The organism is Pseudophaeobacter sp. EL27, from assembly GCF_900313025.1.
GTDB lineage: Bacteria > Pseudomonadota > Alphaproteobacteria > Rhodobacterales > Rhodobacteraceae > Pseudophaeobacter.
In genome coordinates this window covers 278480-336150 of sequence record NZ_OMPQ01000002.1, presented here as the reverse complement: position 1 = coordinate 336150, position 57671 = coordinate 278480, and the positions used below count along the sequence as shown (strand labels likewise).

Genomic DNA, 57671 nt, shown 5'->3' with positions numbered 1-57671 from the left:
TTCTCGGCGTCTCGGCCACGGCCTTGACGCGTTCATCGTTCCACGCAGACGATGATTTTGCCGCACTCAAACAGAGCCGGGATCGCATCCTTGCCGCGAGTGTTTGAACCGTAACGCATTGGGAGGGAAACCATGGAAGCGTTAAGTAGTTTTGTAGGATGGGTGAACGGAGTCGTCTGGGGGCCGCCAATGCTGGTTCTCATTCTGGGCGTTGGCCTGTTCTTGCAGGTCGGCCTGAAAGTCATGCCGATCCGTAAACTGGGCATGGGTTTTGGCCTGATGTTCAAAGGCCGCGAAGGCGCTGGCGAAGGCCAGATCACCCCATTCAACGCCCTGATGACGGCGCTGTCCGCCACCATCGGGACGGGTAACATCGCCGGTGTTGCCACCGCCGTCTTCCTGGGCGGCCCTGGTGCGCTGTTCTGGATGTGGATGACCGCATTGGTGGGCATGGCGACCAAATTCTGCGAAGCCGTTCTGGCGGTGAAATACCGTGAGCAGGACGAAGAAGGTAACTACGTCGGTGGCCCGATGTATTACATCAAAAACGGTCTGGGCTCAAAATGGGCCTGGCTGGGCGTGCTTTTTGCGATCTTTGGCGGCGTTGCAGCCTTTGGCATCGGCAATGGTGTACAAGCCAACGGTGTTGCACAGGTTCTGGAAGTGAACTTTTCCATCCCAACATGGATCTCTGGCGTTGCCCTGATGGCCTTGACCGCTGCGGTAATCCTGGGTGGCATTACCCGCATCGGCAACGTTGCAGGTAAGTTGGTGCCAGTCATGGCGATTGGCTACATCACCGCAGGTATTGTGGTTCTGTTGCTGAACATCGGTGCCGTTGGGGATGCGCTGGGCCAGGTCTTTACCTATGCCTTTACACCCTGGGCGGCCAAAGGTGGCGCAGCTGGTGCAGCCGTTTGGTTGGCAATCCGCTTTGGTGTGGCCCGTGGCGTCTTCTCGAACGAAGCCGGTCTGGGTTCCGCGCCGATCGCGCACGCTGCTGCTGAGACCAAAGGTCCGGTAAACCAGGGTCTGATCGCGATGCTTGGGACGTTTATCGATACCATTATCGTTTGCTCGATCACTGGTCTGGCCATCATTGCCTCTGGCGCTTTGGATGTGGCCGTGGCTGACTTCCTGGCCAATGGCGACAAAGAAGGCTTCTCCGCAATCTCTGGCGCTGCTTTGACCTCGCTGGCCTTCGAGACCTCGCTGCCTGGCTTTGGCGGTTACTTCATCGCTGTTGCCCTGTCGATCTTTGCCTTCACCACCATCCTGGGCTGGTCCTACTATGGCGAGAAATGCATGGAATACCTGTTTGGTGTTAAGGTGATGTTGCCTTATCGTCTGCTGTGGATCGTAGCTATTTACTTTGGTGCCACCGCTGACCTCGGCTTCATCTGGCTGCTGGCGGATACGCTGAATGCCATGATGGCCCTGCCAAACCTGATCGCCCTGGCCCTGCTGAGCCCTGTTGTCTTCAAAGTGACAAAAGAGTTCTTTGCAACCAACGGCCAATCAGAAGAGCCCGGCTACAAGGCTGCTGAATAAACAAACCCGGAGGGCGCGACCCCGCGCCCTCCACCGTTTTTATCTCCAATAAAGGGCTGCACAGGATGACCGACGCACCTAAACGCACACCGCTTTATGACCTGCACGTCGAACTCGGCGGCAAGATGGTTGATTTTGCTGGCTGGGAAATGCCGGTGCAGTACCCCATGGGCATTATGGGTGAGCACAAACAATGCCGCGAAAAAGCAGGTCTGTTTGACGTTTCCCACATGGGTCAGGTGATCCTGAAAGGCGATGATGTCGCCACTCAGCTGGAAAGAATCGCGCCCTCTGCTTTTACCACTCTGAAGGAAGGCAAAGCGCGCTACACATTCTTCACCAATGAAAACGGCGGCATCATGGATGACCTGATCGTTTCCAACGCCGGTGATCATTTCTTTGTCGTGGTCAACGCCTCCATGCGTCACCAGGACATCCCCCATATGGCCAAGCACCTTGAAGGCGTCGAGGTCACCGAGATCTTTGACCGCGCTCTGGTGGCGGTTCAGGGCCCTTCGGCGGAAAACGTTGTTGGTGATCTATGCCCCGCTGCCCGTGACATGAAATTCATGGAAACTCTGGTGGCAGACATCATGGGTGTTGAATGCCGCCTGTCGCGCCTTGGCTACACCGGCGAAGATGGCTACGAGATCTCCATTCCCGAAGACAAAGCGGTTGAGATCACCCGTGCCTTCCTGGCGCATGACGATTGTGAGCCCGCCGGCCTGGGCGCCCGCGACTCCCTGCGTCTGGAGGCCGGTCTCTGCCTCTATGGCAACGATATCGACAACGATACCTCCCCTGTAGAGGCCTCGCTGACCTGGGCCATGCAGAAACGCCGCAAGGAAGAAGGCGGTTTTCCGGGGGCTGCGCGCATCCAGAAAGAACTGGCTGAGGGCGCTGCCCGCAAACTGGTCGGCATCAAGCCGGAAGGCCGCGCCCCTGCGCGTCAGGGTGTCGAAGTGCAATGCGCCGAGGGCAACACCATTGGTGCCATCACCTCAGGCGGCTTTGGACCAACTGTCGGGGCACCTGTCGCCATGGGCTATGTCTCCGCAGGCCACGGCGAGCCGGGCGAGAAGATCAACCTGATCATTCGGGGCAAATCCCAGCCGGCGGAAATCGTCGCGCTGCCCTTTGTGACCCAGAACTACAAACGCTAAGATAACACGCTAAGACACGAGGAGAGTCTCAGATGACCACCTATTATTCCGAAGAGCACGAATGGATCACCGTTGAAGGCGATACCGCCACTGTTGGCATCACGCAGCACGCCGCTGATCAGCTGGGCGAAATCGTCTTTTGCGAGCAGAAAGAAGCAGGCGACGAGTTCGAAAAAGGCGACGAGATCGGCGTCATCGAGTCCGTCAAGGCAGCCTCGGAAATCTACGCACCGCTGGATGGCGAAATTGTTGCCGTCAATGAGATCCTTGAGGAAACCCCCGGCGCGCTGAACGACAGCCCCGAAGGCGATGCCTGGATCTACAAGATCAAACTGGCGGATGCCGCGCAGCTCGAAGATCTGATGGATCTGGACGGCTACAAAGCCCTGATCGGCTGATCTTTATCGGGGCCGGTTGCTCTGGCCCCGCTCATCATCTTTCTTCAAATATTCCCGCCGGAGGCTCCGACAGCTCCGGTTGGATGCCCCTTCTCCAGAGGAGCGCCGCAGATGGCCTTTAAACTGACCGATTACGAAGCCTATGACTTTGCCAACCGTCGCCACATCGGCCCTTCGCCGGCTGAAATGGCTGAGATGCTCAAGGTGATTGGCTTCAAGACCCTTGATGATCTGATCGACGCCACCGTGCCTGCCGCCATCCGCCAGCAAGATCCGCTGGACTGGGGCCCGGCCATGACCGAGCGCGACGCCCTGTTCCACATGAAAGAAGTGGCCGGCCAGAACAAGGTTCTGACCTCGCTGATTGGTCAGGGGTACTACGGCACATCGACGCCTGCGCCCATCCTGCGCAACATCCTGGAAAACCCGGCCTGGTACACCGCCTATACCCCCTACCAGCCCGAGATCTCCCAGGGACGTCTCGAAGCCCTGTTGAACTACCAGACCATGGTCAGCGATCTGACCGGTATGGATATTGCCAATGCCTCGCTTTTGGACGAGGCCACCGCCGCCGCCGAAGCTATGGCCATGGCCCATCGCGGTGCGCGTTCCAAAGCCAATAACGCCGCCTTCTTTGTGGACCAGAACTGCCACGCCCAGACCATCGCGGTAATCAAGACCCGCGCCGAACCACTGGGCATCGACGTTGTGGTTGCCGACCCCGATGAGCTGGAGGCCGGTGCCGTCTTTGGGGCGATCTTCCAGTACCCCGGCACCTACGGACATGTGCGTGATTTCACCGATGAGATCAAAGCTCTGCATGACCACAAAGGCATCGCCGTTGTTGCTGCCGACATCCTGTCGCTGGCGCTGCTGAAGTCGCCCGGCGAAATGGGTGCCGATATTGCCATTGGTTCGACCCAGCGCTTTGGTGTGCCCATGGGCTATGGTGGCCCCCACGCTGCCTATATGGCGACCACGGATAAGCTCAAGCGCGCCATGCCGGGCCGCATCATCGGTGTCTCCATCGACAGCCGTGGCAACAAAGCCTACCGTCTGGCCCTGCAAACCCGCGAGCAGCATATCCGCCGAGAAAAAGCCAACTCCAACGTCTGTACTGCACAGGCGCTGCTGGCGGTCATGGCCTCGATGTATGCGGTTTATCACGGCCCCGATGGCATCAAGGCGATTGCCCAGTCGGTGCACCGCAAGACCTCGCGTCTGGCAGCCGGTCTGGAAGAAAACGGTTTCACGGTTGAGCCCGATGTCTTCTTTGACACCATAACCGTTGCCGTTGGCCCATTGCAGAAAACCGTGATGGAGGCTGCCGTTGCCCGCGGCATCAACCTGCGCAAAGTGGGTGAGACCAAGGTTGGCATCAGCCTGGACGAGCAGACCCGCGCGGAAACAATCGAGGCCGTCTGGGCCGCCTTTGGCATCGACCGCAAGGATGACAGCTCCAACAAACAATACCGTCTGCCCGAGCATGCCCTGCGCGAAAGCGAGTATCTGACGCACCCGATCTTCCACAAGAACCGGGCCGAGGCAGAGATCACCCGCTACATGCGCCGTCTGGCCGACCGCGATCTGGCGCTGGACCGTGCCATGATCCCGCTGGGCTCCTGCACCATGAAGCTGAACGCCACCGTCGAGATGATTCCGGTCACCTGGCCCGAGTTTGGCAATCTGCACCCCTTCTGCCCTGAAGATCAGGCGCAGGGCTATCACGCCATGATCGCTGATCTGAACGACAAGCTTTGCCAGATCACCGGTTATGATGCGATCTCCCAGCAGCCCAACTCGGGCGCGCAGGGGGAATATGCAGGTCTTCTGACCATCCGCAGCTACCACGCCGCGCGCGGTGAGGCACATCGCAACGTCTGCCTGATCCCAACCTCGGCGCATGGTACCAACCCGGCTTCGGCGCAGATGGTTGGCTACAAGGTTGTTCCGGTTATTGCCGATGCTGAAGGCAACATCGATGTGGCGGATTTCCGCGCCAAGGCGGAAAAGCACTCGGCAAACCTTGCCGCCTGCATGATCACCTATCCCTCCACCCACGGTGTGTTTGAAGAAACCGTGCAGGAGGTTTGCCAGATCACCCATGATCACGGCGGTCAGGTCTATATCGATGGGGCCAATATGAACGCCATGGTTGGTCTGGCCCAGCCGGGCAAGATTGGCGGCGATGTTTCGCACCTGAACCTGCACAAGACCTTCTGCATTCCGCATGGCGGTGGTGGCCCCGGCATGGGCCCGATCGGTGTCAAAGCGCATCTGGAAGAGCACCTGCCGGGTCACCCTGAGTATGGCACTGCCGTAGGTCCGGTCTCGGCGGCGCCCTTTGGCTCGCCTTCGATCCTGCCAGTCAGCTGGGCCTATATCCTGCTGATGGGGGGGAGTGGCCTGACACAGGCGACCAAGGTTGCGATCCTCAATGCCAACTACATCGCGGCGCGTCTGAAAGAGGCCTATCCGATCCTCTATACCTCTTCGACCGGTCGTGTGGCGCATGAGTGCATCCTGGATACCCGTCCTTTGAATGACGAGGGTGGCATCAGCGTTGACGATGTGGCCAAGCGTCTGGTGGACTCCGGTTTCCACGCGCCAACCATGTCCTGGCCCGTGGCCGGCACTTTGATGGTGGAACCCACCGAGTCCGAACCCAAGGATGAGCTGGATCGCTTCTGCGACGCCATGCTGTCGATCCGGGGTGAGGCGCAGGATGTGATTGACGGCAAGATCGACGCGGAAAACAACCCGCTGAAAAACGCCCCTCACACGGTGCGTGATCTGGTTGGCGATTGGGACCGTCCCTATAGCCGCGAAGCAGCCTGCTTCCCTCCCGGCTCGCTGGGTGTCGACAAATACTGGTCGCCGGTCAACCGGGTGGATAACGCCTATGGGGATCGCAACCTGATCTGCACCTGCCCGCCGATGTCGGACTATGAGGACGACGCCGAGAGCTGATCAAACCAACCAACCGGTGTCGCCCCTTTCTCCTCTCTCCCCGGGGCGGCACCAACTTCCCTTTGAAACTGCGTCCCCTCACCCTGAGGGCACCTGCAAACAATCGGAGGATGCGGACATGACGTTCCAAAGCCGAGTTCCCAACACCGAGGCCATGAGCTGCTCTGCTGCGGCCGAAACTTCGATCACCGAGGTCAATCAGGTGGCGATACTGCTGCCCGACGAGGCCGCCCCTGGCGCAGGCCAGATCCTTGCGGATCTGCTGCTCTCTGCCAATGAGGTGATCCCAGAGGCGCGTTATGACGTGTCGATCATGCGCCTGTCTGACTTCAATCATCTGAGCCTTGGTCGTCAGCAGCGCAGCATGTGCATCTTTCTGGGCGACATCCGGGCACGCTGGCGGGTCAAGGCCGGTGACCGGGCCGCGTTGCAGACACTGCTGCATCGTTGCCGTCAGCCGATCCTGGTTGGGGGGGCGGTGTTCCTGCCGCGCGAAGCCGGCATGTTTGACGGTCATGTTCTGGCGGTGCATTCCAATTTTGCCGCCGCCGCGGAGGAAGAAACGCTGCAAAGCGCGGCCTCCGGCACCCAGTACCACCTCGCTGACCCTGTGCATTCCGCCATCAGCCCACTGGCAACGCCGCGGCTGCTGCTGGATCTGATTGGCCGCCAATACGGTGAGTTCATGGCCGATGCCCTGGGCGAATATGTTGGGCTGGATGCGGGTGACACACGTTTTCAAAGCAAAGCAACGCTGGATATCCTGCAAAAGGCAGGCGGCGACAATCTGATCGAAAAGAGCCTGCACCTGATGCAGCAACATATCGAAGAGCCGATTTCGATATGTGAACTGGCGCGGCAGCAGGGGGTGTCGACCCGCAAGCTGCAACGCAGATTTCGAGACTGTACCGGTAATGGACCGCAATCGGCCTACCGCTCGTTGCGGATTGAGCGTGCGCATCAGCTGCTGACTCATACCAGCATGAATGTCTATGAGATCGTTGCGGCCACGGGCTTTGGCACCCGGTCAAATCTGTCGCGCTGGTTTCACAAACAGCTGGGCGTCAGCCCGCAGGCAGTACGCCGCAGCGCCTATTGCGAGGCAGGGCAGGCATCCGCCCGTGCCATGGCCGGGTGACCACCACTAATCCTAAAACTTTGCTGTCCCGGGTTCTGGGGCAGGGTGGGGCAAATGTCCGGTAGAACAACGGGCAGCAAGCAGGGGTAAAAGAAATTCCTGAAACCTCTTGAACCTCTAGTTGCTGGAGGTTCTATCTAGGGTAGGTCTTTGAAAACCAAGAGGCCCCAATGCCCCAAGATAGCTGTTGTAGCACCCCCAAACTGAACGCCGCCGATACCAAAGCCCATGTCCACTCCGGTGAGACTACGAACTGTTGCAACAACGGGGCCGTGGGTCCCGCCGTGGAGGCGGTTCAGCTCAGCTCCGGGCGCAGTTTTCGCGTCAATGGATTGTGCTGTGCCGAGGAGGTCGCAACCCTCAACCGTGTCCTAGGGCCAGCGGTAGGGGGGGCGGATCATCTCGGTTTTGATGTGCTCAACGGACGCATGACGCTGCTGGCTTCGGCCAGACAGATCTCAGATGAAGAACTGCAGGATCTGGTGGCAAAGACCGGCATGCAGGCCAAGCCCTGGGAGGCCGCCAGTGCCGCGGCCGATCAGGCAGTGCATCTCACCCGGCAAAAGCGCTTTACCACCGCCAGTGCCCTGTTCTGGGGCGGTGGTCTGGCCTGGCATGTCACCCATTCCGGCGCCGCAGGCCTGGGGCAATTGTTTGCCGGTCACGGTGACCTGCCTGTGCCCATGGGTGAGCTGGTGTTGTTCCTTATCGCGGTGATCTTTGGGGTTTGGTTGGTTCTGCCAAAGGCCTGGTATGCGGTGCGCAATCTCTCACCTGATATGAACCTTTTGATGGTTGTCGCGGTTGCGGGAGCGCTGGGGCTGGGTGAGTTTTTCGAAGCCGCAACCGTGGCGTTTTTCTTTGCCCTCTCGCTGACCCTGGAATCCTGGAGCGTGGGGCGGGCGCGCACTGCGGTGTCGAGCCTGCTCAATCTGGCGCCGCCAACAGCGCGGGTGATCCGCGCGGATGGCAGCGAGGTTGATGTGCCCGCCGATGAGGTGCAAATCGGCCAGCGCTTTGTCCTGCGTGGCGGGGATCGCATTCCGATGGATGGGCAGGTGATTTCCGGCACGGGGGCCGTGGATCAGGCTCCGATCACCGGAGAAAGCGCTCTGGTCACCAAGGAAGCCGGTGATGAGGTCTATGCCGGGACGCTGAATGGCGAAGGCAGCCTGACGGTGGAGGCAACAAAACTGGCCAGCGACACGGTACTGGCCAAGATTACCCGCATGGTGGGCGAGGCCCATGCCCGCCGCGCCCCGGTGGAACAATGGGTCAGCAAATTCGCCCGCATCTATACGCCGTCAGTTCTGGGCCTGGCCATTGCCCTGGCCTGCCTGCTGCCACTGCTGGCGGGCGGGGACTGGGGGTTTTGGTTTTACAATGCGCTGGTGCTGCTGGTGATTGCCTGCCCCTGTGCCCTGGTGATCTCGACCCCGGTCTCGATTGTGGCTGCACTTGCGGCGGCGGCCCGCGCAGGGGTGCTGATCAAGGGCGGCGCCTATATTGAGGCACCGGGCAAACTGGAGGCCATCGCGCTGGACAAGACCGGCACATTGACGGAGGGCCGCCCCGAAGTTGCCGGGCTCTACCCCTTGGGCAGCACCAGTATAGCCGAGCTGTTGCAGGCGGCAGCCGCGCTAGAGGCACGGGCCTCGCATCCTCTGGCTTTGGCCATCCTGGCAGAGGCAACCCACGAAGGCCTGTCTGTTGCGGCAGCCAGTGAGAGCCGCACGGTGCCGGGGCGCGGGGTCGAGGGTAGGCTGGGGGAGCGGGAAATCTGGCTTGGTTCATCCCGGTTTGCGGCGGAAAAGGGCTTTGCCGCGGATCTGCCCGAGGCGCAGATGATTGAGATCGAGGCCAGCGGGGCCACGCTTGTTGTGGTGGGGGATGCCACTGGTCCCATGGGGTTAATCGCTCTGCGCGACAGGCTGCGAGAGGGCGCGTGTGACACCATCACCGCCCTGCATCAGCTGGGGGTCAAACAGGTGGTGATGCTCACCGGGGACAATGCGGCAGCGGCGGGCGCCGTTGCGCGGGACACGGGGATCGATGCGGTGCATGCGGGACTGTTGCCTGCGGATAAGCTGGCGGCGATCGAGGGGCTCACGGAGCGGTACAATATGGTGGCGATGATGGGTGATGGGGTGAATGATGCTCCGGCCATGGCGCGGGCGCATTTTGCTGTTGTGATGGGGGCAGTGGGGTCGGACGCGGCCATTGAAACTGCAGATATTGCCCTGATGAGCGATGACATCAGCCGCCTGCCCTGGCTGATCGCACATTCGCGCCGGACCATGGCGGTGATCCATCAAAATATCGGGCTATCGCTGGTGACCAAACTTGCATTTGCCCTGGCAACTGCCTTTGGTTTGGCCTCTATGTGGGGGGCAATTGCCGCCGATGTGGGGGTTTCGCTCCTGGTGGTGGGCAATGCGCTGCGGCTTTTGAAAGGGAAGGAGATCTGAGATGCTGACCATTGGAACCCTGGCAAAGCGCACCGGAACCAAGGTGCAGACCATCCGCTACTATGAGAGCATCGGCCTGATGCCAGAGCCTGAGCGCACTGAGGGAGGGCAACGGCGCTATGGGCAGGGGGATTTGGATCGGCTGGGATTTGTCCGTCATGGGCGGCAATTGGGGTTTTCGCTGGAGGCCATTCGGGAATTGTTGGATCTGGCGGATAACCCGTCGCAATCCTGTGCCGATGCGGATTCCATTGCCCAGCGACAGTTGAAACAGGTGGAGGAGCGCATCGCCAGGCTGCAGGCGCTTCAGGTCGAGTTGCAGCGGATGATCCACGACTGCGGCCATCACTCGGTAGCGGAATGCCGGGTGCTGGAAGTGCTGCGCGACCACAGTGAATGCCTGACAGATCACAACCAGATCGGCGCCTGATGGATCGTCAGGCCCGCTGTCTCTAATCCTGTGTCGTGGTTTTTGCTGGCAGCTGATTGGTTTCTTTCTCAAAGTTCAATTGCTGCCCGACCCAGGCGGCAAAGAGCTTGATCATCTCCAGATCGCCGGTCTCAAACGGATGGCGCGCTTCGGGCGAGGTGAAGTTCAAAGTGCCAAACAGCACACCGTTAACAATCAAGGGCACACCAATGTAGGTTTCCAACAGGAAGAGATCGTAGCAGGGGTGGGTTGCAAATTGCGACTGCTTGGCGTTGTGGCAAGCCAGGGGACCATCCCCATTCAACATTTCAGAGCAATATGTGTCGCCAAGAGGAAAACTGGTTCCACGCGGAATATCCACCAGATCTGAGTGGCTGTAGAGTATGGTGTAGCTGTCATCGCGGACCCAGCTTACCAGAGCGGAATCGGTCTGAAAATGTTCGCAACCAAGTTTAAGGATCGACTGAACTTTTGCAGCGGGATCCATGTCCTGGTCGGTCGTGATGTGGAACAGTTTATGCAGTAATTCTTCGATCGCCCGGGTTTTGGATATGTCCTTGATGATGGCGAAATACCCCAGAACCTCACCGGAGGTGTCACGGATCGGACCGCCTGTGGTCTGGGTTAGAATGACTTTCCCGGATTTGCGCCGATACCGCATCTCGTAATTGTGATCGCTCAAGGTGCTGGTGGGCGTGAAGCGGCTTTGACCCTGCTCCTTGTAGTTTTCCGGATCAGCATAGAGATCCTTGGTAATCTCCCCGGTGATCTCTTCTCGGCTATAGCCGAACAGTGTTTCAAAGGCTGGGTTGACCCAAGTGATGCGATGGTCGGCTCCTGCTACAATCACCGCTTCGGGCAGATCGCGGAACAGATCCGGGATGCGAATTCCACCTACCGCTATTCCATTTGATGCCTCTACAAGAGTTTCTGCATCCCGCAGTGTTTCCTGGCTCATGTTGACGACTGTCTCATTCATGCGCTCATGTCTTTCCGTCTCCACCTCGTTACTCACACCCAGGCAAACTCTTTGATCCTGAGGCGCCTGGACCCCAGAAAAAGGCAATGAAATTTTGTCAGTGAAATGAGAGCTCAATCACGCGCAAAGGTGACAAAAGAAAATGAAAATCAGTTCGTTACGCAGGGCGTGTTAAAATATTCTGACTTAAGAATGTACCAATTATGAATTAAGGCGCAATGAAAAAATGGCGATTGATGCACAATGAGAAATCTATGGTTGTATGGGGCTGTGGTGAAAAGACTTGAGGCTGTGCGGGGTTAGACGCTGCGTCCGCCGTGATGGGCTTCGCCCCGTTCGCGGGCCAGTCGCATTTGCTTTTGCCGCTCGCGAAACCGGGCCTTATCCGTCTCCGAGGTTTCGTCAATGCACTGATAGCAAGAGACCCCCATTTCAAACGATGGGAGCTCTTTGTCCTTGGGCAGGATGGGACGACGGCAACCGTGGCACAGCTCATGTGGTCCTTCGACCAGGCCATGGCCAACCGAGACGCGGTTATCAAAAACAAAGCACTCGCCCTGCCAGCTGCTCTCCTCGGGGGGCATTTCTTCCAGATAGCGCAGAATGCCACCGTTGAGATGATAGACATCTTCGACGCCCTGGCCCAGCAGGTAGTTTGTCGATTTCTCGCAGCGGATGCCACCGGTACAGAACATGGCAACACGCTTGTTGTGGAACCGATCCTTGTTGTCCTGCCACCAGGCCGGGAATTCGCGGAAGCTGGCGGTTTCGGGATCGATTGCGCCCTCAAAGGTGCCGATCTGCACCTCGTAATCGTTGCGGGTGTCGATGACGACCACATCGTCAGAGCGGATCAGGTCGTTCCAATCTTCGGGCTCTACATAGTTGCCGACGCTGGCCTTGGGATCGACATCGGGCTGCCCCATGGTGACGATCTCTTTTTTCTGGCGGACCTTGATTTTGCCAAAGGGAGGGTGATCACTAAAGGCCTCTTTCCAGGCCAGATCCGTGCAGCCCGGCAGCGTCTTAATGTGGTTCAAAACGGCTGTGATCCCAGCCTCTGGCCCTGCAATGGTGCCATTGATACCTTCATGGGCCAGCAACAGTGAGCCGGTCACTGAATGCTGTAGACAAAGCTCCAGCAGCGCCGGTTTGAGGGCGGCGGGATCGGCGAAGCGGGTGAAGTGATAGAGGGCAGCAATTTTGTACATGATGCGCCCTTAGAACTCTGTGCCGCATTTTTCAAGGGAAACCCAAATGCGCAGGCTGTTTGGGATGAAAGACGCACTTGGTTGCTTGCAGCCATACCACATCTGTTTAGGGAAGCACGTCGACGCCAAGGCTTCGGTTTCCAACTGGGATCTGCGCGGGTACAGATACATCGGTGCAGCGAAGGAGCAGAAAATGTCCCAGGCCCTGATCGTAATCGACGTGCAGAATGACTTTTGCCCAGGTGGCGCGCTTGCGGTTCCCGATGGCGACGCGGTGGTGGCCCCGATCAACGCCTTGTTGGGGGAATTTGAGACCGTGATTCTGACGCAGGACTGGCACCCGGCGGCACATTCCTCCTTTGCCAGCGCGCATCCCGGCCTGTCCCCGTATGAAACCACCGAGATGAGCTACGGTACCCAGGTTCTGTGGCCGGATCACTGCGTACAGGGCAGCAAAGGCGCGGAGTTTCATCCCGATCTCGATGTGAGTGGCGATTTGATTATTCGCAAAGGTTTCCGGCCCTCCATTGATAGCTATTCAGGCTTTTTTGAGAACGACCACAAGACTCCTACCGGTCTGGAGGGATACCTGCGCTCTCGTGGGGTGTCGGAGTTGACTTTTGTCGGGCTGGCCACCGATTTCTGCGTTGCCTATTCGGCGCTGGATGCCGCCAAACTCGGCTTTGCAACCAGAGTAAAGCTCGCCGCTTGCCGGGGAATCGATCTGCAAGGATCGCTGGAGAAAGCACTGACTGAGATGCAGGCGGCTGGCGTGCAGTTGCAACAGGACTAACCCCCCAGCGACCCTTTTTGCTGTAGGATCTGCACTTTAGGGATTTTGAAAGACTGGATTGGCTATGCTTGGCTGATTGTGTGGAGGCAACAGCGACCAATGACGACCCAAGGAGGAACTGGCCGAGAAAGTCCTGATGTAGGGCCACTGGCCCACCATCACGACCGGTATAGCCAGGATGGGCTGTTCCGGCGCTATTTGCGTGGCCAAATCAGGATCTTTTGGCCGCGAACATGTTTTCTTCTCATGGTCAGTCTCGTGCTTGGGGTATTTGTTTCGCCACTGACGGGTATTGTGACTCTGATGGTGACCTGCTCTGCCGAATTGGTTGACGGGCTCTATATGCGCTTTGCCCGCAAGCAGGCCAGTGCTGGAAAACCTATCAAACCGTTGCGCCAGATCAGTACGGTCACTGCCCTGTTGCACGGGGCTGCCCTCGCCCTAGGGGCCGCAGCCCCCTATTGGGTTGAACCCCTGTTTGGGGGCGGCGGTCAGATTGAGGTGACGCCGATCTTTACCGTTGGCCTCTTGGTAAGCGGGGTTATCAATGCTGGTTTGACCTACCCCTTCCACCGGCCCGCAGCCATCGCGCGATTGAGCGCTTATGCGATTACGCCGTTCATCATTCTGCTTTCAGGGCAGAGAGACTACGGCGATATGACTTTCCAGTTACAGCTGGCAGGTGTTTTGATCCTCTGCGGGACGCTGACCTGGCATTTTTTGTTTGTGAACCGCAGTTTTGCGCGCACCCGCAACAGCATGCTGACCCAGGCTCTGCAACAGCAAGAGTTGGAAGGGGCCTATCAGCGGCTATTGAATCAGCAGGTCGAGGCTAAGCGACTGGCGCTGGTCGCACGCCATGCCAATGATAGCGTTCTTCTCATTGATGAAAACAACAAGGTTCAATGGGTGAACGAGGCCTTCACGCGATTGACGGGGTATCGCTTTGACGAGATTCTGGGCCGAGAGCCAGGGGATTTACTGAATCATCCAGACACCAGTCCGGCGGCCCTGAAACAGATAGTCGAGGGGCGACGCAATTTGCAGCCCTTTAGAATGGAGATCCTGAACCGCCATAAGGATGGGCATGATATCTGGATAGAGACCAATCAGGTGCCTATTCTGGGCCATCAGGGTGGAGAGATGTCCTATATCGCTATCGAACGGGATATCACGGTGGCCAAGCACAATGCTCAGCAGTTGGAGCACGCGCGCCGGAAAGCCGAAGAAGGTGCGCGCGCCAAAACAGATTTCCTGGCCACTATGAGCCATGAAATTCGCACCCCGATGAATGGGGTTATTGGTATGACGCAGTTGCTGGAAGAGACCGATCTGAATACAGATCAGAAACTCTACACGAATACGATCCTCAGCTCTGCCAGAACCTTGCTGGCGCTGATCAACGATATTCTGGATCTGTCCAAACTTGATGCTGGGCAAATTTCATTGAACCCCTGCGATTTTGATTTGCACAGATGTATTGACGAAACCATTCAATTGCTCCGGACACAGGGTGAGGCCAAGGGGCTGATCCTGGAGGTCGAACGCGATGTTGATCTCCCCCGTAACCTGCACGGCGATGATCACCGGTTGCGTCAAATCCTGAACAACTTGGTGGGCAATGCGATCAAGTTCACTGAAGAAGGTCGGGTCAAAGTCACAGTGGAAGCAGAGCCCATAGCGGGGGGTGGTGTAATGCTTAACTGTGCGATCAGCGACACCGGTATCGGCATTCCAAAGGATATGCTCACCGGCATTTTTGAGCGGTTCTCCCAGGCGGATGCCGCTATCAGCCGTCGCTTTGGTGGCACCGGACTCGGGCTGGCCATCTCTCGACGCCTGGCCGAGACCATGGGCGGGCGGATCACTGTACAGTCGGAAATAGGCTTGGGATCTTGTTTTACCCTTAGCCTGCCTTTTACCTTGACCAAAGCCTCCGAAGTCAGCGCCGCTCCGCAGCCCGAGGAAGACGCGGCGCGAGACGGGTTGTCGGGGCTGCGGGTTCTGGTGGCTGAGGACAACCGGGTCAACCGGCTGTTGATCCAGAAATTCCTGAAAGATACCTCGCTGGAGTTGGAATTTGCCCATGATGGCGCAGAGGCGGTGGACAAGGCCAAGCTGTTCAGCCCGGATATCATCCTGATGGATGTTAGCATGCCGGTGATGGATGGCTTGGAGGCAACGCGGATCATTCGCTCCTGGGGGCAGCCGCAGCCGGCGATCATCGCCTTGACCGCAAATGCCTTTGACAGCGACCGCGAGGCCTGCCTCTCCGCTGGCATGAATGAATTTGTGACGAAACCAATCACCAGAAGCCAGCTTTTGGACGTTCTGACCAGCTTTGCTGATCCACAACGGGTACAACTCACAGGGTAAACACGCCCAAAGATGGGGGGGCGCCGGGCTGGCTATTGGCTTTCAGATCAACCTACCCCGGCTGACTGTAAAGCCGCTGTCTTGCTCTGGCCTGCCGCCTGTCCTATCAAGTTGTGACCCAACTAGCATGAGGCCGCCGGTGGATATCGCAACCCGCGTTTACAATCACAAATGGAAGATTGACCCAATCATCCGGTCGTTGATTGATACGGACTTTTACAAGCTGCTGATGTGTCAGTCAGTGTTCCGCAACAAACCAGAGACCGAGGTCACCTTCTCGCTGATCAACCGGTCTACCACAGTGCCGCTGGCAAATCTGATCGACGAAGGGGAGCTGCGCGAACAGCTGGATCATATCCGCTCTTTGTCGCTGTCGCGTGGTGAAAGCACCTGGCTGCGGGGTAATACTTTTTATGGCAAGCGCCAGATGTTCCGCCCGGATTTTATGGAGTGGTTCGAGAACCTGCGCTTGCCTGCCTATCATCTGGAACGTATCGGTGATCAGTATGAGCTGACCTTTGAAGGCAAGTGGCACGAGGTAATGCTCTGGGAGATTTCCGCCCTGGCGGTGCTGATGGAGCTGCGCTCGCGCGCGGTCTTGAACGACATGGGGCGGTTTGAATTACAGGTACTCTATGCCCGTGCCATGACACGGGTCTGGGAAAAAATTGAACAGCTGCGTGATATTGATGGTCTCAGCATCGCCGATTTTGGCACCCGCCGACGCCATGGTTTCCTCTGGCAGGATTGGTGCGTACAGGCGATGCGCGAAGGGCTGGGAAGCAAATTCACCGGGACCTCCAACTGCCTGATTGCCATGCGCCGCGAGGTGGAAGCGATCGGCACCAATGCCCATGAGCTGCCGATGGTCTATTCGGCCCTGGCGGCGGATGACACGGCGCTGGCGCAGGCGCCCTATGAGGTGCTGTCGGATTGGCATGATGAACACGAGGGCAACCTGCGAATCATTCTGCCCGACACCTATGGTACTCAGGGTTTTCTCGATCACGCGCCGGATTGGCTGGCGGGCTGGACCGGGATTCGTATCGACAGTGGCGACCCAGCCGCGGGGGCCGAGGTTGCGATCAAATGGTGGCAGGAGCGCGGCGAAGATCCGCAGAACAAGCGGGTGATTTTCTCGGACGGGTTGGACGTTGCTAAAATCGCCGAACTGCAGGGGCAATTTGCGGCGCGTACCAAAGTCTCCTTTGGTTGGGGAACCCTGCTGACGAATGATTTTCGTGGGCTGGTGCCAGACGATAGGTTGGCCCCCTTCTCGCTGGTCTGCAAGGCGATCTCGGCCAATGGAAAACCAACGGTGAAGCTGTCGGATAACCCTGAAAAAGCGATGGGGCCGAGGTCAGAAATAACCCGTTACAAACGCGTCTTTGGGGTTGGTGATCAGGAACCCATCGAGGTCGTCGTCTAGACGTTCAGTCTGGGCGGGGTGTTCACCGCGTTTGCACGCGGTGATGCCTCCGGCGGGAATATTTGAAGAAGGTGAATGGGGGGTCTTGTCCTGCCCTTCAGGACACATTTGAGAACGGCCCTGTTTGGGGGCAGCTTTTCATTTGGCTGTAAATATCCCGGGGGAGGCCTCTGCGAGGCCGGGGGCAGCGCCCCCTCTCTATGATCTCAGCCGTGATGCGCGGCCACAGTCTTGAGTTGCGAAAACCCATAAAGAGCCTCAAACCCCTTTTCGCGACCATGGCCGGATTTCCCAACTCCTCCAAAGGGCAGTTCCACACCGCCACCGGCACCGTAGTTGTTCAGAAATACTTGCCCTGCGCGGAGGCTCTTGGCCAGCCGCATCTGCCGGGCTCCATCGCGGGTCCAGACGCTGGCGACCAGACCAAAGGCGGTGGCATTGGCAATTTTTAAGGCCTCTTCTTCGGTGTCAAAGGGGATCAAGACCTGAACCGGGCCAAAAATTTCCTCCTGCGCCAGTGCATGATTTGCGGGCACATCTGAAAATAGCCTGGGCTGTACATAGGCGCCTGTTGCTGGGGCGCCTTCGACAATATGACCCTGGGCCACGATTTGCAGATCTGCCCCTTTTTCCAGGAAACCTTCGACAATTTCTTTCTGTCGGTTTGAAATCAGGGGTCCCAGTCGGTGGTCCTGGATTGCGGGGCCAACGGTCAGGGCTTCATAGGCTTCTGCCATGCGTGATTTCACGGTTTCATAGACCCCGCGTTGCACCAGAATACGAGAAGAGGCAGAGCAGGTCTGACCGGCGTTCTGAATGCCGGCATTGACCAGAAAGGGCAGAGCTGCGTCCAGATCGGCATCGTCAAAGACCAGCTGAGGTGACTTACCTCCCAGCTCCAATGTTACTGGCACCACGTTCTTTCCAGCGGCCTGCTGCACCAGCGCACCCGTGGCCACCGATCCAGTGAAGGAGATGTGATGCACGCCGCTGTGTGCGGTCAGCGCCGCGCCGGCCTCGGCACCTATCCCCGGCACCACATTGAGCGCCCCGGCAGGCAGCCCGGCTTCCTGGGCGATATGGGCAAAAGCCAGCGCTGTCAGGCAGGCTTCCTCGGCGGGTTTGAGCACGCAGGCATTGCCCATGGTCAGCGCAGCCCCAACCGAGCGGCCAATGATCTGCATCGGATAGTTCCAGGGCACGATATGGCCGGTGACGCCATGGGGTTCACGCAGGGTATAGACCGTGTAGCCATCCAGATAGGGTATGGTCTCACCATGTACCTTATCAGCGGCGCCGCCGTAGAATTCGCAGTACCGCGCCAGCGCAATAGCATCGGCACGCGCCTGGGTCAGGGGCTTGCCAACATCGCGAACCTCCAGTGCGGCCAGCTCCTCTATCCGTTCCAGTACCAGCTGACCAATGCGGGTCAGAATGCGGCCACGCTCCAGTGCGGTCATCCGGCCCCAATCTCCAGCCAGTGCAGTCTCGGCGGCCTTTACAGCGGCGTCGATATCGGCGGCCCCGCCCCGAGCGATCTGGCACAGCTCTGCACCATCTGAGGGATCTACCAACGTCAAGGTTTCGGCAGAGGAGGCGGGCTGCCAGGCACCGCCGATCAGGCAGAGAGTGGGGTCGAACCAAATTGGATTTGCGTCAGAAATTTGTGAGTTAGGCATTATCGGGTCCTGCAATATCGAATGTGTAGCTTTTGGTCTGATGTTCGGTAAACGGCGCGCCGGTTTGCAAGGCGCTGAGGCCGGGCACCAGGCTGAGACAGGTGCCCCAGAAGGCAGCGGCCTGCGGCGATTGTTTGGAAATGCCCATGCGCCAGCGCCCGGGGAATTCCTGCAGGATCAGGCTGGCGGCCTCTTGTCCCAATCCCTGACGGCGATACTGCGGTAGGATCAGAAACTCCGAGAGCTCGCGCCGGTCATCCGGCAGGTTCAGCACCAGGGCAAAGCCGATGCGGGCCGCGTCTTGATGAATCCAAAAGGCGGTCACATCCCTGCGGTTCAGCATCTGCTTAGCGCGTTTGACCGGATCAATCTGTGCCGCTGGCGCAACCTCGTGGAAATAGGGCGCCAGCACCGAGGCAAAGATGGTCTGCTGGCGTGGCAGGATTAGAGAGAGCGCGACCATCAGGCCGCCCCTTGATTGAGGTCGGGCAGCTGCGGTGCCGCTGCGATCAAGGCGCGGGTATAGGGATGTTTGGGGCTGGCAAAGATCTCTTCGGTTGGGGCGGCCTCGACGATCTCGCCTTTCTGCATCACCAGGCATCGGTCGGTGATGGTGCGCACCACGCTTAGATCGTGACTGATGAACAGATAGCTGAGCCCATAGGCCGTGCAGAGTTCTGCCAGCAGGTCCAGGATCTGCGCCCGCACCGAGACATCCAGCGCCGAGACCGCTTCATCAAACAGGATCAGTTCTGGCCGGGTGATTAGGGCGCGGGCGATAGCGATCCGTTGGCGCTGCCCTCCCGAGAACTGATGCACGTATTTCTGGGCGTCTTCGGGCTGCAACCCAACGGCGCGCAGGGTTTCCGCAATAAGATCGCTGCGCGCAGAACCCTTGGGCGGATCGGAGAGGGTGTAAAAGGGTTCGGTGATCAATCGCTCGACCCGGTGGCGCGGGTTGAAGCTGCCAAAGGGGTCCTGAAACACCACCTGCATGCGGCGGCGGATTTTAGGGTTTTGTGCAGTGGTGATCTGCATCCCGTCCAGGTGGATTTCACCGTTTTGAAGCGGTTCTAGACCCAAAATAGCTCGTGTTAGGGTCGATTTCCCACATCCGGACTCGCCCACCAAGCCCAGTCGTTCCCCCCGGTAGAGTGTAAAAGAGACATCTTTTACCGCGCGAAAATGCCCAGGCTTGGCAAAGAGGCTGTCTCGCGGCAGGGCATAGTCCCGCACAGCACCTTTGACCTTGAGCAGGGGCTGTGGAGGGGGGGGCTCCGGCAGGGTTACCTGATGGTTGGAGGCAGCAAACAACATCTTGGTGTAGGGATGCTGCATAGCGCGTAAAAGCCCCTGCGTAGAGCCTGATTCCACCACTTCCCCATGGCGCATGACCACGATGCGGTCGGCAAGATCGGCGACGACTGCCAGGTCATGGGTGATGATCATCAACCCCATGTCAAACTCACGCACCAGATCGCGCAGCAGCTCCAGGATCTGCGCCTGGGTGGTGACATCCAGCGCTGTGGTGGGCTCATCCGCAATCAGCAGTTTTGGGCGCAGGGCAATGGCCATGGCGATCACCACCCGCTGGCGTTGCCCGCCCGAGAGCTCATGCGGGAAGCGGCCAAGGGGGAAGCGATCAGCAGGCAGGCCGACACGATCCAGCAGCTCACGCGCGCGGGCGCGGGCTTGATCAACAGGCATGGCCTTGTGGATCAGAATGGTCTCCATCACCTGATCACCGATGGTTTTGACCGGGTTCAGGGCTGTCATTGGTTCCTGAAACACCATGCCGATGCTTTGGCCGCGCAAGCCGCACATCTGGGTTTCGCTCTGCTCCAGCAGGTTGGTTCCAGACAGGGTGATTTCGCCCGAGGCTTCGGCAGTGTCCGGCAGCAGCCCCATGACGGAAAAGGCCGTCATTGATTTGCCAGAGCCGCTCTCGCCGGTGATGGCGACAATCTCACCGGCCTCAACCGATAAAGAGACCTCTTTGAGGATCTCCATCGGGCCGATCCGGAGCGAGAGATTGGTGATATCAAGCAGGGTCATCAGCGCGCCAGCCTCAGTTTGGGGTCGAGCCAATCGCGCAGCCCGTCGCCCATCAGGTTGAGCCCCAGTACGGTGATCACAATGGCAGAGCCGGGGATTAGGGCAAGGTGCGGGGCAAAGCTGACCATGGTCTGGGCATCGGCCAGCATCCTCCCCCAGCTGGGGGTGGGGGGCTGGGCGCCCAGGCCAACATAGGACAGGCCTGCCTCGGCCAGGATACCCAGCGAGAACTGGATGGTGCCCTGCACGATCAGCAGGTTGGCGATATTGGGCAGGATGTGCTCGGCGGAAATACGCGCCGCGCCCTTGCCAGCGACCCGTGCGGCCAGGATGAACTCGCGCTCCCAGAGCGACAGGGCGGCGCCACGGGTAATGCGTGCAAAAACGGGAATGTTGAAGATGCCGATGGCGGCAATGGCGTTTATGGCGCCCGCACCAAAGATGGCGGTGATCAGGATGGCAATCACCAGGGATGGAAAGGCAAATACCAGATCATTGGCCCGCATGATGATCTCGTCCAGCCAGCTGCCCTTATTGGCGGCCGCCGCCAGCCCCAGCGGCACGCCCAGCCCCATACCAATGCCTACAGCCACCAAAGCCACCGCAATCGAGGTGCGTGCGCCGACCATTATCATCGAGAAGATATCACGGCCAAAGTGATCGGTGCCCAGCCAATGATTGCCATTGGGCTGTTGCAGCTTGGCGGGGATATCCATCGCGGTGTGATCAAAGGGCGTCCAGATGAAGGAGACAAGCGCCGCCAGAACCACCAATGAGGACAGCGCTGAACCGAGGATGAGATTGCGGGTCATGGATGTGCCTTTGCTGATTGGACGCTAGGACTGCGCCTGACCCTGGGTGGGTGCAAAGCGCCCTCCCGTGGGGAGGGGCGGGCGCAGTCCGGCTTGGCCGGACCAATGGCGTATCGATTAACCAGTCTCATGTGCGGCTCCTCAGCCGGGGATCGACCAGCGCATAGGCCAGATCGACCAGAAAGTTCACCGTGATCACCGCAAAGACCAGGATCATCACCACTGATTCCACCACAATCAGATCGCGCGAGGAAATGGCCTGAAACACCAGCCGCCCCAAGCCGGGCAGGAAAAAAACCTGCTCGATGATGATGGCTCCGGCCAGCAGGAACGAAAACTGCAGTCCAATTATGGTCAGCACCGGGATCATCGCATTGCGCAGCCCATGGCGCCACAGTGCTTGCCGACGGGTCAGACCCTTGGCGCGGGCGGTGCGCATGAAGTCTTCGCCTAAGATATCCAGCAGGGCGGAGCGCATGACCCGGGCCAGAATGGCCGCCTGCGGCAGGGCCAGGGCAATGGCGGGCAGGGTCAGTGAATGCAGGGCAGCGCCAACCCCCTTGTCCCAGCCGGCAAAGCCACCAGCGCCAAACCAGCGCAGGTTGATGGCAAAGATCAGCACCAGGATCATGGCAAACCAGAAATTGGGCACCGCAACACCCAGCTGGGTTGCCCCCATCACCGCCATATCGCCGGCCTTTCCGCGCCGCGCGGCGGCATAGATGCCAGCCGGAAAGGCGATCAGCGTCGACAGCGTCAGCGCATAAAGCGCCAGAGGCAGCGAGACCCACATACGGTCGGCAATCATGCCGACAACGGGGGTGCGATAGGTATAGGACATGCCAAAATCCCCCCGCAGCATCCCGCCCACCCAGGCGAGGTAGCGCTGCAGCTTGCCCTGATCCAACCCCAGCTCAGTACGCAGGGCAGCAACGGTATCGGGTTCGGCATTGATCCCAAGCATGAAGGAAGCGGGATCGCCTGGTGCGATTTCGATCACAAAGAAGATGACAAGTGAGGCAACGGCGAGGCTGACCAGCAGCGACAATCCGCGTTTCAGGGCATAGCGCAGCATTTGTTTTAGGCGCTGTTGTCTGTGCTGCGCAGATAGTCTGCGTCAGTGACATGTTCCAGCCAGTTGGCGGCAGAGCCATCCTGTTCTTCCTGCAGGGCCAGATGTACCATGGCGGTTTCGGGCGCGGCGCCGTGCCAATGTTCCATCCCGGGCGGGATCCAGATGGTATCGCCGGGGCGCATTTCGCGGGGGGCTTCATCGCGTAGCCCAACCAGGCCCAGCCCGCTGAGGATATTCAGTGTCTGCCCCAGTGGGTGGGTATGCCAGGCGGTGCGGGCACCGGGGGCAAAGCTGACACGCAGAGCATTGATACGCGCAGGCGCAGGGGCGCTGATGATCGGATCCATCCAGACCTCGCCGGTGAACCACTGGTCCGGGGCTTTGCGGCTGGGGCGGCTGCCCGCTGGATAGAGATCAATCATCGCATCTGTCCTGAAAAGAGGTCAATCTGCCGGGCGCATAGCTTTGCGCCCGGCGATTTCTTTGATGGCTTACTCAGCCCAGCTGACGGCGGTCAGGTCGGTGGCTTGGGTCGGCGCATTGGCCCAGAGACCCTGCAGATCGGCCTTGGCGACGCCGAGCGAGGCCAGCTGGAACAGGTAGCCGTTCACATAATCCTTCGCGATGGTTTCCTGAGCCTGCTGCATCATCGCCATACGCATATCGGGATCTGTGGTGCCGTTTAGCTTGGTCATCAGTTCCTGGAAACCGGCGTTGTCATACTGGAAGTAATAGTCGGGACGGGCATAGATGCCGATGTCCATGGGCTCGGTATGGCTGACGATGGTCAGGCCAAAGTCTTTGCCGCGGAACACGGTTTCCAGCCACTGGGCCCATTCCACATTGATGATCTCGGCCTTGATGCCAACCTGGGCCAGCTGGGCGGCGATGATCTCGCCACCGCGCCGCGCATAAGAGGGGGGCGGCAGGTGCAGGGTGGTTTCAAAACCATCCGCGAGGCCGGCCTCGGCCAGCAGGGCCTTGGCACGCTCAGGATCATAGGCAGATCCACCTGTCAGGTCCTTGTAGGCCGGGTTATGCGGTGCAAAATGGGTGCCAATCGGGGTGCCATAGCCAAACATGGCGCCATCAATGATGGCCTGACGGTCAATGGCATGGGCCAGGGCCTCACGTACGCGCACATCATCAAAGGGGGCCTGTTTGTTGTTGGTCGACAAGATGGTTTCCCCCTCGGTCGAGCCCACCAGCACCTGAAAGCGCGGATCGGCATCAAACTGCGGCAGGTTTTCCGGCGCCGGGAAGCCGGAGAAGGCATCCACATCCTCGGCCATCACTGCAGCAAAGGCAGCCGTTGGGTCTGAGATGAATTTAAACGTGGCGCTGTTCAGCACTGCGGGTGTGCCCCAGTAATCGGGATTCTTCTCCAGGGTGATGCGGTCGCCCTGTACCCAGCCTGAGAACTTAAAGGCTCCGGTGCCCACGGGGGTGGTCTTGATGTCATCGATGCTTTCGGGCGCCACAATGACTGCATCGCCCCAGGCGAGGTTGAACAGCATATTGCCGTTTGGCTTGCTCAGGGTGAGTTTGACAGTAGCAGGGTCAATGACCTCGACGCTGGCGATATCCGCATAAAGTGCCTTTTGCGCATTGGTGCTGTCCTCGGCACGGGCGCGGTCCAGCGAGAATTTCACGTCATCGGCATCCATGCTGGTGCCATCGTGGAAGGTAACACCTGCGTTCAGATGGAAGGTATAAGACAGCCCGTCTTCGGAGATATCCCAGCTTTTGGCCAGGCCCGGTACCACGGATCCATCGCCCATAAACCGAGTCAGACCTTCAAAAACATTGGAGTAAAGAACCTGGTCAATCGCGCCGGCGGCGGCGCTGGTGGGATCAAGATGGGGCGGCTCCAGCTGCAACCCGATGGTGACGGTATCCTTGGCAAAGGCGGTACCGGCCATCAAAGCCAGCGTTGAACTGGCGGCAAAGATGATTGATCTGAATGTCATTTCTCAATTCCCTTGTTGCTGTGGATCCCCTGTTGCCGGGGCTTTGAAGCCAAGGTTTCCCGTTTTCCGCGGGGTAATCAAGGGCTGCGAGACATTTCGCCCTCTGGAAGCACGCGGCGTCAGTTGATAGACGTGCGCAACCCGAACCAAACCAGGGAAAACCATGAGCGCGAACTCAAAGACCCCCGCCATCACTGCCAGCGATATCCTTGCGCAGAAGGGCAAAACGCCGATTGTCAGCCTGACCGCTTATACAACGCCGATGGCGCAGATGATGGATGAGCATTGTGATTTTGTTTTGGTCGGTGACAGCGTTGGCATGGTGCTGCACGGGCTGCCCTCGACCCTGGGCGTCACCATGGAGATGATGATTCTGCATGGTGCGGCAGTGGCGCGGGGGCTGAGCCGGGCCATGTTGGTCATCGACATGCCCTTTGGTTCTTATGAGGAAAGCCCGCAGCAGGCCTTTGGCAATGCCGCCCGGCTGATGCGGGAAACCAATGCGGCAGCGGTCAAGCTGGAGGGCGGCGTCGAGATGGCGCCCACCATCCAGTTTCTGGTTGAGCGCGGCATTCCGGTGATGGCCCATGTGGGACTGACGCCGCAGTCGATCAATACCCTTGGCGGCTACAAGGTGCAGGGCCGTGATGATGCCGGTGCCTCGGTACTGGCCGGAGCGCAGGCTGTATCTGAGGCTGGCGCCTTTGCTGTGGTGCTGGAAAAAGTGCCACAAAACCTCGCGGATGAGATCACCGCAGCAGTTCCAATCCCCACCATTGGTATTGGCGCCTCGGCGGGCTGTGACGGGCAGGTGCTGGTGGTGGATGACATGCTGGGGCTGTTCACCGCCTTCAAAGCCAAATTTGTCAAACGCTATGGCAATCTGGGCGTTGATGCCGAGGCCGCAATTGCTGCCTATGCCGCCGAGGTCCGCGCGCGCGCGTTTCCCGCCGCCGAACATGTCTTTGCCGACCAGATAACACCTGCAAAAGGGTAACAGCCGCCATGACTGCTCCGATTATTCGCCAACTCGCCGAGCTGCGGGCCAAGCATAGTGACTGGATCCGTGCCGGGGAGCGCGTCGCCGTGGTGCCAACCATGGGGGCGCTTCATGCCGGTCATCTGTCCCTGGTTGAGGCCGCCAAGGCCACCTGTGACCGGGTGATTGTGACGATCTTTGTCAACCCTAAGCAATTCAACAATCCGGAAGATCTGGCCAATTACCCGCGCACCGAACATGACGATGCCATCAAGCTGGCGCCCTATGATGTCGATGTGATCTATGTGCCGGACCCGGATCAGATCTACCCGGGTGGATTTGCCACCAATGTCTCGGTGGCAGGGGTGGCAGATCAGATGGAGGGCGCCTGTCGTCCGGGCCATTTTGACGGGGTTGCCACGGTGGTGGCCAAGCTGTTTCTGCAAACCGGGGCGCATCAGGCATTTTTTGGCGAGAAAGACTATCAGCAGCTTCTGGTGGTGCGGCGCATGGCGCGGGATCTGGATATCCCGATAGAGGTGGTGGGGTGCCCAACCGTGCGCGAAGCCTCCGGTCTGGCGATGTCTTCACGCAATATGCGGCTCTCGGCTGACGGCTTGGTGAAGGCCGGGGCTCTGCATCCGATCTTGACGCGACTGGCCGCAGAGGTCTCCGCAGGTGGTCATTTTGCGGATCTGAAAAAGCAGGCCGAAGCTGAGATCCTGGCCGCAGGCTTTAACGAGCTGGAGTATCTTTCGCTCTGTTCAGCAGAGGACCTGAGCACAATGGAAACGGCCGAAGCCCCGGTGCGATTGTTTGTTGCGGCCTGGATCGAAGATGTGCGGTTGATCGACAATATCGCGGTGTGATCCGGTTTTTGAACTAATGCTTTAGTCAGGACTGGCAGCGGTAACATCTTGCAGCTAAACTCCCGCCCTGAGGAGATCCATCACAGGGGCGGGACATGAAATATATTCTGGCAATTGACCAGGGCACCACGTCAACACGGGCGGTGCTGTTTGACGCTGAGATGCAGGTCATCGGCTCAGCGCAACAGGAGTTTCCCCAGTATTTCCCCAAGGCGGGCTGGGTTGAGCATGACCTGGAAGAGATCTGGGACTCTGTTGTTGCGACCTGTCGGCAGGTCTTGGCGGAGCAGGGCATCACGGCTGCGGATCTGGCGGGCATTGGCATCACCAATCAGCGTGAAACCACGGCGGTCTGGGACCGGGCCAGTGGCAGGCCGATCCACAAGGCCATTGTCTGGCAGGATCGTCGCACCATTGAGATCTGCGAGGCTCTGCGCGCTGAGGGTCATGAAGACATGATCCGCCACAAAACCGGCCTACTACTGGATCCCTATTTTTCGGGCACCAAGGTGCGCTGGATTCTGGATCAGACAGCCGGGGCGCGGGACCAAGCTGCAAATGGCGGGCTGCTCTTTGGCACTATTGATAGCTTCCTAATCTGGCGCCTGACCGGTGGCGCTTCGCATGTGACCGATGCCACCAATGCCTCACGCACCATGCTCTATGATATTCGGGCAGGTGCCTGGAGTGCAGAGCTCTGCCAGGCATTGAAGGTGCCGATGCAGATGCTGCCGCAGGTCAAGGACTGCGCGGCGGAGTTTGGCACAACTGTGCCAGACATCCTGGGCGGTTCGGTGCCAATTCTGGGGGTGGCCGGCGACCAGCAGGCCGCCACCATTGGTCAGGCCTGTTTTGCGCCGGGGATGATGAAATCCACCTATGGCACCGGCTGCTTTGCCCTGCTGAACACTGGCGAGACGCCGGTTGTGTCGAGCAACCGTTTGCTCACCACCGTGGCCTATCAGCTAGGGGGTAAGCCCACCTATGCGCTGGAGGGGTCGATCTTTATCGCCGGGGCTGCGGTGCAGTGGCTGCGAGATGGGTTGGGTCTCATTGAGGATGCGGCACAGTCCGGGGAGTTGGCTCAAGCAGCGGATCCTGAACAGGATGTGTTGTTGGTGCCGGCCTTTACCGGTCTGGGTGCGCCCTATTGGCAGCCGGAATGCCGAGGCGCCGTTTTTGGCCTGACGCGCGGTTCTGGCCCCGCTGAAATGGCGCGCGCGGCCTTGCAAAGCGTGGCCTATCAGACGCGGGATCTGTGGGAGGCAATGCGGGCAGATTGGCCAGCGGAAACCCATGTGACCCTGCGGGTCGATGGCGGTATGAGCGCCAGTGACTGGACGATGCAAAGCCTGTCTGATCTTCTTGGTGCCGCTGTGGACCGCCCAAAGATGCAGGAAACAACGGTCTTGGGTGCGGGCTGGCTGGCGGGTATGCAGGCGGGCATCTACCCGGATCAGGCCGGATTTGCCGCGACCTGGGCGCTGGATCGTAAGTTCACGCCAGATATGGGTTCGGAACAGCGGGACGCCGCCTATGCCCGCTGGCAACGCGCCGTGCAGGCTGTCATTGGCATTTAAGACAGGCGTTTGCTGCGCGGGAGTGATTCTACAGGTCTCGTGTCTCCAAGGTGCAATGGGGGGGGGCTCCCGCGCCCGCGGGTCATTGGCGGACGCCGAATGCCCTTGGCGGCCTTGGGCCCGGCGCCGCGCTGGCGCGCGGCGCGGTTGCGGCATGATCAGAGGTTGCGGCAGAGCGGACGCCGTGCGTCAGCACGGCGCTGGGCCCAACGGGAAGAGGGCCCAAAGGGCCTGATGACGGGCGGGAGCCCCCCCTTAGCTGATCACTCTTGCATCGGCTTTGATTGTCGCCGGGCGGGCATTCAGCGCCTCAATTGAAAACCCTGCGATGGATTTGTAACGCTCCGCATGGGCCGCAAGATCGGCCCTGGGAATGACATCTTCAATGCTGATAAAATCTCCCCCACAGAGATCTTCAACCTGCTGCAGCACGGCATCCGGCCCTTTGCCCGCGCGGTTGGTCTGGCCAATTCCGGTGGCAATCGGGCGCACCTCTGCCTCATAGGCCGCAAGCGCTGCCGGGGTGACACCATGGGACAGGAGCTTTGCGCCAATAACCCGCGCATCAATAATGGCCTGGCTGGCCCCGTTTGAGCCCACCGGATAAGTCGGATGGGCCGCATCCCCCATCAGGGTCACAGCCCCAAAGCCCCATTGCGGCAGCGGGTCGCGATCAACCATGGGGTATTCATAGACCACCTCTGCACCACGGATGAGGCCGGGGACATCGATCCAGTCAAACTGCCAGTCTTCGAACTCGGCGATGAAGTCGTTGATATCGGCGGCGCGGTTCCAGTCTTCTTTCTTCCAGGGCGCGGAAGGGTCAAAGCTCTTCTCAGCAATCCAGTTGAGGGTTGCCAACCCGTCAGCATCTGGGCGCGAGATCGGATAGGCCACCAGGCGCAGACTGTCATGACCGATCATTGCCATGGCGGCCTCGCCCTTCCACGGTGTGCCTTGGGTGGTTGCCCGCCAGAGAATCCGACCATTCCAGATCGGCGCGCCCTCACCCGGGTACATCTGCGCGCGCAGGGCTGAGTGAATACCATCTGCCGCCACAACAAGTGTGCCGCTCTTGCGGGAACCATCTGCCAGCAACAGGTCTGCGCCGCCAGCTGTCTGTTCAAACCCCAGGGCGCGCGCACCAGTGGTGATACAGTCGCCACCTGCCCGGGAAACCAGCGCCTGATACAGCATCATTTGCAGTTCGCCGCGATGCACTGAGTATTGCGGCCAGGCATAGCCGGCCTCCATGCCGCGCGGCTCTTCCCAGATGGTCTTACCAAGTTTGGAGTAGAACCCCAGCTGCCGGGTGCGAATGCCGATCTCTTCCAGTTCCGCCTCCAGCCCCAGGTCAAACAGCTCGCGCACGGCATTGGGTTGCAGGTTGATACCGACCCCTAATGGGCGCAGCTCAGCGGCGGATTCGTAGATGTGAAAGGGCACGCCAATCTGGTGAAGCGTCAGGCCAAGGCTCAGCCCGGCGATACCACCCCCTGCAATAAGAACGGACATAGTAAGTATACCTCCTAATATGTGGTGGCACAAAACCACAGAGCCTGCCCAGAAGGCAAGCGAAAACAGATCCCTTGCCAATCTGGCAACAGGAGGCAAGAGGTGCGACTGGGTTCAGGTTTTGGAGGCGATGATCAGGTCGGGACCAAAGATGATGTCGGCGTATTTGTGCAGATAGATCTTCAGCCAGGGGGTGAAACGCTCTGGGTGGCGGTGCACCTCTGCCAGCAGGTCATGGTAATCCATCCAGCGGGTTTCCATCACCTCATCCGGGTTTGCTACGGGGGTGAGCGGACGATGAGCATGGGCAAGAAACACGTCGACGACCTCGTGTTCTACCATGCCATGGCCCACATCCGCCCGATATTCCAGCTGGTGACGGAACTCAGGATAGAGCCCCTTCAACCCCAACTCTTCTTCCATGCGACGCACCGCGCAGGCAGAGGAGGCCTCCTCCCACATGGGATGGGTGCAGCAGGTATTGGCCCAAAGACCGGGCGTATGATACTTCCCCAGGGCGCGGCGCTGCATCAGGATTTTGACGCCCTTGACCACAAACACCGAGACAGCCTTGTGCTTCAACCCCTGTTCATGTGCCAGGAGCTTCTCTACCGGTGTCAGTTCGCCGTTCACCCAGGCCGGGATCATATGGGGCATTCTGAATCCATGATCGTTTTGCCACTCTTGCGCAGCCCGCAATGGCTAACGCGGGTTGCCCGGCAAAGCAACTACGCGAAAGGCCGCGCCCCTGAGGTCACGGCCTTTGATGCTCAAGTTTCAGGCAATCCAGGCTATGCGACCCCTAAAAACGGGGCCGAGAGGCGGGAAGACAAGGGCAGGATCACTCGGAAGCAGGTTGTTCGGTGGTCTCGGTTGCCGCGGCATCTTCTGCGGGTTCTTCAGCCGGCTCTTCGGCGACAGGGCTAAACTGGGCCAGGAAGGCATAGATGTCTTCGGCGCCCTTTTTCAGCTTGAAAGACATCTTCGACTTGGCCTTGCTGTCGCCCAGATGCTCACGCAGGAAGCCACGAGGGTCCTGAGCATAGGCGGTAAAGCTCTCAAGATCCCAGACCAGGCCACCCTCGCCGGCAGCAATCAGATCCTTGCCGTATCTGAAGCCCTCATAGCTGCCCGCTGTGCGGCCAACAACACCCCAGAGGTTGGGGCCGGTCTTGCCGCCTTTGATGATTTTCTCACCGGTGTCAGAGACCACGGCGTGGCAGGATTTGCATTTGTTAAAGGCCTTTTCGCCTTTTGCGGCATCACCTTCGGCAAAGGCGGGGGCTGCCAGAAGGCTAAGAAGGGCTGCAGTCAGGACGGGTTTCATATGCTTGCTCCGGTTTTGAGTTGGCTGGTTGGAATACGGCGCTTGTTGGCAGGGAGTGTCAACGAGTGAATCCGCCGCATGGGTGTTTCTGGCGCAGCTCGCGCCGGTGTTTCAGGTTTGGCACGCGCTCCAACAGGGCAGGAGATCGTGGTCTTCTGGTGTGGCGCTATAGATGGCCCGTGCGATGGCACGGCTGAGACAGAGCGCGGCGGCATGGCCGATTTGGCCCAGTTCCATCTCGGGATTGGCGAGGCGGCGGGCGTTGGTGCTGGCGGCAAAAACCAGATCGCCATCCCCCGGCGCATGGGCCGGAACGGTGGCGCGGCCAATGCCGTCATGGGCGGCTGTGGCTATGCGCTGGCATTCGGCCTTGGTCAGGGCGGCATTGGTGGCGACAATGGCAATGGTGGTATTGCCGCGTTCGGCGGGCAGCTCTTCACCTGCCGCAAGGGCGCGCATGGATTGCATTTTGCGACTGTCGAGGCTGCGCCCCAGTCCGACTGCGCTGTCAGGTCCAGCACCGCCAAATTCGCCATCGACCTCAAAAGGCGCGGCCCAGAAATGGCGATCCCCGGGCGTGGTGACGCTGCCCATTGGATTGGCGGCCACCAGGGCGCCAACGGTGACGCCGCTCTCCAGCACAAAGGAGGCAGAGCCCAGCCCGCCTTTCAGCATCGCGGTGAGGGCCCCGGTGCCAGCGCCATGGCTGCCGAGGGAGAAGTCATCAGAAGCATCTTCAAACGCGGCCCGTCCCAGCGCCCTATAGGGGTTATCGAGCCAGTCCTTGTTGCCGCCGTTCAGCAGGTCAAACAGGATCGCACCGGGCACCAGAGGAATGATTGCAGGCCCCAGGACAAATCCGCGCCCCTGGGCGCGCAGCCCATCAACAACGCCGGAACAGGCATCCAGCCCAAAGGCGGATCCACCCGACAGCACCAGCGCATCAATCTTGGCCACGGATTTATCCGGTGCCAGCAAATCCGTCTCCCGCGTCCCCGGCGCGCCGCCCATGACATGCACCGATGCGGTCAGCGGCTCTGCCGCCAGCAAGACAGTGCTGCCGGATTTCAACGCGGCATCACGTGCATTGCCGACCAGGAGGCCGGGCACATCAGTGATGAGATTTTTAGGCCCTGGTTTCATCGGGCCGGTTTCATCAGGGTTGGGATCATCTGATGACCTCCTGTTCCAAAACGTACGGCGGGGCAAATTGCCCCTCCCTTTTAGGCGTGATTCCGGCTGGGTCTTTGATCCGGCGCAAACAGGCTGCGCCGAACCGCCAAGTTCCCGCAAAACCGCGTGTTAGATCCGGTTTTTTGCGGCCGCAGTGGTGGGATCGCCCGAGTTCGGCTCTCCCTTGGGCTCGATCAGCAGCACCTTGCATTCCTGCGCGGCACGCGGACGGTGGGTGACCCCCTTAGGCACCACAAACAGCTCGCCGGCTGAGACCGGATGCGAGGCCTCGCCCTCGATATCCATCAACATCTCGCCTTCAAGTACCAGGAAGAAGTCATCTGTGTCTTCATGCAGGTGAAACGGGAATTCACCCTGAAATTTGACCACCATGATCTCGTTATCATTATAGTCGGCCACCACCTTGGGGTCCCAATGGCTGTCAAAGAACGCCAGTTTTTCGGCCAGATTGATCGTTTTCATATGCAGCGCCCTCCGTCGACTTCCATAGCCACACCTGTGACCATGCTGGCCTCGTCAGAACACAGATAGCAGGCGGCATTGCCCATGTCCTGAGGGGTGGAGAACCGCCCGATTGGAATGGTGGACAGGAACTTGGCGCGGATCTCCGGCGTGTCTTCGCCCATGAAGGACTGCAGCAGCGGGGTCTCGCCGGCCACCGGGTTGATGGCATTCACCCGGATACCTCTGGGGGCCAGTTCCACTGCCATGGTTTTGGTGGCGGTGATCATCCAGCCCTTGGAGGCATTGTACCAGTTCAGATTGGCGCGCGGTGACACGCCTGCGGTGGAGGCCACGTTGAGGATGGCTCCGCTGGAATTTGCCTTCATATGCGGTACCAGGGCACGGGCGGTCAGATAGACGGATTTCATATTCACATTGAACACCCGGTCAAAATCCTCCTCACTCACCTCGTCCAGCGGGGTGGGCAGATGGGTAACACCAGCGTTGTTGATCAGAATATCAACGCGGCCAAAGGCGCCAATTGCCGCCTCTGCCATGGCATTCACCGAGGCGGCATTGCTGACATCGACCTGCTGGGCCATGGCCATGTCGCCGCGTTCAGCGGCCAATGCCGAGGCGCCATCAATATTGATATCGGCGATCATCACCCGGGCGCCCTCGGTCAGAAATTTATCAACGATGCCAAGACCAAAGCCCGAGGCTCCACCCGTTACAATGGCGCATTTTCCTGCCAGCCGCATAGTCTTCTCCCTCAAATCCATTTGCACTGAACATGGCTAAGCCAGGGCTTGGGTGCAATCATAAGGATCACTCGGGGGTGATTTTCCCTCGCGTCGATTTGATAGCGCTGCGCTGCTTTTTGCCTTCCAGCCGCCGTTTGACGGAACCGCGAGTTGGTTTGGTCGCTATACGACGCTTTGGTGCCACCAGGGCCTTGCGAATGAGCTCGACCAGCCGTTCGCGCACCAGTTCGCGGTTGCGCAGCTGCGAGCGGGTCTCGTCGCATTGCATCAGGATCGCGCCCTCTTTGGTCCAGCGCCGACCGGCCAGCCGTTTGAGACGGGATTTCACCGCCGGGGTGAGCGCTGGGGAGCGCGCGGCCTCGAACCGTAACTCGACGGCGGTGGCCACCTTGTTGACGTTCTGCCCGCCTGGGCCCGAGGCGCGCATGAAGCTCTCGGAGAGTTCCCAGTCCTGGAGGGCGATATCGTTGGTGATATGGAGCATGAGCCGGATGTAGCGCGGCTGGCGCAAATGGAAAAGGCCGCAGCCCCATGGACCACGGCCTTTTGCCAAGTGTGTTGTATTGCTGTGGAGGCTTATGCGGGTTTGGCCGTCAGGTGGCTGACAATCATACGGAAGGGCAGCAGCGCCAGCAGGGCCAGCGAGAGCTTCACCATCCAGTCGGCTACCGCCAGCGAGATCCAGAGCGGCGCCATGGGGCCAGCACCCAGAAGTGGCAGCATTTCTGCCGCCCAGGAGATGTCATTGGCGGGTTCGATCCAGGTCAGCGCGCCGGAAAAGGCCACGGTAAAGAAGATCGCCGTGTCCACCGAGGAACCCACCAGAGTGGAGGCCAGCGGCGCACGCCACCATTTGCCGGACCGCAGGGCGGCAAAGATCGATACGTCGAGCAGCTGCGCGGTGAGGAAGGCGAGGCCAGAGCCAAGCGCGATGCGCAGGGTGACCAGCGGGCCAAACTCGCCCATAATTTGCGTGCCGATGAGCGAGCAGATCACGCCCACGACAAAGCCGACAAAGACCACGCGGCGGGCTGGTCCGGCGCCATAGACACGGTTCATCACATCGGTGATGAGAAAGGCGATTGGATAGGTAAAGGCGCCCCAGGTCAGCCATTGGCCAAACAGGAATTGCACCAGGATATTGGAGGCCACCACAACGGCAGCCATGGCAAGAATGCCAGGTAGATGAGAACGATTCATTTTTCAGTTCCGTTTTTTATACAAGGTCGCGGCGACTTGTTCCGCATCTTGTGCGGAAGACGCGCTCACCTAGCTGTGTTGGAGGCCGTTGGCAAGTGTTTTGACGCACCGCAGGGCCTGCGGGTGCAGCGGAAGGGGGGCTCCCGCCCAGATCGCCACATACAAAGAATGTGCCTCTCCCGTTGGGCTCGGCACCGCTCTGTGGTTTCGCCAACCAGTGGCTTCACAGGGGGAGACAATTTTGAGGAGATTGAGAGTTGAAGCCCTCAGTCGCAGAGGTATGTTGGGGCATGTTTCGATTTAGCATGTTGTTTTGGTGCGCGGTTGTCGCGTCATTTGCCTGGGGCGGCGGTACCTATGTCTCGCTCAAGGTTTCCGAATTTTATCACCCAATGACCGCTCGTGGGGATCTGTTTGGTCCGTTGCGCTATGGTGCCATTGTCCTGCCTGTTTTGGCCACGGTTGGGATGTTGGGCCTTTGGTTCCGGCGACGTCCCCTCTCCCCGCGTCACTACCAAGGGGGTTGATCGTTCTAACTATCGCAGCCTGCCTTCCATTCTTGCCAAAGATGGATAGCGGATTCCATCAGCACTATTGGCTCGGCGAAAACAGGCATGAAATTCCGTGGCAGTATAGCCCCTACAATGGGAGCCCTGAGCCGGGGGGGCAAGTATTTCCTTGTTAAGGTATCCGTGTCGGATTTGGTCCCACGCTATGAAACACGGGAGAAAACAGTGATCATCGGTAAGGCGGTGGATTTCAACCATGGCAAAGGTGGCCCTGCGCGGGTGGAGCCATGTCGCAGGCAATTTTCGTCTATGAGTTGCGAGTGGCAAAGGGGTGATAGTGTCTATTCGGCCTCTGGGAATGCAGAGCTATTTCCAAGCGCCATGCTCGTATTTATGCTTTCGGTCGCCGAACTGTTGGATGGGTTCGAAGTGTCTGCCCTCTAGGACAGCAGAGTCTGTATCTTCATCTCAGTGTCGAGGACTAGAGATACCTTCCCTCAGTCCGGCAGGGTGTATTCCACCAGTTCGGTGCGTTGCAGGGCTTTGAAATTGTCATCCGACACCATGGTGGCCCGCAGGATTCCCGTGGTGTCGCGCCAGACAGACAGGCCTTCGAGGTTGTCATGCACGCCGGTGCTGCTTTCCATTAGGGTCACTTCGTTTATCGCGCCCTGATCGGTGATGTCCCAGCGCCGCAGCCGACTGCGAAATCCGATGAAGACAAAGTTGCGCTCCAGCAGGTAAAACCGGCCATCAGGACCAAAATCGGCGCCTACAGGCAGAAAGCCGCCGCGCCGGGGCAGGGTAAAGGGCTGGCTCCAGCGTGCGCCATTCCAGCGCCAGACCGGGATCTCCCCATCGGCGTTCAGGACTTTTTCCGGTAGGGTATAGAGCCGCCCCTGCGGGTCAATGGCGAGGGCCTCGAGCGATTTGTTCAAGGGCAAGCCGCGAAAATCATTGGGGCGGGGCAGCACGCGGGCGCGGCTGGCCTCGGTTTGGTGATGCACAACCCGCGACAGACCCTCAAAGGAGATGAACAGCGAGCCATCCGGCGCCAGGGCCAGGCCTTCGCTGTCCATGATCCGGCCCAAAAGCCGCCGCCCCTTGGAGGAGCGCAGGTGTTGGGCGCTGTGCAGGGAGACCGATGCGATCTCGCCGTTCTGTCGATGGACATCAGCCCGCACCAGATGCGCGCGATCACTGAGGACAACCATCTGCGATCCATCCGCCGAGAGCTCTAGCCCGGAGAAACCCCCAAACCAATCGGGGCTGGCCCGCCAGGTGTAGCTCCCGGCGGGCTGTGCTTGCTCTGCGCTGGCACGCGGGTGGAATGTTGTTCCGGCCTGCCTGCTTGCTGCCAGGGTGGCAGCGGCCGCAATCAGACCGGTGATCAGCACCAGGCCGCCGGCCAGTTTTCTACGCGTCATCCTGGCCTAACTCAGTTTGCGTTCAATACAGCTGCGCATTGTTTGGGCAGATCCGTGAGGGTGTATTCCCGCCGGGGTTTGGGAGCCGGGGCATTGGGGTCCGCTGGCTTTGGCGGGGGCGGGTTCAAGATATCATCAACCCATTTCTGCGCCGCGTCACAGCCATCGCCGCGCGGTGGGCGATCCTGATTAACGCAGCCGCTGGCCCCCTTGGGGCAGGCGAGGCGCACATGGAAATGATAGTGATGGCCCCACCAGGGGCGGATTTTGCGCAGCCAGCGCCGGTCGCCCTTGGCGTCCTTGCACATCTGCACCTTGGCACCGGGGAAGACAAAGATCCGTGCCACACGTTTGTCAGAGGCGGCAGCCTTGATGATCTCGTGATGGGCGCGGGTCCAATCGGAATTGACAAAGGCACCATTGCTGCGCCGCATCGAGATGGAGGAGATCTTTTCGCGCTGGGCCCGGCTATAGGTCAGCTTATCGGCCGGGCGCATCCAGATATCGATATCCAGCCCCATTTGATGGCTGCGATGGCCTGACAACATAGGCCCGCCGCGCGGCTGGCTGATATCGCCAATATAAAGCCCGTTCCAGCCCGGCTGGCTGGCCGCCACCCGGCTGAGCTTTTCTATAAAGCTGATGGTTTCGGGATGACCCCAGTTGCGATTGCGGCTAAGCCGCATGGCCTGCCAGGTCGGTCCGGTTTCCGGCAGCTGGACTGCGCCGGCGACACAGCCTTTGGCATAAGAACCATAGGCGGCCGGAGCCTGTTGTGATCCACTATCCTTGGCGCCAAACAGCTGCTTGGCCGGGGTGGCAGCATCGGCGGTGGTGAGACCCGCAATGACTAAACAAAAACTCGCTAACAGCAGTCTCAACTCTGATCTCCTTCTGCCTTGACCCGGTACAACACGATCAACCCGAGGATAAACAGAAAAATCACCGGGCTAATGCCCAATCGTGCGCTACCGGTCACGGTTGTGGCAAGCCCAATCAGCCCCGGCGCCAAAAAGGCAGTGGCGCGCCCTGACAGGCCATAGAGGCCAAAGCTCTCAGTCGCCTTTGCAGGATCGGTATGGCGCACCATCAGGCTGCGGCTGGCAGCCTGCAAAATTCCGCCGAAACCGCCGATCAGCATGCCGCAGCCAAAGAAGATTGCATCCGGCAATTTGGAGCCTTCTGCAAGGGGCATACCAAAGAGCGACTCGCGTGACATGTTCACCACGGTAATGCAGACCAGCGTCAGCACCAGGATCGCGGTGACGATGACGGGTTTGGGACCATAGCGTTTGTCGGCTAAGCCGCCGACCCAACTAAAGGCTGCGGCGGCAATGGCCGAGATGATGCCAAAGATGCCGATAAGGGTGATTTCCCAGCCCAACACCAGTGCGGCATAGACCCCACCAAATCCATAAAGCCCATTCAGTGCGTCCCGGTACAACATAGACGACCCAAGGTAGCGCGCCAGGCTGCCCCGGTATCGCAGGGCCTTTACTGAGGAAACCACCAGGGAAACGGCCTGCCCCAGTGTGCCGCGCTTGCCGGTGCCAGCGTCGTCTTTGACCCAGAGGAAATAGGGCACCATAAAGGTAACGAACCACAGGGCTGTAAAGGGCCCCACTGCGCGGGTGCCTTCGCGGGTCTCGGCATTCAGCCCCAGCACAGGGTCCAGACCGATTAGGGTTTTGCCGCTGCCCTGTTCCACAAACAGCAGCAACATGATGAACAGCGCCAACACGCCTCCCAGATAGCCAAAGGCAAAGCCGGAGCCGGAGATGGCGCCAACATCGTCTTTATCGCCGAGGCTGGGCAGCTGCGAATTGGCAAAGATCAGCGCAAATTCTGCGCCGATGAAGCCAAAGCCAAAGGTCACCAGCATCCACCACAGGTTGCTGCCTGCTGGGTCCGAATACCAGATCCCCCAGGCGCCGAGCACATACATCAGCGAAAAGCCAATCAACCAGGGTCGTTTGCGTCCGGAGATATCTGCCAGGGCACCAATGAAAGGTGCGCCAAAACCGATCATCAGCCCGGTAACGGTCATGCCAATCGACCACAGGGCCTGGGCCTGGGCCTTGGCCGCTTCGGGTTCCAGACCTTCTCCCATAAAATAGCCTGCGGCAACGGCGGCAAAGAAGGGACCAAAGACAAAGGTCACCAGCAGCGTGTGATAGGGCTGGCTGGCCCAGTCAAAGAACCACCAGCCCCAAATGCGCTTGCGCGTTGAAATTTCGCTCATTCTGTCCCTGCCTGTCCGCATTATTTTCATTATCTGCGATAAGACAGGCACATAGCGCGCTAGGCAAGGGTATCTTGCATTGGTGGCCAGGGACGTTGCGCGTCCGCTGCGCGCCAGGCATCGATCCAGTCGGGCATCTCAAAAGGCTGCTGGTCTGCGCGGCCCATGGCCGCAAGCACCCGAGTAGGAGACACGATGCCATCTTTGTCAGTGAGTGCAGTGCGCAGCATCACATGGCTGGCGCAACTGCCGTTCTTTTTCCACATCGACTGTTCCAGGTAGATGAATTTGTCATCCCAGGCCACCGCGCGGCTGCGCATTTCAAACCGTTCAAAGCCGCGGATGCGCTGGCGAAACCGCACGGAAGAGCCCGCCACGGTCATGCCCCAGCGGTTCTGACGCAGGGCGCTGATCAGCCCAACGCGCTGGGCCTGCATGGTGCGGCCCAGATCATAAAGGGTCATGGCGCGGCCATTGTTCAGCTCCAGCCAGATATCCAGATCCCAGGGCCAGCAGATATGGTTGGAGACATGGGTTTCAGTCAGATCCAGCGGCGCCATGCGGCGCGCCTCCAGCAGGTCTTTGATCAGGCGAAAAATCGGAAACATATGCAGTCTTTCTTGTCGAGTTGTGCCCCTCTTGCCACCGATTAACCAATGGTCAACCGCAACCTCGCGGAAGCCTTGCACATAGGCACAGGGCTGCTTACCTGTAGGGCTGCTATTCCAAAGAGGTAAAGAATGCTCTCTCTGTTCCAAATTCTGCTGCTGATCCTGGACATCGTCTGGTTCTTCATCATCGCTCATGTGATCATGAGCTGGCTGATCAATTTCCAGGTGCTGAACCTGCAACAGCAGCTGGTGAGCCAGATCTGGTACATGCTGCAGCGTATTCTCGAGCCGCTTTACGCGCCGGTGCGCCGCATTATGCCCAATATGAGCGGCATTGATCTGGCGCCGCTGGTGGTGCTGATCGCGGTCTATGCCCTGCGCATCATCATCCAGAACAACATGGCCGCATTCTACTAGGCCCTCTGGTGGCCTGTTTGGGCTGTTTCAGCGGATGATGTGGATAAAACCAAGGGGGCGAAGCGTAAAGCTTTGCCCCTTGCTCTTGCCGCCCGAATCGACCTGTGGGATTGTGGCGCTCAAATCAGAGCAGCCGCACCCAACGAGGTCCCACTCCATGACAGCCGCGCAAGCGATCACCGAAACGGAGGGCACAGCCACTCCGCTGCTGCGTGAGATTTTTGGCTTTGATGCCTTTCGCCCAGGTCAGGAAGAGATCGTTGAGGCGGTAACGCGCGGCGAAAACGTGTTGGCGATTATGCCCACGGGCGGTGGCAAATCGCTGTGCTTCCAACTGCCCGCCCTGCAACGCGCTGGCATCACCGTAGTGATCTCACCGCTGATTGCCCTGATGCGCGATCAGGTGCGGGCGCTGCAAGCCGTTGGCGTCACGGCAGGGGCGCTCACCTCTGGCAATACCGAAGAAGAGACCGAAGCCGTCTGGCAATCCATCGAATCCGGTGCGCTGAAGCTCCTGTACATGGCGCCGGAACGGCTGGCTTCGGGGTCGACCCTGAACATGTTGCAGCGCATCAATGTCAGCCTGATCGCTGTGGATGAGGCCCATTGTGTCAGCCAATGGGGCCATGATTTCCGCCCCGATTACCTGCGCATCGGCGAGCTGCGTCAGGCACTGGATGTGCCACTGGCGGCCTTTACCGCCACCGCCGATTCAGAGACCCGCGAAGAGATCATTCGCAAGCTGTTTGATGGCCATGCGCCGCGCGCCTTTCTGCGGGGGTTCGACCGGCCCAATATCCACTTGGCCTTTGGCGCCAAGGACGGGCCGCGCCGTCAAATCCTGGAGTTTGCAGCAGCCCGCAAAGGGCAGTCCGGCATCGTCTATTGCGGCACCCGCGCCAAGACCGAAGACTTGGCCCGCGCCCTGCGTGACGCTGGTCACGCCGCCTGCCACTACCACGGTGGCATGGAGGCCGGGGAGCGGCGGGACGTGGAAACGCGTTTTGCCCGCGAGGATGGCCTGATTGTGGTGGCCACCGTGGCCTTTGGTATGGGGATAGATAAGCCCGACATCCGCTGGGTGGCCCATGCGGATTTGCCCAAATCCATCGAATCCTACTACCAGGAAATTGGCCGCGCGGGTCGCGACGGGGCCCCTGCGGAAACCCTGACCCTGTTTGGATCTGATGACATCCGGTTGCGGCGCAGTCAGATCGATGAAGGTCTGGCCCCACCCGAGCGCCGCGCTGCCGATCATGGGCGGCTGAATGCGCTACTGGGTCTGGCCGAGGCGCTGACATGTCGGCGCCAGACCCTCCTGGGATATTTTGAAGAAGACTCGGACCCCTGCGGCAACTGTGATCTCTGCGACACCCCGGTAGAGGTCTTTGACGGCACCACGGCGGTGCGCAAGGCGCTCTCGGCCATCCTGCGCACCAATGAGACCTATGGCGCTGGGCACCTTATCGACATTCTCTATGGCAATGAGACCGATCGGGTGCGGGAAAAGGGTCATAATGATCTGTCGGTCTTTGGCTGTGGCAAGGAATACAGCAAGCGCCAGTGGCAGGCAGTGTTTCGCCAGATGATGGGGCATGATCTGGTACGCCCGGATCCCCAACGCCATGGGGCCCTGCGGATGACAGAGGCGGCATTGCCGGTGCTGAAGGGCGATGCGCAGATCTCCCTGCGCAAGGACACCATCAAATCGGCCGAGCGCCGTCCGGCGGTCAAGATGCTGGTCTCGGAAGAAGACGCGCCACTGCTGTCGGCCCTGAAGGCCAAACGCCGGGCGCTGGCTGAGGCGCAGAAAGTGCCGGCCTATGTGGTGTTCAACGACAAGACCCTGATCGAGATGGCCGAAACCCGCCCGGAAACCCTGGATCAGATGGCACGGATTGGCGGTGTTGGGGCCAAGAAACTGGAGCGCTACGGCGATGAGTTCCTCGAGGTCATCACTGGCGCGGTAGAACCGCTGCACCCCCAGCGGCGCAAACTGGCAACACGGGCCGGGGCGGGATCAACCTATGATGCCCTCATGGAGGTCCAGACCGGTTTAATCCGCGGCGCATGCGGCACCCTGAAGCCGCTCAGTTGTCCGGCTGCCATGCTGGCAAAGCTGGCGCAGATGCGGGCCGAGGACACACGCGGCATCACAATGCTGTTGGGCGAGCGCCGGGCAGAGAGATTTTTGCCCGCCTTTCTGGACGTTTTGCGCCAGACTGATTAAGTCTGGAAAAAGGAAACAAATCGGAAACAAAGGAGCGCGCGATGCTGGTAGTGGTATCCCCGGCCAAGAAGCTGGATTGGTCGGAGCGGGATCAGGAGATGACCTTCCCCGCCTTTCAGAGCGATGCCATCGCATTGAACGCCGTTGCGCGCGACCTCACGGTGTCGGAGCTGATGAAGCTGATGCATATCAGCGAAGATCTGGCCAAGCTGAACTACAACCGCTTTCGCGATTTCCAAGATGATCCAAAGGCGACGGATCTGCGCCCCGCCGCGCTGGCCTTTGCGGGCGACACCTATCAGGGGTTGGAAGCCGCGTCATTGGAGCCTGAGGAAATGGCCTGGGCACAGGATCATTTCCGCATTCTGTCCGGGCTTTACGGGTTGCTGCGTCCGCTGGATGCGCTGCAGCCTTACCGGCTGGAAATGGGCTCACGTCTGAAAAACCCGCGCGGCAAGAACCTTTATGAATATTGGGGCAGCCAGATTGCTGAGGCGCTGAATGCCCAGGCCGAAGAGGTCGGCGCTCAGGTCCTGGTGAACTGCGCCAGCCAGGAGTATTTTGGCGCCGTCGACCTGAAGGCGCTGAAGCCGCAGGTGGTGACGCCGGTCTTTATGGAAGACAAGAATGGCACCCTCAAGGTGGTGAGCTTTTATGCCAAACGGGCCCGGGGCGCGATGGCGCGCTATGTGATTCAAAACCGGATTTCAGATGTGGCAGCTCTGCAGGATTTTGACAGCGGCGGCTATGCCTATCAACCACAGCTGTCGGAACCGATGAAACCGGTATTCCTGCGTCAGCCCGCGGGTTGAACGCGCTCTTATGCGGCTGAGGTGGTCTCCACCTCTTGGAACTCTTCCGAGACATGCTGCATGATGCGTTCCAGAATGACCGCCTTGCGCAGCGGTTTGGTCAAGTAGTGATCCAGCCCGGCGGCAAGAATGCCGTCGGAATCCCCGGTCATGGCATGGGCTGTTAGCGCGACGATAGGCACGTGACGCCCGGTCAGCGCTTCCAGCTTACGGATTTCTCCTGTCGCCTCTTTGCCATCCATTTCCGGCATGGAAATATCCATAAAGATCAGGTCCGGTTCAAAGGACTGATAAAGCTCCACGGCTTCGACGCCATTGTTGGCAAATTTCAACTCGATGTTGAGGTCCTTGACCATCTTGCGGAAGACCAGCTGATTGGTCCTGTTGTCTTCAGCCGCCAGTATACGCATCTGCCTTGCGCCGCTGGGCTCTGGATCGGGCAGAGGAGGGGCGGTGGCATTGTCGGCAGCATAGGCCTCTTCCAGGGTCTGGGGCCTGGTTCCTGCCTCTGTTTCTGGCGCAGCTTGATTTTCGGGCTCGGCAGAGGCCGGGTTTTGCATCAGCGCATTGCCGAGGTTTTCAAGCTTGGCAAACAACTCATCACGCGGGGTGGGACGCGGCAGCAGTTCCACAGCGAGATCTTCGATTTCATCTTCGGGATGTTCATGCGGATTGGAGCAGAGCATGATCATTGGGATGTTGGCCCATTTGCTTTGCCGCAACTGACGGGCCAGCTCCAATCCCCCGCCACCGGCAATGGAATGGTCGGCCAGAACCAAATCGACGCCGATATTCATCTTTGACATGGCGTCAGAGACGCTGTCTGCGGTTGTTGTCTCGACGCCCATCAACATCAACTGTCGTTGATGGATTTCGCTGTTGAGGGCGGATTCGTCCACCAACAGGATATGTCGTATGCTGTTCGGGAGCTTGGGCGTGGCCTTTGGTGCCCCTCCGACGATGGGCAGGGGAATACGGAAGCCAAAGCACGAGCCCTTGCCTTCGTCGCTTTCGACCCAGATTTCACCCTCCATCAATTCAATCAGGCGCCGTGAGATCGCCAGCCCCAGGCCGGTGCCTTCGAACTTGCGATTGCGCTCGTCCTCGACCTGGTTGAATTCCCCAAAGACGTGGTCGATTTTCTCTTCCGGGATACCAATACCGGTATCTTCGATCATGCAATGCACCGCACAGGTGCCTTCCTCCGGGTCAGAAATGCCCGTCACGCGCAGGGTCACATGGCCTTCGTTGGTGAACTTCACCGCATTACCGGCCAGATTGGTCAGCACCTGACGAATGCGCCCCGGATCCCCAACAAACTGCGTTGGCAGGAACAGATCATAATCCACCAGAATGGTAAGCCCCTTGTCGCGGGCCGTGGGCTGCAACAGCATGACAATTTCATGGATGCAGCGTTCCAGATCGAAGACTTCTTCGTGCAACACCAGCTTGTCGGCTTCGATTTTGGAATAATCGAGCACGTCATTGATGATGACCAGCAGCGCTTCGCCCGAGTTTTTGATGGTATTGGCGTAGAGTTTTTGCTCGTCGTTCAGCGTGGTGTCGTTGAGCAGCTCAGCCATGCCAACAACGCCGTTCATCGGGGTGCGGATCTCGTGGCTCATATTGGCCAGGAAGGCCGATTTGGCGCGGTTGGCGGCTTCGGCGCGTTCGCGAGCGGTGCGCAGCTCTTCCTCGTAATGCACTGAGGATGTGATATCGAGCGCCAGGCTCACCACATCGCCGCCATGGCCACGTTGGTCAATTAGGCGCAGATAGCGATCATCCCAAAGCTGGATGACCACGGGTTCTGGCGACATCGATAACCAGCGTTCGCTCATCATTGCACGCCAGCTGTCCGGCTTCATCTCCCCGGTGTTGACCAGGCCGTCATCGGTCAGGATCTGCAAGATGCGCATATAGGATATGCCCGGGGTGACTTCTTCCAACCCGTCAAAAATATTGAGATAGGCAGTATTGGCGCCGATGAGCTGGCTGTCGGCGTCAAAGAAGGCAAAGCCATCCTGAAAGGCCTGGATCGAATGCCAGAGCCTGCGCTCGGCGGTTTCGATTTTTTCATTGGCCTGGCTCAGGTCTGATTTTACCTTGGCATTTTCTTCCCGCACGGTTGCCGCTTCGGCCTGGGTTACACCAATCTGTTTGGTCAGGGCCAGGGCATGGCGGCCAAGTTTGCGATTCGCGGCGGAAAGCTCGGCCTGCTTGAGTTCAAGCAGCCGCTCTGCCGCCAGTCTTCCCCGGCGTTCTTCTGCGATTTTGTCAGCAAGGCTCATCCCTGCGGGCTCCATCAATTATTAGAAACGGTTTTCCCCAAAGAGGGGCGAACGTCGGGTGCAAATACAAAGGTCTCGGCAATAGTCTTACGCGTGAACTTCTTGCTATGGTGTTAAGCCCGTGCCAGCCTGTGAGTGATTTAGGAGGGCGTCATGCCAGTTTGTTTTTTTACTCGGTTCACTATTTTCACCCTTGGCCTGTGTCAGAGTGTTTTTGAACAGGCGCGAAAAGTTACACCCAGGCGCTCGTCGGAGCCGCGTTTGATAGGTATATCAGCGCTGCTGGCCCTTATTTTGGCCACGGGTTTTACGCCCCTCTTTGCCCCTGTGGCGCAGGCTGGCCCAGCCATCCCGCCGCTGCGCTATCAGGCCTTTGCGGATACCGATTATTACGGCTCGGACCTGCAGGCGCTGTTTGATACTGATCTGGCCTCTTGTCAGGCGGCCTGTAGTGCCCAGGACAGCTGCGCCGGGTTTTCCTACAATGCCCGTTCCAACGCCTGTTTCCCAAAGCAGGACATGCAGACCGCTTCGCAGTTCATCGGCGCTATTTCGGCCCTGAAGCAGGTTCAGCCCAGGGCTCTTTTGGCTCAGGGAGAAGCGCGCGCTCAGCGGCTGAGCACCCTGCGGGAGGATGATTTCAAACGCGCCTATCAGAGCGCCGAAGAGATTGGACGCCATTTCCCGTCTGAGGGCGCGACATTGGAAGACATGGTCGCAGCCGCGCAAATCCAAGCCCGCGGCGGCAATACCACAGGCGCGCTGCGCTGGCTGGCTCAGGCGGTTGCACTGAGTGATGAGGCCGGGCTTTGGGCGGAATATTCCGCTGTGCTGCTGCGCCATAGCAATGGCCAGAGCAACACCAAACGTAAAATTCGCCAACAGGCGCTCTCCGCCGGGCTCAATGCCTATCTGCGGGCCCCATCAGCGGTGGTTCAGGTCAATGGGTTGGTTGCCGCCGCGCAGGCGCTCGAGAAACTGGGCCGGGGGCGGGATATGTTGCCGCTGCTGCGTCTGGCTGAAGAGATCGCACCGCGCCGCGATACGGCACGGCTGCTGGACCGGATGATCGAAAAATACGGCTTTCGAGTCACCGACAGCCGGGTGCAAAGCGACAGTGCCACGCCGCGCCTTTGTGTTGAGTTCTCCGAACCCCTGCTGCTGAGCGGCGTGGCCTATGAGGATTACATCAAGCTCTCGACCCCTGGTATCGTCGCCACCGCCGAAGGGCGGGAGCTTTGTGTTGAGGGGCTGGAACATGGGCATCGGTACCGGATGACCCTACGCAGCGGCCTGCCTGCAGGCAACGGCGATGCGTTGATCAAGGACGTGGAGCTGACCCATTACATCGGCGACCGCAGCCCGGCTGTGCGCTTTCCGGGCCGGGCCTATGTGCTGGCCAAAACCGATCAGGCGGCGCTGCCGATTGAAACCGTCAACCTGACAGAGGTGACGCTGCATCTGCGTCGGGTCAGTGACCGCAATCTGTTGCGCAGCATTCAGGACGGCTACTTTGGACGCCCCCTGTCGCAGTGGCAGGAGGAACATTTTGCCAGCGACATCGCCGAGGAGGTCTGGAGCGGCACGGCAACGGTGCAAAGCACCCTGAACCAGGACATGACCACCCGCCTGCCATTGGCAGAGGCCATCGCCGATCAGCCGGTGGGGATCTATGCGCTTTCGGCCAACTACAAGGGCGCTGACCCCTATGAGAACCCCAGTGCAACCCAGTGGTTTGTGCTGACCGACCTCGGCCTCAGCACCATGTCCGGGAGCGACGGGCTACATGTGCAGGTGCAGGGGCTTTCGGATGCCATGCCCCGCGCCGGGGTTGAGGTGACGCTGATCTCCAACGCCAATGCGGTGCTGGGCACCGCTGTGAGCGATGCCAGCGGCTATGCGCATTTTGCACCGGGTCTTGCCCGTGGGCGCGGGGGCGCGGCTGCGGCGATGATCCAGGCGCAGGTGACTGGTACTGACGGGGCCGAGGATTTTGCCTTCCTGTCGTTGAAAGATGCGGCTTTTGATCTGTCGGATCGCGGCGTCGAAGGGCGGTCCTCTCCGGGGCCCGTTGATGTGTTCCTGGCCACCGATCGTGGCGCTTACCGCGCCGGTGAGGTGATCCATGCCACCGCCTTGTCCCGCGACAGCACCGCCCAGGCAATAGAGGGCCTGCCGCTGACTGCGATTCTGTCGCGCCCCGATGGGGTGGAATACAGCCGCCATGTGTCAACCGGTGGCGCGGCGGGCGGCCATGTCTTTGCGCTGCCGGTGGGCGGCACAGCCCCGCGCGGCACCTGGCGGTTGGAGATCAAGAGCGATGTCAAAGCTCCCGCTTTGGCCAGCCGTCAGATCCTGGTCGAAGATTTCATGCCGGAACGCATAGATTTTGACCAGAGCATTGCCAATGCGGGCAATCTGCGTCCCGGTGAATTTGCCCAGCTGGATATCTCGGCACGCTATCTTTTTGGCGCACCGGGGGCGGATCTGGGCATTGATGGTGATCTGCGTCTGCGCCCTGTCAGCACCCTGGCGAAATGGCCGGGCTATCACTTTGGTCGCTTTGATGCGCCACGCGACAGCCAGCGGAATTACTTTGGCGGTGACAACACCGATGCCAATGGCGCAGTCCGCGTGACAGTGGAGCTGCCGGTGGTCGAGGCCACAGGCATGCCCTTTGCAGCCACATTGTCCACCCGGCTGACAGATGGCTCTGGTCGTCCGGTTGAACGGACGATGGATCTACCGGTGCGCCCTTCGGGGCCAATCCTGGGCATCAAGCCGCTGTTTGACGAGGTGGTGGCCGAGGGCACCGAAGCCGGGTTTGAGCTGATGGCCCTGTCAGCAAATCAGGTGCCGATGCCCATGCGGGTGAAATGGAGCCTGAACCGGATCGAGACCCGCTATCATTGGTATCAGCTCTACGGAAACTGGAACTGGGAGCGCAGCACCCGCCGCAAAAGCATTGCCACTGGTGAGGCGCAGCTGGGGGAGACCCCCTTCCTGCTCTCCACCCCCACCGACTGGGGCCGCTACGAGCTGGTGATTGAGCGGCTGGATGGGGACTATGTCGAGGCGGCTTTGGATTTCTACGCGGGCTGGTATGCGCCCGCCGATGCCTCGGCCACACCGGATCGGCTGGAGATGTCACTGGATGCAGAGAGCTATCAGCCCGGCGATACCGCCCAGCTGCGGCTGGTGCCGCAAAGCGCGGGTACGGCGCTGATCTCGGTATTGTCAAACCGGGTGATCGAACGCCACGCGGTTGAGGTCGCGGCGGGGGAGGTGCTGGTGCCGCTGACGGTCACGCAGGATTGGGGCAGCGGCGCCTATGTCACTGCGATGATGTTGCAGCCACTGACGGGCAAGACCAGCCGCACCCCAACCCGGGCGCTGGGTCTGGCCCATGCGACAGTAACCCAGCCAGGGCAGGAACTGCAGGTCAGTATTGACGTGCCCGAGGTGGCCCGCCCCCGCAGCACCGAGACGGCGCAGATTGCCGTTACGGGCGCCAAGCCGGGCGAAGAGGTCTGGCTGACGGTGGCAGCGGTGGATCTCGGTATCCTCAATCTGACGGGTTTCAAAAGCCCGGACCCGAGTGCCCATTACCACGGCCAGCGCCGTCTGGGCATGGAGCTGCGCGACATCTACGGGCGGCTGATTGATCCGGGCAATGGGGCCATGGGGCAGGTGCGATCCGGCGGCGACGCCGATCGCGGATTGCAGATGCAATCGCCGCCGCCAACCCAGGATCTGGTGGCCTTTTTTTCAGGTGCAGTGCAGGTTGATGCCAGTGGCACGGTGGCTTTTCCGATGGAACTGCCTGCCTTTAACGGCACAGTGCGGCTGATGGCCATGGCCTGGTCACACAGCGCGGTGGGTCAGGCAGAGGCGGATATGCTGGTGCGTGATCCGGTTGTTGTCACTGCCTCTTTGCCGCGTTTTCTGGCCCCCGGAGATCAAAGCCGAATCCGTATTGAACTGGTGCATGCCGATGGCCCCGCCGGACAGATGACCCTTCTGGCGCAATCCCTGGGCGCAGGGCTCACCCTGGGCACACTGCCCGGATCCATTACGCTGGCGGAACAGGGCAAAGCGGTGCTGGAGCTGCCGGTCACGGCGCGGGATGTTGGCGATCCGGAGGTGGTGCTGTCACTGATCACCCCCGATGGCAAACATCTGAGCCAGGTCCTGCGCCTGCCAATACGGGCCAATGATCCGGCGCTGGCAACAACGCGCCGCTTTACCCTGAATAAGGGCAGTAGTTTCCAGCTCAGCGAGGATATCTTTGCCGGGCTCAGACCGGGCAGCGCGCGGGCGGTTCTCTCCGCCGGGCCGCTGGCCAAGTTTGACGTGCCGGGCCTGCTCGAAAGTCTTGACCAATACCCCTATGGCTGCACCGAACAGGTGACCTCCAAGGCGATGCCGCTGCTCTATCTGTCTTCGGTGGCGCAGTCGCTGGGGTTGGGACGCGGGCCGCAGGTCGATGCGCGCATCCAATCGGCCATCCGCCGCGTGTTGACGCGGCAGGCCAGTAATGGCGCCTTTGGTCTGTGGCGGGCTGAAAGCGGTGATTTCTGGCTTGATGCCTATGCCTCTGATTTCCTGTCGCGGGCACGACGACAGGGGCATGAGGTGCCGGAGGCTGCCTTTGTGCGAGCGATGGACAACCTGCGCAATCGCCTGAACTATGCCTCTGATTTTGACGAGGGTGGCGAAGATGTCGCCTATGCACTGCTAGTTCTGGCCCGCGAGGGGGCCGCCTCTATGGGGGATCTTCGCTACTATGCTGACGTAAAGGCACGCGCCTTTGCCACGCCCCTGGCTGCGGCGCAATTGGGCGGCGCGCTGGCTGCTTACGGCGATCAGCGCCGGGCCGACCGGATGTTTGCCCGTGCCGCAGAGCTGATGCAGCGGGATGATCGCGAAGGCCCGGTCTGGCGGGCGGACTATGGCACCCAACGCCGCGATGCGGCCGCGGTTCTGGCCCTGGTTGTCGAGGCGGGCTCTGATGTGATCAGCGCTGAAAGACTGAGCACGCGGGTCAGCGCCGACACCAGCCGGATGTCAACGCAGGAATCCGCCTGGACGCTGCTGGCGGCCCATGCGCTGATCAAAAACCCCGAGGTCTCGGGGATGCTGATCAATGGTCAGCCCTCTGAGGGGCCCTTTGTGCAAATCTCTGGCGGACAGGCCATGCCAGAGCTGTCGATCACCAGCGCCAGCGGGGTGGCAACGGATCTCACCCTGACGACACTTGGCGTGCCGGAGCAGCCCCCCGAGGCGGGTGGCTATGGCTATACGATCGAGCGCAGCTACTACAGCCTGGATGGCCGGGAGCTGGAGGGAGATCGCTTTGAGGTGGGGGATCGTTTTGTCACCGTTCTGCGGGTCACGCCGCATGAAACCGTAGGGGCGCGGCTGATGATCAATGATCCGCTGGCCGCCGGGATCGAGATCGACAATCCCAATCTTCTGCGGTCGGGCGATCTGCGGGATTTGGCCTGGTTGAAGCCAAGCGAAGCAGAACATGCCGAATTCCGCAGTGATCGCTTTTTGGCAGCGATTGACCTCTCTGGGCGCAAAACCGCAACCCTTGCCTATATCAGCCGCGCGGTGACACCGGGGAGATTCCACCGCCCGGCAGCCCAGGTTGAGGACATGTATCGCCCCGCCTACCGTGCCCATACTGCTGCAGGCGCGGTTGTGATCCAGTGATCCGCCGCCTCATGCAATGGGCGCGCCTGACCGCGCCTGTTGCGCGCCTTGGCTCATGGACCAGACAGGGCACAGAGCGACAGAGAGGGCGGCCTGCGCGATGGGGGCTTTGGCAGCGGGGCTTTGCCTTGGCAGTCGTCTTGGCCATTGTTGGCACGGGCCTGCAGCGCATTGACCAATGGATCCGCGACACAGCGCTGCCGATGACGTTGGCTGAAACCTCGACCGAGGTTCTGGACCGCAACGGGGCGCTCATGCGGGTCTATCCGGTGGGCGATGGCATCTGGCGCATGGCTCCACAGCTGGCGCAGGTGGATCCGGATTTTATCGCCATGCTGATCGCCTATGAGGACAAGCGGTTCTACTCTCATGCTGGGGTAGATCTCCTGGCGATGTTGCGGGCGGCTGGGCAGGCGCTGTGGCATGGCCGCACGATCTCAGGCGGTTCAACCCTGACCATGCAGCTGGCCCGTCTGCTGGAGGATGGCACCACGGGGGCCTGGGCGGGCAAGCTGCGCCAGATCCGTCTGGCACTGGCGCTGGAGCGCAGGCTCTCCAAGCAGCAGATCCTGTCGCTTTACCTGACCCATGCGCCCTATGGCGGCAATCTTGAAGGGATCCGGGCGGCGAGCTACGCCTGGTTTGGCAAACCGCCCAATCGGCTCACTCCATCGCAGGCGGCCCTGCTGATTGCCCTGCCGCAATCGCCTGAGCGCCGTCGACCGGATCGTGCACATGCAGCCTCTGCTGCCGCCCGTGACCGGGTCCTTGCACGGCTGGAACAAGCAGGTCTGTTGAGCACGTCAGAGGTCGATATCGCGCGACAGGCACCCTTGCCGCGCCGGATGCAGGGGTTTCCGCGTCTGGCCCCGCATCTGTCGGATCGGCTTTTGGCGGCGCGCCCTGGCGTTTCGCGTCTTGCGGCAACAGTGGATGCGCAGGTGCAGGCCAAGATGGAGGCTCTGGTGGCAGAGGCCGCGCGCAGGGCTGGCACGCGGGTCTCGGCAGCGCTGTTGGCGGTGGATCATCACAGCGGCGAGGTCCTGGCCTCGGTTGGCTCGCCCTCTTATGAGGACAGCGCCCGCCAGGGGTTTGTCGATATGACCCAGGCCGCACGGTCACCGGGCTCCACGCTGAAACCGCTGATCTATGGCTTGGGTTTTGACGCGGGTCTGATCCATCCCGAAAGCCTGATCCATGACGGGCCGGTGGATTTTGAGGGCTATGCGCCGCAGAATTTTGACGGGCAGTTTCGCGGTGATCTGCGGGTGCGTGAGGCGCTGCAACTGTCGCTGAATATCCCGGTGGTGCGCCTGACGCGAGAGATTGGTCCGGCGCAGCTTTTGGCGGTGATGCGGCGTGGCGGCGCCCTGCCTAAACTACCGGGGGGAAAGCCGGGACTGGCCATCAGCCTGGGGGGAATTGGCACCTCACTGCAGGATCTGGTGCAGCTCTATGCCGGTATTGCCGCAGGGGGGCAGGGGCCGCGCCTGCGCGCTGATCAGGCCAGCAGCCCTACTGAATTGCCCCGGATGATGTCGCCGGTCGCTGCCTGGCAGCTTGGGGATATCCTGCGTGGGTTGGCGCCACCTCCCGGGGCCCGGGCCGGGGTGCTGGCCTATAAGACCGGGACATCCTATGGTCACCGAGATGCCTGGGCGATTGGCTGGGACGGGCAGCATGTGATTGGTGTCTGGATGGGCCGTGCCGATGGCACCCCGGTGCCGGGGGCCTTTGGCGGTGATCTGGCAGCGCCAGTGCTGTTTGAGGCCTTTGGCCGGCTCAAACCCGAAATTGCCGTCCCGCCGCCACCGCCAGCGGCGACCCTGATCCTCGGCGCGGCAGAACTGCCCCTGCCCCTGCGCCGCTTTCGCCCACGCGATGCTGTCTTTGCCCAGAGCGCTGCCGCGCCGCAGGTCTTGTTCCCGCCAAATGGGGCCGGATTGGCACTGGAAGGGCAGCCGCTGGTGGTGAAGCTGCGCGGTGGCACGGCGCCCTTTGCCCTGCTGGCCGATGGCCGGGTTCTGGCCAAGGGGCAGCGTCGGCGGGAGTTTGAGGTGCCAAACCCAGGACCCGGTTTTGCCAATCTTGTGGTGCTGGATAGCGCCGGTCACAGCGTGAGCGTCGATATTGAGATCGACAGGCCGCATCCTTAGGCCAACGGCTGCTTTGCCGTTTAGCGCCGCCCTTCCCATAGCCAGCCGGCAATGACAAAACCCGCCGCCAGCAACAGGCCCAGCCAGGCAGGCAGCAGTGCCGTTTGCGAGACCGAGCGGGTCTCGTAAGCGGCGCGTGGCGTCAGCCCGATCCAGCCGCGCCCAGAGGCAGGGCGACCAGCGCTCACTTCGCGCAGCCGGGGCAAGCCCTCTTCCAGCGCCAGGGCACCACCGCGCAGGGGCGCCAGAACCGGGCTGAGCAGATCGGCAGTTGCGATGGTTTGCTGAAACTCCCGCGGGGCGGCCGGGCCAAGGCCAACAACCGCATCTGCAGTGCCTTCGCCAAGCCGGTAAAGCCCGGGTTCCGCGCCGGTATAACTCGCCTCCCACAGCCCCGGAGCGCGCTCCTGCATCGGCAGGCTGGTCACGCTGCCATCGGGACCCGTCACGGTAAGCGGGCCCGCGTCGCCACTCATCCGGCGGCGAAAGACCTGCATGGTCTGGCCGGTGACCTCGGCCCAGAGCATCTCTTCTTCCAGCTCAGGCTCTTTCATCATCCAATGGGCCAGGCGGCGCAGCAGTTCCAACTGTGGCCCGCCCCCTTGGTAGCCGCGACTCCAGAGCCAGGCATGATCCGAGGCCAAAAGCGCGACGCGCCCCGCCGCCACGCGGTTCAGCACCAGCAGTGGGCGGGCCTCAACCCCTTCCATCAGGACATGGCCCTGAGCGGCGGCAAGCTCGATCTGGCGCAGCCAGCTGCCCCAGGGGGTTGTGCCCTCTTGCCGGTGAGGGTCCAGCCCTGCGGTCACCGGGTGGCGATGGCCTGCTTCGGTCACGGCGGGGCGATAGGCCTGTTCCAGCACCCGCGCGGTGGGGGCGGCCGGCAGCACTCGCGCCAGTGGCGAGCGATAGATCGAGTCTGCACTGGCAAAATCCGGCCCCGCCGCCACCAGAACGGCACCGCCCTGTTCGACGTAATTGGCCACATTATCCAGATAGATCGCTGGCAGGATGCCGCGGCGTTTGTAGCGGTCAAAGATGATCAGATCAAAGTCTTCGATCTTTTCCAGAAACAGCTCGCGGGTGGGAAAAGCGATAAGCGACAGCTCATCTACTGGCACCCCGTCCTGTTTTTCCGGTGGTCGCAGGATGGTGAAATGCACCAGATCAACCGAGCTGTCGGATTTCAGCAGGTTGCGCCAGGTGCGCCCGCCGGCATGGGGCTCGCCCGAGACCAGCAGCACCCGCAGCCGGTCGCGCACCCCATTGATCTGCACCAGGGCGGCATTGTTGCGATCGGTGAGCTCGCCGTCGATTTCGGGCGTGGCAAAGCGGATCACATTGCGCCCCCCATGCGGCAGGGTGAGCGGCAGGTCAAAATCGACCCCAAGTGGCAGGTTAAAGCGCTGCGGCGCAGCGCCATCAATGGAGATCTCCAGCGGCGCCTGACGCTGATTTGCAGGGGCGGCGCCCTGGTCCTCAATCCGCAGGGTCAGGGTGACGGGTTCACCGATAATGGCAAAGGCCGGGGCATTGCGCAGGATCAGGCGTCGGTCCCAATCGCCCTGCCTGCCGGTCATCAGCAGATGCATCGGCGCGGGCAGATCGATGGTATGGTCGGCGTCATGCACCTGACCATCTGAGAGGGCAATAATGCCGGCCACACGCCCCTGCGGCTCATCCGCCAAGGCCTGCGACAGGGCCTGCATCAGGGCGGTGCCGCTGTCGCCTGCGCCATCCTCGACGGTGATCCAGCGGGTCTCGGTATTGGGGCGGGCATCGAGTAGCTGTTCCAACCCGGTACGGGCCTCGTCCAGCTGTGCCTCACGATCCGAGAGCTGCTGACTGGCAGTGTTGTCCACCGCTACCAAAACGATATCGCTGAGCGGCGCGCGGTCCTCGGTTTGGCGCAGCGGGCCACTCAGGGCGCCGAGCAGGCAGAGGGCGGCCAACCCCCGCGGCCCCCAGCCCGGCAACCGCCGCCACAGCGCCAGGGTCAGGCTGGCCAGGACCAGTACCGCCAGAGCCCAAATCACGGGCCAGGGCAGCAGCGGATCAAAGAGAATAGTCTGTGTCATCAAATCCGCCCCTATTGTCCCAGCCGTTCCAGCAGGGCCGGCACATGGACCTGATCGGATTTGTAATTCCCGGTGAGCACATGCATCACCAGATTGACACCAAAGCGATAGGAAAGCTCACGCTGGCGTTCGCCCGCATAGCCGCGCCCAACAGGCAGCATTGGTCGGCCATTGGCATCCACCGCCCAGGCCGCTGCCCAGTCATTGCCGCCGATGACTACTGGCGTCACCCCATCATTCAGATCGCGAAAGGGAATGCCCTCGACCTGCTCGGCATCCGCCGGGGAGGCCTCCACCCAGAGCGCGCCTCGCGGGTGGCGACCGGGGAAATCCTGCAACAGATAGAAAGACCGGGTCAGGACGTGATCGCTGGGCAGTGGCTCCAGTGGCGGGATATCCAGTGGCAGGGCCAATTGCTGCAATCGCCGCGCCGCCGGGCTGGCGGTACCACTGGCCGCGCGCCCCGCATCGCGGGTGTCAAACAGGATCATGCCGCCGGACCCTAAATAGCTGTTCAACCGCTCATAGGCCTTTGCTGAGGGCAGCGGTTGTGTCGCGGTGACGGGCCAGTAGAGCAGCGGATAGAGCGCTAGGTCATCCCGCTCCAGATCAATGCTGACCGGTGTCGAGGGCTCAACAGAGGTGCGGAAAAACAGCGTATCTGACAGGCCGCGCAAGCCGGCGAGGGCGATACGGTCTGTTTTGGCGTCACCGGTGAGAACATGGGCAAGCGTCAGCTCGCCCGCGCGGATGACATGTTCGCCAGGGGCTGTTTCTTCCTGCGCTTCTTGGGCCTGAACGGCACCGGGCATTCCCGACAGTCCCAGCCCTGCGCCAAAGACGAGGGCGATCATCGCCAAGCCCTTGGGGCGGGTCAGCAGGCCACTGATCAGCAGTGTCGCTACCACATCCAGGCTCAGCAAAACGAGCGCAAGCCCCAGCAGGACCCCGGCCAAAGCCCGCTGCTGGCTCTTGTTGTATCCGGCCAGGGTAACATCGCTGCCCCAGCTGGCGGCGGTCAGTAGATCGCCCTGCGCCAGTGCATTGCGGGCCAGGCTGCGGCTGTCACTTTGATAGAGGCCAGGACGTAGCGCTGGCCCGGCGGGTTGTTCGATCAGGTCCGGACCGGAGACCCCAGGCAGGGTCGAGGCCTCAGCGCTGCGGCCAAAGCCGTCCAACACGGTGACGGGCCGCCATGTGGTGCCTTCGAGGCTTTGTGCCTCAGGCGGTTTTGCGGCGGAGGAGACGGCAAGTCGCTCCAACATGCGCACAAACAGACCGGAGATCGGCAGGCTGCTCCATTCCGCATTGGCGGTGACATGGAACAGAACCACCTGCCCCTGTCCCAGGGCCTTGCGGGTGACCAAAGGCGTGCCATCTTCCAGCGCGGCAATGGTGCGCGCGGCGAGGCTGGGATCGGGCTGGGCGACTACCTGCGACGAGACGGCGACCTCCGCCGGGATGGGGAGACCAAAGAAGGGCGAGCCCTCAGCAAAGGGCGCAAGAATTTTGGGCTCACCCCAGCTCATGGCGCCGCCAATGCTGCGCCCACCAATGCGCAGGCGGACGGGCATCAGCAGCTCTTCGGCTTCACGGGCGGTATCGCTGGAGGCCAGACGTGGCCCGGCAAAGCGCAGCAGCATACCGCCTGCCTCGACCCAAGTTACCAGATCTGCTTGGGTATCGGGGGCGATCCGCGCCACATCGGCCAGCACAATCACATCCGGGTTGGCGGGCAGGATATCTCCCAGGCTGCCCTCGATCAGATCAGCCGTGGGGGTCAAGGCCTGGCGCAGGTAGTGCAGCGGTGACAGCAAGGCCAGCCCCTCATCCTGAGCGGCGGAAGAAATCAGCGCCACCTCGCGCCGCCGCAGGCTGTCATCACTGAGCGCCACAGCCCCGGCAGAGCGCTGGTCCGGCAGCTCAAACCGTTCAATTCTGGCCCGCAGCTCTGCCGGCAGGGCGAGTTGCAGGCTCGCCTGTGTGGCGCCGACATCAAACTGCGCCGTGACCTGTGCCAGGGTGCGGTGGGTGCCGCCGGGATCGCGGCCCCGCGCCTGTACCTGGACTGTACGTGCCGGCAAGGTGGCCTCGCCCGGCTGGCTGCGCAAAAGCGAGATCTCCAGCGCGCCGTCTTTGGCCACTGGGGGTAATAGCCCCAACACCGGCAGACCGGAAGAGATCACCGTGACCTCCCCGCGAGCCTTCAAGGCCTTGATGATTTCCTGTTGCCCCGCATAGGTCAACCCATCGCTGAACCAGAGGCTGTCGAAAGGCTCTGCACTGGCGGCGAGATGGGCGCTGGCACTGGCGATCTGGTCCGCAGTGGGCTGCCAGGGCTGCGGCTGCAGGCCGGGCAATTGTTGTTGCCAGGTGGTCGCAGCCTGGAATTGTAGCGCCTTGGGGGCGGAGAGCTGTAGCAGCGCCACGGGTCGGTTGGCGCGGCCCGCCTCTTCCAGGCGGGCGCTGATCTGTTTGCTGGTTTCCTGCCAGCCTGTGGCCCCGGCCCAGGTGCCATCCAGCACCAGCACCAGCGGGCCGGACCCGGCGATATCGCGGGTTGGGTTCAGCACCGGCCCGGCAAAGCCCAGGATCGCGGCTGCCACCGCCATGAGCCGCAGCAGCAACAGCCACCAAGGGGTGCGATCGGATTGGCTGTCCTTATCCGCGAGACCCAGCAACAGTGTTACGGCGGGAAAGATCTGTTTGCGCGGCGCCGGGGGCACTGCCCGCAACAGGATCCACAGCAACGGCAGCACCAGCAGCCCCAGCAAAAGCCAGGGTGCGGTAAAGCCAAGACCACCAATCATT

At 60.5% G+C, this 57671-nt stretch carries 44 protein-coding genes (2 of these 44 running past the window's edge); 20 read left to right on the top strand and 24 right to left on the bottom strand.

The window, feature by feature from the left end; genetic code table 11:
* The 8 genes from lipA to ED661_RS01720 form a co-directional block, all read left to right on the top strand.
* Window positions 1–107, top strand: partial view of a lipoyl synthase gene (lipA, locus tag ED661_RS01755; protein ID WP_122072224.1) — the final stretch only. The gene continues 838 nt to the left of window position 1, outside the view; 107 of the gene's 945 nt are visible here — the last part of the coding sequence; the start codon falls outside the window, past its left edge; it ends in the stop codon at window positions 105–107.
* 25 nt (window positions 108–132) lie between these two features.
* Window positions 133–1551, top strand: a complete 1419-nt coding sequence (locus ED661_RS01750) for a sodium:alanine symporter family protein (RefSeq protein WP_122072223.1) — start codon at window positions 133–135, stop codon at window positions 1549–1551.
* Between the two features lie 65 nt (window positions 1552–1616).
* Window positions 1617–2714 carry a glycine cleavage system aminomethyltransferase GcvT gene (gene gcvT, locus ED661_RS01745; protein ID WP_122072222.1) on the top strand — a complete coding sequence of 366 codons (1098 nt, stop codon included), beginning with the start codon at window positions 1617–1619 and terminating at the stop codon, window positions 2712–2714.
* Between the two features lie 32 nt (window positions 2715–2746).
* On the top strand, window positions 2747–3112 hold the full coding sequence (gene gcvH / locus ED661_RS01740; protein WP_122072221.1) for a glycine cleavage system protein GcvH: 366 nt from the start codon (window positions 2747–2749) through the stop codon (window positions 3110–3112).
* Window positions 3113–3223: 111 nt separating this feature from the next.
* A complete protein-coding gene (gene gcvP / locus ED661_RS01735; RefSeq protein WP_122072220.1) occupies window positions 3224–6082 on the top strand; it encodes an aminomethyl-transferring glycine dehydrogenase in 2859 nt (952 codons plus the stop codon).
* Between the two features lie 118 nt (window positions 6083–6200).
* Window positions 6201–7220, top strand: a complete 1020-nt coding sequence (locus ED661_RS01730) for a helix-turn-helix domain-containing protein (protein ID WP_162929997.1) — start codon at window positions 6201–6203, stop codon at window positions 7218–7220.
* Window positions 7221–7390: 170 nt separating this feature from the next.
* Complete coding sequence (locus ED661_RS01725) at window positions 7391–9688, top strand: cation-translocating P-type ATPase (RefSeq protein ID WP_122072218.1); 2298 nt, start codon at window positions 7391–7393, stop codon at window positions 9686–9688.
* A 1-nt stretch (window position 9689) separates the two neighbouring features.
* The gene (locus ED661_RS01720) at window positions 9690–10118 is read left to right on the top strand and encodes a helix-turn-helix domain-containing protein (RefSeq protein ID WP_122072217.1); all 429 of its coding nucleotides are present in this window, start codon (window positions 9690–9692) and stop codon (window positions 10116–10118) included.
* A 22-nt stretch (window positions 10119–10140) separates the two neighbouring features.
* Here ED661_RS01720 and ED661_RS01715 read toward each other — a convergent pair whose 3' ends face one another.
* Both ED661_RS01715 and ED661_RS01710 read right to left on the bottom strand, forming a co-directional pair.
* The gene (locus tag ED661_RS01715; protein ID WP_254054734.1) at window positions 10141–11097 is read right to left on the bottom strand and encodes a PAS domain S-box protein; all 957 of its coding nucleotides are present in this window, start codon (window positions 11095–11097) and stop codon (window positions 10141–10143) included.
* A gap of 299 nt (window positions 11098–11396) precedes the next feature.
* A complete protein-coding gene (locus tag ED661_RS01710) occupies window positions 11397–12308 on the bottom strand; it encodes a rhodanese-related sulfurtransferase (protein WP_122072216.1) in 912 nt (303 codons plus the stop codon).
* A gap of 193 nt (window positions 12309–12501) precedes the next feature.
* Between ED661_RS01710 and pncA the strand changes: the two genes are divergently transcribed.
* The 3 genes from pncA (at window position 12502) to pncB (ending at window position 16906) form a co-directional block, all read left to right on the top strand.
* Window positions 12502–13101, top strand: coding sequence for a bifunctional nicotinamidase/pyrazinamidase (gene pncA / locus ED661_RS01705; RefSeq protein WP_122072271.1), 600 nt, complete (start codon window positions 12502–12504; stop codon window positions 13099–13101).
* 246 nt (window positions 13102–13347) lie between these two features.
* On the top strand, window positions 13348–15477 hold the full coding sequence (locus tag ED661_RS01700) for an ATP-binding protein (RefSeq protein ID WP_254054733.1): 2130 nt from the start codon (window positions 13348–13350) through the stop codon (window positions 15475–15477).
* Window positions 15478–15616: 139 nt separating this feature from the next.
* Complete coding sequence (pncB, locus tag ED661_RS01695; RefSeq protein ID WP_122072214.1) at window positions 15617–16906, top strand: nicotinate phosphoribosyltransferase; 1290 nt, start codon at window positions 15617–15619, stop codon at window positions 16904–16906.
* Between the two features lie 206 nt (window positions 16907–17112).
* Here pncB and ED661_RS01690 read toward each other — a convergent pair whose 3' ends face one another.
* The 7 genes from ED661_RS01690 to ED661_RS01660 form a co-directional block, all read right to left on the bottom strand.
* Window positions 17113–18585 carry an aldehyde dehydrogenase family protein gene (locus tag ED661_RS01690; protein WP_174214155.1) on the bottom strand — a complete coding sequence of 491 codons (1473 nt, stop codon included), beginning with the start codon at window positions 18583–18585 and terminating at the stop codon, window positions 17113–17115.
* Window positions 18578–19048, bottom strand: coding sequence for a GNAT family N-acetyltransferase (locus tag ED661_RS01685; protein WP_371412382.1), 471 nt, complete (start codon window positions 19046–19048; stop codon window positions 18578–18580). Before ED661_RS01685 ends, ED661_RS01690 begins: the two co-directional genes overlap by 8 nt.
* On the bottom strand, window positions 19048–20640 hold the full coding sequence (locus tag ED661_RS01680; protein ID WP_122072213.1) for an ABC transporter ATP-binding protein: 1593 nt from the start codon (window positions 20638–20640) through the stop codon (window positions 19048–19050). Before ED661_RS01680 ends, ED661_RS01685 begins: the two co-directional genes overlap by 1 nt.
* The gene (locus tag ED661_RS01675; RefSeq protein WP_122072212.1) at window positions 20640–21452 is read right to left on the bottom strand and encodes an ABC transporter permease; all 813 of its coding nucleotides are present in this window, start codon (window positions 21450–21452) and stop codon (window positions 20640–20642) included. Before ED661_RS01675 ends, ED661_RS01680 begins: the two co-directional genes overlap by 1 nt.
* Window positions 21453–21579: 127 nt before the next feature.
* Window positions 21580–22527: an ABC transporter permease gene (locus ED661_RS01670; protein ID WP_122072211.1), complete on the bottom strand. Its 948-nt coding sequence runs from the start codon at window positions 22525–22527 to the stop codon at window positions 21580–21582.
* Between the two features lie 5 nt (window positions 22528–22532).
* A complete protein-coding gene (locus ED661_RS01665; RefSeq protein WP_122072210.1) occupies window positions 22533–22949 on the bottom strand; it encodes a cupin domain-containing protein in 417 nt (138 codons plus the stop codon).
* A gap of 69 nt (window positions 22950–23018) precedes the next feature.
* Window positions 23019–24497: an ABC transporter substrate-binding protein gene (locus ED661_RS01660; protein WP_122072209.1), complete on the bottom strand. Its 1479-nt coding sequence runs from the start codon at window positions 24495–24497 to the stop codon at window positions 23019–23021.
* A 163-nt stretch (window positions 24498–24660) separates the two neighbouring features.
* On the opposite strand from ED661_RS01660, the gene panB reads away from it, so the two are divergent.
* The 3 genes from panB (at window position 24661) to glpK (ending at window position 27925) form a co-directional block, all read left to right on the top strand.
* Entirely contained in the window at window positions 24661–25494 is an 834-nt protein-coding gene (panB, locus tag ED661_RS01655; protein WP_122072208.1) for a 3-methyl-2-oxobutanoate hydroxymethyltransferase, read from the top strand.
* An 8-nt stretch (window positions 25495–25502) separates the two neighbouring features.
* A complete protein-coding gene (gene panC / locus ED661_RS01650) occupies window positions 25503–26345 on the top strand; it encodes a pantoate--beta-alanine ligase (protein WP_122072207.1) in 843 nt (280 codons plus the stop codon).
* Between the two features lie 95 nt (window positions 26346–26440).
* On the top strand, window positions 26441–27925 hold the full coding sequence (gene glpK / locus ED661_RS01645; RefSeq protein ID WP_122072206.1) for a glycerol kinase GlpK: 1485 nt from the start codon (window positions 26441–26443) through the stop codon (window positions 27923–27925).
* Window positions 27926–28180: 255 nt separating this feature from the next.
* Here the strand turns inward: glpK and ED661_RS01640 are convergent, their stop codons facing one another.
* The 8 genes from ED661_RS01640 to ED661_RS01605 form a co-directional block, all read right to left on the bottom strand.
* Entirely contained in the window at window positions 28181–29440 is a 1260-nt protein-coding gene (locus tag ED661_RS01640; protein ID WP_122072205.1) for a flavin-dependent oxidoreductase, read from the bottom strand.
* 114 nt (window positions 29441–29554) lie between these two features.
* On the bottom strand, window positions 29555–30097 hold the full coding sequence (idi, locus tag ED661_RS01635; protein ID WP_122072204.1) for an isopentenyl-diphosphate Delta-isomerase: 543 nt from the start codon (window positions 30095–30097) through the stop codon (window positions 29555–29557).
* Window positions 30098–30281: 184 nt separating this feature from the next.
* Window positions 30282–30767 carry a cytochrome c family protein gene (locus tag ED661_RS01630; protein WP_122072203.1) on the bottom strand — a complete coding sequence of 162 codons (486 nt, stop codon included), beginning with the start codon at window positions 30765–30767 and terminating at the stop codon, window positions 30282–30284.
* Between the two features lie 111 nt (window positions 30768–30878).
* Window positions 30879–31910: a P1 family peptidase gene (locus ED661_RS01625; RefSeq protein WP_122072202.1), complete on the bottom strand. Its 1032-nt coding sequence runs from the start codon at window positions 31908–31910 to the stop codon at window positions 30879–30881.
* A gap of 159 nt (window positions 31911–32069) precedes the next feature.
* Window positions 32070–32423: a cupin domain-containing protein gene (locus tag ED661_RS01620; RefSeq protein WP_122072201.1), complete on the bottom strand. Its 354-nt coding sequence runs from the start codon at window positions 32421–32423 to the stop codon at window positions 32070–32072.
* Complete coding sequence (locus ED661_RS01615) at window positions 32420–33166, bottom strand: SDR family oxidoreductase (protein ID WP_122072200.1); 747 nt, start codon at window positions 33164–33166, stop codon at window positions 32420–32422. Before ED661_RS01615 ends, ED661_RS01620 begins: the two co-directional genes overlap by 4 nt.
* Window positions 33167–33233: 67 nt before the next feature.
* Window positions 33234–33653: an alternative ribosome rescue aminoacyl-tRNA hydrolase ArfB gene (arfB, locus tag ED661_RS01610; protein WP_122072268.1), complete on the bottom strand. Its 420-nt coding sequence runs from the start codon at window positions 33651–33653 to the stop codon at window positions 33234–33236.
* 92 nt (window positions 33654–33745) lie between these two features.
* Window positions 33746–34369, bottom strand: coding sequence for a queuosine precursor transporter (locus ED661_RS01605; protein ID WP_122072199.1), 624 nt, complete (start codon window positions 34367–34369; stop codon window positions 33746–33748).
* Between the two features lie 290 nt (window positions 34370–34659).
* Here ED661_RS01605 and ED661_RS01600 point away from each other — a divergent pair, with 290 nt between their 5' ends.
* Entirely contained in the window at window positions 34660–34896 is a 237-nt protein-coding gene (locus ED661_RS01600) for a hypothetical protein (RefSeq protein WP_162929996.1), read from the top strand.
* A gap of 479 nt (window positions 34897–35375) precedes the next feature.
* Here the strand turns inward: ED661_RS01600 and ED661_RS01590 are convergent, their stop codons facing one another.
* From ED661_RS01590 to ED661_RS01575, 4 genes are read right to left on the bottom strand one after another with little or no spacing between them, the layout of a single operon-like run.
* Window positions 35376–36305, bottom strand: a complete 930-nt coding sequence (locus tag ED661_RS01590) for an esterase-like activity of phytase family protein (RefSeq protein WP_122072196.1) — start codon at window positions 36303–36305, stop codon at window positions 35376–35378.
* An 11-nt stretch (window positions 36306–36316) separates the two neighbouring features.
* Entirely contained in the window at window positions 36317–37186 is an 870-nt protein-coding gene (gene mepA, locus ED661_RS01585; protein ID WP_122072195.1) for a penicillin-insensitive murein endopeptidase, read from the bottom strand.
* The gene (locus ED661_RS01580; protein ID WP_122072194.1) at window positions 37183–38547 is read right to left on the bottom strand and encodes an MFS transporter; all 1365 of its coding nucleotides are present in this window, start codon (window positions 38545–38547) and stop codon (window positions 37183–37185) included. The genes mepA and ED661_RS01580 overlap by 4 nt, the downstream gene beginning before the upstream one ends.
* Before the next feature lie 59 nt (window positions 38548–38606).
* Window positions 38607–39155, bottom strand: coding sequence for an acyl-CoA thioesterase (locus ED661_RS01575; protein ID WP_122072193.1), 549 nt, complete (start codon window positions 39153–39155; stop codon window positions 38607–38609).
* 132 nt (window positions 39156–39287) lie between these two features.
* Here ED661_RS01575 and ED661_RS01570 point away from each other — a divergent pair, with 132 nt between their 5' ends.
* The 3 genes from ED661_RS01570 to yaaA all read left to right on the top strand — a co-directional run bounded on the left by ED661_RS01570 (window position 39288) and on the right by yaaA (window position 42617).
* Window positions 39288–39575, top strand: a complete 288-nt coding sequence (locus ED661_RS01570) for a YggT family protein (RefSeq protein ID WP_122072192.1) — start codon at window positions 39288–39290, stop codon at window positions 39573–39575.
* Window positions 39576–39732: 157 nt separating this feature from the next.
* Window positions 39733–41805 (top strand): DNA helicase RecQ, encoded by a 2073-nt coding sequence (gene recQ / locus ED661_RS01565; RefSeq protein WP_122072191.1) that lies wholly within the window; start codon window positions 39733–39735, stop codon window positions 41803–41805.
* Window positions 41806–41846: 41 nt separating this feature from the next.
* Window positions 41847–42617, top strand: a complete 771-nt coding sequence (gene yaaA / locus ED661_RS01560) for a peroxide stress protein YaaA (RefSeq protein WP_122072190.1) — start codon at window positions 41847–41849, stop codon at window positions 42615–42617.
* Between the two features lie 8 nt (window positions 42618–42625).
* Here the strand turns inward: yaaA and ED661_RS01555 are convergent, their stop codons facing one another.
* Window positions 42626–44908 carry a response regulator gene (locus ED661_RS01555; RefSeq protein ID WP_122072267.1) on the bottom strand — a complete coding sequence of 761 codons (2283 nt, stop codon included), beginning with the start codon at window positions 44906–44908 and terminating at the stop codon, window positions 42626–42628.
* A gap of 270 nt (window positions 44909–45178) precedes the next feature.
* Here ED661_RS01555 and ED661_RS01550 point away from each other — a divergent pair, with 270 nt between their 5' ends.
* Entirely contained in the window at window positions 45179–50626 is a 5448-nt protein-coding gene (locus ED661_RS01550; protein WP_371412384.1) for an alpha-2-macroglobulin family protein, read from the top strand.
* A 128-nt stretch (window positions 50627–50754) separates the two neighbouring features.
* Window positions 50755–52782: a penicillin-binding protein 1C gene (gene pbpC / locus ED661_RS01545; RefSeq protein ID WP_371412381.1), complete on the top strand. Its 2028-nt coding sequence runs from the start codon at window positions 50755–50757 to the stop codon at window positions 52780–52782.
* 20 nt (window positions 52783–52802) lie between these two features.
* Here pbpC and ED661_RS01540 read toward each other — a convergent pair whose 3' ends face one another.
* On the bottom strand, window positions 52803–54860 hold the full coding sequence (locus tag ED661_RS01540; protein ID WP_122072188.1) for a hypothetical protein: 2058 nt from the start codon (window positions 54858–54860) through the stop codon (window positions 52803–52805).
* An 11-nt stretch (window positions 54861–54871) separates the two neighbouring features.
* Window positions 54872–57671: the 3' portion of a DUF4159 domain-containing protein gene (locus ED661_RS01535; protein ID WP_122072187.1), read on the bottom strand. Its footprint extends 5 nt past the window's final position; 2800 of the gene's 2805 nt are visible here — the last part of the coding sequence; the start codon falls outside the window, past its right edge; its stop codon occupies window positions 54872–54874.

Coding starts and splice junctions, on each gene's coding strand:
- pncA (WP_122072271.1), top strand. CDS start 12,502: ATGTCCCAGGCCCTGATCGTAATCGACGTGCAGAATGACTTTTGCCCA.
- ED661_RS01580 (WP_122072194.1), bottom strand. CDS start 38,547: ATGAGCGAAATTTCAACGCGCAAGCGCATTTGGGGCTGGTGGTTCTTT.
- yaaA (WP_122072190.1), top strand. CDS start 41,847: ATGCTGGTAGTGGTATCCCCGGCCAAGAAGCTGGATTGGTCGGAGCGG.
- ED661_RS01570 (WP_122072192.1), top strand. CDS start 39,288: ATGCTCTCTCTGTTCCAAATTCTGCTGCTGATCCTGGACATCGTCTGG.
- gcvT (WP_122072222.1), top strand. CDS start 1,617: ATGACCGACGCACCTAAACGCACACCGCTTTATGACCTGCACGTCGAA.
- ED661_RS01685 (WP_371412382.1), bottom strand. CDS start 19,048: ATGGTCGCGCTCTCTCTAATCCTGCCACGCCAGCAGACCATCTTTGCC.
- glpK (WP_122072206.1), top strand. CDS start 26,441: ATGAAATATATTCTGGCAATTGACCAGGGCACCACGTCAACACGGGCG.
- recQ (WP_122072191.1), top strand. CDS start 39,733: ATGACAGCCGCGCAAGCGATCACCGAAACGGAGGGCACAGCCACTCCG.
- ED661_RS01600 (WP_162929996.1), top strand. CDS start 34,660: ATGTTTCGATTTAGCATGTTGTTTTGGTGCGCGGTTGTCGCGTCATTT.
- ED661_RS01615 (WP_122072200.1), bottom strand. CDS start 33,166: ATGCGGCTGGCAGGAAAATGCGCCATTGTAACGGGTGGAGCCTCGGGC.
- ED661_RS01690 (WP_174214155.1), bottom strand. CDS start 18,585: ATGCCTAACTCACAAATTTCTGACGCAAATCCAATTTGGTTCGACCCC.
- ED661_RS01700 (WP_254054733.1), top strand. CDS start 13,348: ATGGTCAGTCTCGTGCTTGGGGTATTTGTTTCGCCACTGACGGGTATT.
- ED661_RS01730 (WP_162929997.1), top strand. CDS start 6,201: ATGACGTTCCAAAGCCGAGTTCCCAACACCGAGGCCATGAGCTGCTCT.
- panB (WP_122072208.1), top strand. CDS start 24,661: ATGAGCGCGAACTCAAAGACCCCCGCCATCACTGCCAGCGATATCCTT.
- ED661_RS01720 (WP_122072217.1), top strand. CDS start 9,690: ATGCTGACCATTGGAACCCTGGCAAAGCGCACCGGAACCAAGGTGCAG.
- ED661_RS01575 (WP_122072193.1), bottom strand. CDS start 39,155: ATGTTTCCGATTTTTCGCCTGATCAAAGACCTGCTGGAGGCGCGCCGC.
- gcvH (WP_122072221.1), top strand. CDS start 2,747: ATGACCACCTATTATTCCGAAGAGCACGAATGGATCACCGTTGAAGGC.
- ED661_RS01630 (WP_122072203.1), bottom strand. CDS start 30,767: ATGAAACCCGTCCTGACTGCAGCCCTTCTTAGCCTTCTGGCAGCCCCC.
- ED661_RS01605 (WP_122072199.1), bottom strand. CDS start 34,369: ATGAATCGTTCTCATCTACCTGGCATTCTTGCCATGGCTGCCGTTGTG.
- ED661_RS01540 (WP_122072188.1), bottom strand. CDS start 54,860: ATGACACAGACTATTCTCTTTGATCCGCTGCTGCCCTGGCCCGTGATT.
- ED661_RS01625 (WP_122072202.1), bottom strand. CDS start 31,910: ATGAAACCAGGGCCTAAAAATCTCATCACTGATGTGCCCGGCCTCCTG.
- ED661_RS01750 (WP_122072223.1), top strand. CDS start 133: ATGGAAGCGTTAAGTAGTTTTGTAGGATGGGTGAACGGAGTCGTCTGG.
- ED661_RS01675 (WP_122072212.1), bottom strand. CDS start 21,452: ATGACCCGCAATCTCATCCTCGGTTCAGCGCTGTCCTCATTGGTGGTT.
- ED661_RS01670 (WP_122072211.1), bottom strand. CDS start 22,527: ATGCTGCGCTATGCCCTGAAACGCGGATTGTCGCTGCTGGTCAGCCTC.
- ED661_RS01725 (WP_122072218.1), top strand. CDS start 7,391: ATGCCCCAAGATAGCTGTTGTAGCACCCCCAAACTGAACGCCGCCGAT.
- ED661_RS01680 (WP_122072213.1), bottom strand. CDS start 20,640: ATGACCCTGCTTGATATCACCAATCTCTCGCTCCGGATCGGCCCGATG.
- panC (WP_122072207.1), top strand. CDS start 25,503: ATGACTGCTCCGATTATTCGCCAACTCGCCGAGCTGCGGGCCAAGCAT.
- ED661_RS01590 (WP_122072196.1), bottom strand. CDS start 36,305: ATGACGCGTAGAAAACTGGCCGGCGGCCTGGTGCTGATCACCGGTCTG.
- arfB (WP_122072268.1), bottom strand. CDS start 33,653: ATGCTCCATATCACCAACGATATCGCCCTCCAGGACTGGGAACTCTCC.
- ED661_RS01555 (WP_122072267.1), bottom strand. CDS start 44,908: ATGAGCCTTGCTGACAAAATCGCAGAAGAACGCCGGGGAAGACTGGCG.
- ED661_RS01660 (WP_122072209.1), bottom strand. CDS start 24,497: ATGACATTCAGATCAATCATCTTTGCCGCCAGTTCAACGCTGGCTTTG.
- ED661_RS01715 (WP_254054734.1), bottom strand. CDS start 11,097: ATGAATGAGACAGTCGTCAACATGAGCCAGGAAACACTGCGGGATGCA.
- gcvP (WP_122072220.1), top strand. CDS start 3,224: ATGGCCTTTAAACTGACCGATTACGAAGCCTATGACTTTGCCAACCGT.
- idi (WP_122072204.1), bottom strand. CDS start 30,097: ATGCCCCATATGATCCCGGCCTGGGTGAACGGCGAACTGACACCGGTA.
- ED661_RS01620 (WP_122072201.1), bottom strand. CDS start 32,423: ATGAAAACGATCAATCTGGCCGAAAAACTGGCGTTCTTTGACAGCCAT.
- ED661_RS01710 (WP_122072216.1), bottom strand. CDS start 12,308: ATGTACAAAATTGCTGCCCTCTATCACTTCACCCGCTTCGCCGATCCC.
- ED661_RS01640 (WP_122072205.1), bottom strand. CDS start 29,440: ATGTCCGTTCTTATTGCAGGGGGTGGTATCGCCGGGCTGAGCCTTGGC.
- ED661_RS01665 (WP_122072210.1), bottom strand. CDS start 22,949: ATGATTGATCTCTATCCAGCGGGCAGCCGCCCCAGCCGCAAAGCCCCG.